The sequence below is a fragment of the Nocardia sp. 2TAF39 genome (genome assembly GCF_052114905.1).
Taxonomy (GTDB): domain Bacteria; phylum Actinomycetota; class Actinomycetes; order Mycobacteriales; family Mycobacteriaceae; genus Nocardia.
Window position 1 is genome coordinate 1 of sequence record NZ_JBFRFQ010000046.1, and the last position, 54,970, is coordinate 54,970.

44 protein-coding genes and 6 pseudogenes are annotated in these 54,970 nt (G+C 65.4%); 20 read left to right on the forward strand and 30 right to left on the reverse strand.

Annotated elements, in window-relative coordinates:
• Positions 1–558: 558 nt before the first annotated feature.
• From AB4Z47_RS24270 to AB4Z47_RS24285, 4 genes are all read left to right on the forward strand, one after another.
• Positions 559–897: a site-specific integrase gene (locus AB4Z47_RS24270; RefSeq protein ID WP_441953851.1), complete on the forward strand. Its 339-nt coding sequence runs from the start codon at positions 559–561 to the stop codon at positions 895–897.
• A gap of 194 nt (positions 898–1,091) precedes the next feature.
• Positions 1,092–1,571, forward strand: coding sequence for a tyrosine-type recombinase/integrase (locus AB4Z47_RS24275; protein WP_441953853.1), 480 nt, complete (start codon positions 1,092–1,094; stop codon positions 1,569–1,571).
• A gap of 137 nt (positions 1,572–1,708) precedes the next feature.
• The gene (locus AB4Z47_RS24280; protein ID WP_441953855.1) at positions 1,709–2,602 is read left to right on the forward strand and encodes a hypothetical protein; all 894 of its coding nucleotides are present in this window, start codon (positions 1,709–1,711) and stop codon (positions 2,600–2,602) included.
• Positions 2,599–3,816: a tyrosine-type recombinase/integrase gene (locus AB4Z47_RS24285; RefSeq protein ID WP_441953926.1), complete on the forward strand. Its 1,218-nt coding sequence runs from the start codon at positions 2,599–2,601 to the stop codon at positions 3,814–3,816. Before AB4Z47_RS24280 ends, AB4Z47_RS24285 begins: the two co-directional genes overlap by 4 nt.
• A gap of 585 nt (positions 3,817–4,401) precedes the next feature.
• On the opposite strand, the gene AB4Z47_RS24290 is transcribed toward AB4Z47_RS24285, so the two are convergent.
• From AB4Z47_RS24290 to AB4Z47_RS24325, 8 genes and pseudogenes are all read right to left on the reverse strand, one after another.
• Positions 4,402–5,835, reverse strand: a complete 1,434-nt coding sequence (locus AB4Z47_RS24290) for an aminobutyraldehyde dehydrogenase (protein ID WP_441953857.1) — start codon at positions 5,833–5,835, stop codon at positions 4,402–4,404.
• A 458-nt stretch (positions 5,836–6,293) separates the two neighbouring features.
• A pseudogene (locus AB4Z47_RS24295) lies at positions 6,294–6,452 on the reverse strand (pyridine nucleotide-disulfide oxidoreductase); the annotation flags it as partial.
• A gap of 636 nt (positions 6,453–7,088) precedes the next feature.
• A complete protein-coding gene (locus AB4Z47_RS24300; RefSeq protein WP_441953858.1) occupies positions 7,089–7,367 on the reverse strand; it encodes a hypothetical protein in 279 nt (92 codons plus the stop codon).
• A gap of 458 nt (positions 7,368–7,825) precedes the next feature.
• Complete coding sequence (locus AB4Z47_RS24305; protein WP_441953860.1) at positions 7,826–8,740, reverse strand: D-alanyl-D-alanine carboxypeptidase family protein; 915 nt, start codon at positions 8,738–8,740, stop codon at positions 7,826–7,828.
• A 580-nt stretch (positions 8,741–9,320) separates the two neighbouring features.
• Positions 9,321–10,465, reverse strand: a protein-coding gene (locus AB4Z47_RS24310) for an IS3 family transposase (protein WP_441953862.1) whose coding sequence is annotated in 2 segments (ribosomal slippage) — positions 9,321–10,198 and positions 10,198–10,465 — 1,146 coding nt in all. Because the reading frame shifts where the segments join, the coding sequence is not laid out codon by codon here.
• Positions 10,466–10,651: 186 nt separating this feature from the next.
• Complete coding sequence (gene ligA / locus AB4Z47_RS24315) at positions 10,652–12,643, reverse strand: NAD-dependent DNA ligase LigA (RefSeq protein ID WP_441953864.1); 1,992 nt, start codon at positions 12,641–12,643, stop codon at positions 10,652–10,654.
• A gap of 187 nt (positions 12,644–12,830) precedes the next feature.
• A complete protein-coding gene (locus AB4Z47_RS24320) occupies positions 12,831–13,490 on the reverse strand; it encodes a hypothetical protein (protein WP_441953866.1) in 660 nt (219 codons plus the stop codon).
• A gap of 403 nt (positions 13,491–13,893) precedes the next feature.
• Positions 13,894–14,781: a hypothetical protein gene (locus tag AB4Z47_RS24325; RefSeq protein WP_441953868.1), complete on the reverse strand. Its 888-nt coding sequence runs from the start codon at positions 14,779–14,781 to the stop codon at positions 13,894–13,896.
• A gap of 545 nt (positions 14,782–15,326) precedes the next feature.
• Between AB4Z47_RS24325 and AB4Z47_RS24330 the strand changes: the two genes are divergently transcribed.
• The gene (locus AB4Z47_RS24330; protein ID WP_441953870.1) at positions 15,327–17,009 is read left to right on the forward strand and encodes an SMI1/KNR4 family protein; all 1,683 of its coding nucleotides are present in this window, start codon (positions 15,327–15,329) and stop codon (positions 17,007–17,009) included.
• A gap of 74 nt (positions 17,010–17,083) precedes the next feature.
• On the opposite strand, the pseudogene AB4Z47_RS24335 reads toward AB4Z47_RS24330, so the two are convergent.
• Positions 17,084–17,179 (reverse strand): annotated as a pseudogene (locus AB4Z47_RS24335) (flavodoxin family protein); the annotation flags it as partial.
• Positions 17,180–17,503: 324 nt separating this feature from the next.
• Between AB4Z47_RS24335 and AB4Z47_RS24340 the strand changes: the two are divergent.
• The 4 genes and pseudogenes from AB4Z47_RS24340 to AB4Z47_RS24355 all read left to right on the forward strand — a co-directional run bounded on the left by AB4Z47_RS24340 (position 17,504) and on the right by AB4Z47_RS24355 (position 20,207).
• Positions 17,504–17,827: a putative quinol monooxygenase gene (locus AB4Z47_RS24340; RefSeq protein WP_441953928.1), complete on the forward strand. Its 324-nt coding sequence runs from the start codon at positions 17,504–17,506 to the stop codon at positions 17,825–17,827.
• A gap of 247 nt (positions 17,828–18,074) precedes the next feature.
• A complete protein-coding gene (locus tag AB4Z47_RS24345; RefSeq protein WP_441953872.1) occupies positions 18,075–18,674 on the forward strand; it encodes a hypothetical protein in 600 nt (199 codons plus the stop codon).
• A 425-nt stretch (positions 18,675–19,099) separates the two neighbouring features.
• A pseudogene (locus tag AB4Z47_RS24350) lies at positions 19,100–19,459 on the forward strand (EamA family transporter); the annotation flags it as partial.
• Positions 19,460–19,490: 31 nt separating this feature from the next.
• Positions 19,491–20,207: an EamA family transporter gene (locus tag AB4Z47_RS24355; RefSeq protein WP_441953874.1), complete on the forward strand. Its 717-nt coding sequence runs from the start codon at positions 19,491–19,493 to the stop codon at positions 20,205–20,207.
• A 257-nt stretch (positions 20,208–20,464) separates the two neighbouring features.
• On the opposite strand, the gene AB4Z47_RS24360 is transcribed toward AB4Z47_RS24355, so the two are convergent.
• The 4 genes from AB4Z47_RS24360 to AB4Z47_RS24375 form a co-directional block, all read right to left on the reverse strand.
• Positions 20,465–20,983 carry a hypothetical protein gene (locus AB4Z47_RS24360; protein WP_441953876.1) on the reverse strand — a complete coding sequence of 173 codons (519 nt, stop codon included), beginning with the start codon at positions 20,981–20,983 and terminating at the stop codon, positions 20,465–20,467.
• Positions 20,984–21,513: 530 nt separating this feature from the next.
• A complete protein-coding gene (rfbD, locus tag AB4Z47_RS24365; RefSeq protein WP_441953878.1) occupies positions 21,514–22,383 on the reverse strand; it encodes a dTDP-4-dehydrorhamnose reductase in 870 nt (289 codons plus the stop codon).
• Positions 22,380–23,723: a lipopolysaccharide biosynthesis protein RfbH gene (gene rfbH / locus AB4Z47_RS24370; protein ID WP_441953880.1), complete on the reverse strand. Its 1,344-nt coding sequence runs from the start codon at positions 23,721–23,723 to the stop codon at positions 22,380–22,382. Before rfbH ends, rfbD begins: the two co-directional genes overlap by 4 nt.
• Position 23,724: 1 nt before the next feature.
• Entirely contained in the window at positions 23,725–24,951 is a 1,227-nt protein-coding gene (locus AB4Z47_RS24375; protein WP_441953881.1) for a glycosyltransferase, read from the reverse strand.
• A 649-nt stretch (positions 24,952–25,600) separates the two neighbouring features.
• Between AB4Z47_RS24375 and AB4Z47_RS24380 the strand changes: the two genes are divergently transcribed.
• Entirely contained in the window at positions 25,601–26,578 is a 978-nt protein-coding gene (locus tag AB4Z47_RS24380; RefSeq protein ID WP_441953883.1) for an STM4015 family protein, read from the forward strand.
• 373 nt (positions 26,579–26,951) lie between these two features.
• Complete coding sequence (locus tag AB4Z47_RS24385) at positions 26,952–28,175, forward strand: glycosyltransferase (RefSeq protein WP_441953884.1); 1,224 nt, start codon at positions 26,952–26,954, stop codon at positions 28,173–28,175.
• Between the two features lie 140 nt (positions 28,176–28,315).
• Here the strand turns inward: AB4Z47_RS24385 and AB4Z47_RS24390 are convergent, their stop codons facing one another.
• Both AB4Z47_RS24390 and AB4Z47_RS24395 read right to left on the reverse strand, forming a co-directional pair.
• Positions 28,316–29,569: a recombinase family protein gene (locus tag AB4Z47_RS24390; RefSeq protein WP_441953886.1), complete on the reverse strand. Its 1,254-nt coding sequence runs from the start codon at positions 29,567–29,569 to the stop codon at positions 28,316–28,318.
• A gap of 196 nt (positions 29,570–29,765) precedes the next feature.
• A complete protein-coding gene (locus AB4Z47_RS24395; RefSeq protein WP_441953888.1) occupies positions 29,766–30,098 on the reverse strand; it encodes an ArsR/SmtB family transcription factor in 333 nt (110 codons plus the stop codon).
• A gap of 84 nt (positions 30,099–30,182) precedes the next feature.
• Between AB4Z47_RS24395 and AB4Z47_RS24400 the strand changes: the two genes are divergently transcribed.
• Positions 30,183–30,923: an SDR family oxidoreductase gene (locus AB4Z47_RS24400; RefSeq protein ID WP_441953890.1), complete on the forward strand. Its 741-nt coding sequence runs from the start codon at positions 30,183–30,185 to the stop codon at positions 30,921–30,923.
• A gap of 70 nt (positions 30,924–30,993) precedes the next feature.
• A complete protein-coding gene (locus AB4Z47_RS24405; protein ID WP_441953929.1) occupies positions 30,994–31,932 on the forward strand; it encodes a zinc-binding dehydrogenase in 939 nt (312 codons plus the stop codon).
• A gap of 51 nt (positions 31,933–31,983) precedes the next feature.
• On the opposite strand, the gene AB4Z47_RS24410 is transcribed toward AB4Z47_RS24405, so the two are convergent.
• The 9 genes and pseudogenes from AB4Z47_RS24410 to AB4Z47_RS24450 form a co-directional block, all read right to left on the reverse strand.
• A complete protein-coding gene (locus tag AB4Z47_RS24410; protein ID WP_441953892.1) occupies positions 31,984–35,001 on the reverse strand; it encodes a Tn3 family transposase in 3,018 nt (1,005 codons plus the stop codon).
• A 504-nt stretch (positions 35,002–35,505) separates the two neighbouring features.
• Positions 35,506–36,345: pseudogene (locus AB4Z47_RS24415) on the reverse strand (transposase); the annotation flags it as partial.
• 221 nt (positions 36,346–36,566) lie between these two features.
• The gene (locus AB4Z47_RS24420; protein WP_441953894.1) at positions 36,567–37,484 is read right to left on the reverse strand and encodes an SDR family oxidoreductase; all 918 of its coding nucleotides are present in this window, start codon (positions 37,482–37,484) and stop codon (positions 36,567–36,569) included.
• The gene (locus AB4Z47_RS24425) at positions 37,481–37,858 is read right to left on the reverse strand and encodes a MarR family winged helix-turn-helix transcriptional regulator (protein WP_441953896.1); all 378 of its coding nucleotides are present in this window, start codon (positions 37,856–37,858) and stop codon (positions 37,481–37,483) included. The genes AB4Z47_RS24420 and AB4Z47_RS24425 overlap by 4 nt, the downstream gene beginning before the upstream one ends.
• A gap of 125 nt (positions 37,859–37,983) precedes the next feature.
• On the reverse strand, positions 37,984–39,045 hold the full coding sequence (locus AB4Z47_RS24430; RefSeq protein WP_441953898.1) for an alkene reductase: 1,062 nt from the start codon (positions 39,043–39,045) through the stop codon (positions 37,984–37,986).
• A gap of 54 nt (positions 39,046–39,099) precedes the next feature.
• Positions 39,100–39,393: a zinc-binding dehydrogenase gene (locus tag AB4Z47_RS24435; protein WP_441953900.1), complete on the reverse strand. Its 294-nt coding sequence runs from the start codon at positions 39,391–39,393 to the stop codon at positions 39,100–39,102.
• A 22-nt stretch (positions 39,394–39,415) separates the two neighbouring features.
• Positions 39,416–39,997: pseudogene (locus AB4Z47_RS24440) on the reverse strand (NADP-dependent oxidoreductase); the annotation flags it as partial.
• A 389-nt stretch (positions 39,998–40,386) separates the two neighbouring features.
• Positions 40,387–40,716, reverse strand: a complete 330-nt coding sequence (locus AB4Z47_RS24445; protein ID WP_441953931.1) for an MmcQ/YjbR family DNA-binding protein — start codon at positions 40,714–40,716, stop codon at positions 40,387–40,389.
• A 683-nt stretch (positions 40,717–41,399) separates the two neighbouring features.
• Positions 41,400–41,948, reverse strand: coding sequence for a TetR/AcrR family transcriptional regulator (locus AB4Z47_RS24450; protein ID WP_441953902.1), 549 nt, complete (start codon positions 41,946–41,948; stop codon positions 41,400–41,402).
• A 126-nt stretch (positions 41,949–42,074) separates the two neighbouring features.
• Here AB4Z47_RS24450 and AB4Z47_RS24455 point away from each other — a divergent pair, with 126 nt between their 5' ends.
• Positions 42,075–42,575 (forward strand): hypothetical protein, encoded by a 501-nt coding sequence (locus tag AB4Z47_RS24455; RefSeq protein ID WP_441953904.1) that lies wholly within the window; start codon positions 42,075–42,077, stop codon positions 42,573–42,575.
• 323 nt (positions 42,576–42,898) lie between these two features.
• Here the strand turns inward: AB4Z47_RS24455 and AB4Z47_RS24460 are convergent, their stop codons facing one another.
• Positions 42,899–43,450: a dihydrofolate reductase family protein gene (locus tag AB4Z47_RS24460; RefSeq protein WP_441953906.1), complete on the reverse strand. Its 552-nt coding sequence runs from the start codon at positions 43,448–43,450 to the stop codon at positions 42,899–42,901.
• A 406-nt stretch (positions 43,451–43,856) separates the two neighbouring features.
• Here AB4Z47_RS24460 and AB4Z47_RS24465 point away from each other — a divergent pair, with 406 nt between their 5' ends.
• The 3 genes from AB4Z47_RS24465 to AB4Z47_RS24475 all read left to right on the forward strand — a co-directional run bounded on the left by AB4Z47_RS24465 (position 43,857) and on the right by AB4Z47_RS24475 (position 47,883).
• Positions 43,857–45,692 (forward strand): acyl-CoA dehydrogenase family protein, encoded by a 1,836-nt coding sequence (locus tag AB4Z47_RS24465; RefSeq protein ID WP_441953908.1) that lies wholly within the window; start codon positions 43,857–43,859, stop codon positions 45,690–45,692.
• A 1,137-nt stretch (positions 45,693–46,829) separates the two neighbouring features.
• Positions 46,830–47,387, forward strand: a complete 558-nt coding sequence (locus AB4Z47_RS24470; protein ID WP_441953910.1) for a site-specific integrase — start codon at positions 46,830–46,832, stop codon at positions 47,385–47,387.
• 88 nt (positions 47,388–47,475) lie between these two features.
• A complete protein-coding gene (locus tag AB4Z47_RS24475; protein WP_441953912.1) occupies positions 47,476–47,883 on the forward strand; it encodes a hypothetical protein in 408 nt (135 codons plus the stop codon).
• A 477-nt stretch (positions 47,884–48,360) separates the two neighbouring features.
• Here the strand turns inward: AB4Z47_RS24475 and AB4Z47_RS24480 are convergent, their stop codons facing one another.
• Positions 48,361–48,930, reverse strand: coding sequence for a TetR/AcrR family transcriptional regulator (locus tag AB4Z47_RS24480; RefSeq protein WP_441953914.1), 570 nt, complete (start codon positions 48,928–48,930; stop codon positions 48,361–48,363).
• A 112-nt stretch (positions 48,931–49,042) separates the two neighbouring features.
• Between AB4Z47_RS24480 and AB4Z47_RS24485 the strand changes: the two genes are divergently transcribed.
• Positions 49,043–49,936 (forward strand): NmrA/HSCARG family protein, encoded by an 894-nt coding sequence (locus AB4Z47_RS24485; RefSeq protein WP_441953916.1) that lies wholly within the window; start codon positions 49,043–49,045, stop codon positions 49,934–49,936.
• A gap of 147 nt (positions 49,937–50,083) precedes the next feature.
• Positions 50,084–50,242, forward strand: a pseudogene (locus AB4Z47_RS24490) (IS1380 family transposase); the annotation flags it as partial.
• On the opposite strand, the gene AB4Z47_RS24495 reads toward AB4Z47_RS24490, so the two are convergent.
• Positions 50,198–50,374 (reverse strand): hypothetical protein, encoded by a 177-nt coding sequence (locus tag AB4Z47_RS24495; RefSeq protein WP_441953933.1) that lies wholly within the window; start codon positions 50,372–50,374, stop codon positions 50,198–50,200. The pseudogene AB4Z47_RS24490 and the gene AB4Z47_RS24495 sit on opposite strands and share 45 nt — an antisense overlap.
• A gap of 55 nt (positions 50,375–50,429) precedes the next feature.
• Positions 50,430–51,920: a DUF4158 domain-containing protein gene (locus AB4Z47_RS24500; protein ID WP_441953918.1), complete on the reverse strand. Its 1,491-nt coding sequence runs from the start codon at positions 51,918–51,920 to the stop codon at positions 50,430–50,432.
• A 79-nt stretch (positions 51,921–51,999) separates the two neighbouring features.
• Between AB4Z47_RS24500 and AB4Z47_RS24505 the strand changes: the two genes are divergently transcribed.
• A complete protein-coding gene (locus AB4Z47_RS24505) occupies positions 52,000–52,266 on the forward strand; it encodes a DUF5995 family protein (RefSeq protein WP_441953920.1) in 267 nt (88 codons plus the stop codon).
• On the opposite strand, the gene AB4Z47_RS24510 is transcribed toward AB4Z47_RS24505, so the two are convergent.
• Together AB4Z47_RS24510 and AB4Z47_RS24515 are read right to left on the reverse strand one after the other, a co-directional pair.
• Complete coding sequence (locus AB4Z47_RS24510; RefSeq protein ID WP_441953922.1) at positions 52,238–52,516, reverse strand: hypothetical protein; 279 nt, start codon at positions 52,514–52,516, stop codon at positions 52,238–52,240. The genes AB4Z47_RS24505 and AB4Z47_RS24510 overlap by 29 nt on opposite strands.
• Before the next feature lie 509 nt (positions 52,517–53,025).
• Positions 53,026–54,411 (reverse strand): aminotransferase class V-fold PLP-dependent enzyme, encoded by a 1,386-nt coding sequence (locus AB4Z47_RS24515; protein ID WP_441953924.1) that lies wholly within the window; start codon positions 54,409–54,411, stop codon positions 53,026–53,028.
• Positions 54,412–54,970 lie beyond the last annotated feature (559 nt).

Sequence of the window (54,970 nt, forward strand, 5' to 3'; positions counted from 1 at the left end):
GAGCGACCGGAATCGATCACCCGATGAGCAGCCTCGACCTTGTACTCGGCCGAGAACGACCGACGCTTACGAGGAGGCATAACGGACATCCCTACCAGCAGAACCATCGATCCTGCTAACTCGGTGTCCACTACCCGGGGTGAACCTCAAGCCGGATGGCGGCCAGCATGCCGGTGTAGCCGGCACCGAGGACGACGATTTCTCGGGTGGTGGTGTCGGTGTTCATCGCTTGCTCCATAGGGCTCGTTCTGCGTGGTCGGCTATGGGACAAGACAACCCGTCCGAACGTGACAACTCATTGTTGTGACCTGCATCACTGCTGCGACACAGTTGGGCGGCAATGGGGTTGAAACTTCGGGCGGCCCGGCGCTCCGTCCTGCGATACCAGCAGCGCCCGCAGCCGGAACCGGAAACCCTTGACGTGATGCTCGGCGGGAAGGTGCCCGAGGCGATCATCACCGAAACCGGCTACTATGTAGTTACCTGGACACCTCGCATCCCACGGCTACGAACTACCGGGCGGACCGGCAGTCGGCCGGGGCAGGTACGGAGGTGGTTGTGCGGGTACGACATCAGCAGGACAACGGATCTCACCGAGTCGAGCTGCTCGACGACGGTGGCGAGCCAATCGAGGTCGTCTCAGGATTCCTGCGCTTCCTCGCGGTACGGGACTGCTCACCCAACACGCTGGTCTCCTATGCCTACGACCTACGCCACCTATGGCGATTCTTCGCTGAACATGGCCTGAGCTGGGAACAGTTCGGGCCCAAAAACGCCATTCCGCTGCTGGAGTATCTGCGGTCGGTGCCCTCGCGGCGGCCTCGCCAGCGGATGACACTCACGGTTGCGATGATCGACAGCGAGGGGCCAGCGACCAAATGGCCGCCACCACGGTGAACAGAATCTTGGCGGCCGTGTCGTCGTTCTACGAGTACACGATCCTGGCGGGCCTGCTCGACCGTACGAATCCCATTGAGAAGCGGCCTGATCCGGCGCTGGCACGGGTGTCGGAGCGACACAGGCCGTTCATGGGCCGAGCCAGCCGCCAGCGCCCGATTCGCCGTGCCGTGAGGGTGAAAACCGTTCAGCGCGTGCCACGCCCGATGGACGACGAGAGGGTTGCCGCCCTGCTGAAACAGCTGCACAGCAGCCGGGATCGCGCGATCGTACTTCTGATGCTGCAGGGCGGCCCGAGGCCTGGCGAGGTGCTTGGGCTGCACCTGGAGGACATCGCCTACGGTCGCCGACGAGTGGTGGTTCGCCACCGCGACGACCACCCGAAGGGAGCTCGCTCGAAATCCCGCACCGAGCGGGTCGTCGACCTGCACGAGCCCGAAGCTCTGGCCGCTCTCAGCACCTACGTTATGAACGACCGTCCAACTGACGCAGACTCGCCGATCGTTTTCCTCATCGGCGGTCGTGGACTGCGGCGGCTGGAAGCCCTGTCCTACGACGGGCTGGTTCGAATGTTCGCACGGGCCTGCACCCGCGCAGGGATCCGCGAGCCATGGGTGACGCCGCATGCCTGCCGCCATACGCACGCGACCCGCATGTGGGACGGCGGAATGTGAGAGCTCACGCTACAAAAGCGACTTGGTCATGCCAGTGCGGAGTCGACACGGATCTACACCCGCGTGTCCGATCCGGCCGTGGTCGCCGAATACAACCGTGCCCTCGGAAATCTCGGCGGCTCGACGGGGGATGTCCGGTGAGGGCCGGGCACGTTTCCGCCGCAGCTCTCATCGCTTCCACCGCAACACAGTCCGGTCGGCGCACAGGTCGGCATTGCCCGCGCACCGAGTACGTCGAATACGTCCGATCCCAGAACATCGTTCCCTCCTACCGCAACGACAAGCTGCGCTACTACCGGGAATTCATGGAGCGCTATCCGATGCTGAGCGACTGGTACGCCGCGCCCCTGGTGGAGCGGGTCGGCAGACTGCCAGGAGAATCGCAAAAGAACCCCTCCTACCCGCTGTCTTTCCGGGCACGCCCGTATCTGCTGTTCCTCGCTTTCCACGGCTACGCCGTCTTCGATTACGCCTGGACGCTCGGCGCCGGGCAGCTGCGCGTCATCGACCCCGCCGCCAAGATTGGCATCGACATGGGAACCGATGCCCTCGTAGAGGAAGCCGTCGCGCTGGGCTTCGACCGTGAATCCTCTCGACAGGCGATGCACTGGACCGTGAGCCGAATCGCAATGCACACAGGGATTTTCGACGCTTCACTAATCGTGGAGCAGCACATCGCGGAGCTCCTCGACGCGGTCCGGCGATTCAGCGAGCGCGAGGACCTGCGGTATTTCTACCCATCGCCAGAGCGCTACCGCGACAACGCCTCCAAACAGTGGATCACCTGCACCAACTGCACGTCGTGCTGTTCCACCGCGGCCAGGTCGCCACCGAACCCCGCAAAAGGATGCCGTCGTGGAAGCCACCACTGGAGCTGCCACCACGAATGCAGGTCGTCGCCGAAAAATGGTTGGCCGCACGGCGACTCACCGATCGACCATCCACAGTCGACAAGCTGGAACTGGCCATCCGCCGCTTCGGCGAATGGCTCGGCGAGCACCACCCGGACGTCGTCTCATGGGCCGACGTGACCCGTGACCATTGTCTGGGCTGGTTGGGGCATATCGCCGAGGAGCCCACCGGCAAGACACACAAGCCCCTCGGGGTTAACTCCCGCATCCAGCGGGGCTCGGGATTGTCCCAGTTCTTCCGCGACACCGCCGCTTGGGAATGGAACGACGTCCCAGGCCGAAGTCTGCTGGGGGCTGGTGATTTCCCGAAGAATCCGATCAGGATTCCCCGGTTCATCCGCGAGGAGGAACTCGTCCAGCTGATGCCGGTGATCAGCGAACTCGCCTGCCCGTTCCAACGCGCTGCGCTGTTGGTTGCCCGATGGTCCGGCGCACGACGAGACGAGATCCGCCGATTGCAGATCGACTGCTTCGACCGCTATGCCGACGGCACCGGCCGCCTGCGGCTGCCGGCTCGTAAGACCTACAAGGAGCGCGTCGTCCCGCTGCACAACGACGCCGTCACAGCGCTGGAAACGGTCATCGAGTTGCGCAAGAACGCGCCCGAACGGCCGTTCACCGACGAACTGACCGGCCAACCGGTGCGATATCTGTTCATGCAGCACGGCAAGCTGCTGTCGACCTTCTACCTGTTCGACACCCCAATCCAGCAGGCATGCAAGGCCGTTGGGCTGATGGCGCCGGGCGGACGCGGCGGGCAGGGCCGCGGCACTATCACTGCCCATCGATTTCGGCACACAGTCGGCACCCAACTCGCCGAGCGTGGTGCCAGGCTGCACACGATCATGAAGGTGCTCGGTCATTCCAGCGTGAGCATGGCGCTGGTCTACACCCAGATCAGTGACCAGGAAGTCCTTCGGGACTACAAGGCGGTCCTCGGACCCGGTGCGACCATCGCCGGCCCAGCCGCCGAGGAACTGAAATCCGGTGCCCTGCCAGAGGAAGCCGTGAACTGGCTGAAGACGAACTTCTTCAAGACCGAACTCGAACTCGGCCACTGTTTGCGGTTGCCGCAGGAAGGCCCATGCGAATGCGATCTCTACCTGACCTGCGCGAAGTTCGTCACAACTCCTGACTACGCACCACGGCTACGCGCTCGACGGCGAGTCGAACAGACCCTGGCCACCAATGCCGTCGCCAGGGGTTGGGACCGCGAGGTCGAGCGGCACAACTGCACCGCCAACCGGATCGAGAAGCTGCTGACCGACCTCGAACAACCGCTGGACAATCCCGACGACACATTGGTGGAGGAACGCCTTGATTTGTCCACATAAACTCCGACATCGTGTTCGGGTTGTTCCACCACACCGAGTATCAGTACCGACCGGAGCTGGCGAACCTGCCAACCAGCGGCTGCGATGCGTCGACCCCAATGCTGGGGGGCTGGAGTCGGTCATTAAATGCTCCCTCGAATGTGAATGTGGTCGATAAGTACCCCGGGAGAGGGCCGAAATGGATCGGACAGTCGAGGCTGGGAGTGGCGCTGCGGCTGCATCGAACGCGGACTCGAAACCGACTCCTGGGACGAATCAGTAGCTTCGATGACGGACTCATGTTTCGGTCTCGACGACGTGCGCGCGAGTCCCGCGAACAACTCATCTGTCGGTAGCTGGAATCGGCGTGCACCACCACCTTCGAGGACGGAACGCCACCAGCAGATCTTTTGTAGCAGTGAAGGTCATATGCACCTCCTCGTAACCGGGACCGATGTATCTCCATCGACGATGGGTGACTCGTGTGTGTCGACTGCGATGGCGTATTCAACCGTGGGCGTATGAGATTCGAGGTCCGACCGGCGATCTTCCGGACGTTTGCAGCGCTATCTGCTTGAACCGACGGCTCCGCCACCAGAGCGTCAGTTAGTCGATCTTCGCCATCACATGCTTGACGCGGGTGTAGTCCTCCAGCCCGTACATCGACAGGTCCTTGCCGTGCCCGGACGACTTGAACCCGCCGTGCGGCATCTCGGCGATCAGCGCGGTGTGGGTGTTGATCCACACGCAGCCGAAGTCGAGCGCGGCCGACACGCGAAGCGCCCTCGACACGTCCTTGGTCCACAACGAGGACGCCAGCCCGTACTCGACGCCGTTGGCCCATCGGATCGCCTCGTCTTCGTCGATGAACGATTGCACGGTGATCACCGGGCCGAAGATCTCGTTCTGGCTCAGCCGGTCAACCTGGCGCAGCCCGCCGATGACCGTCGGCTCGACGTAATACCCGTGATCGCCCTGCCGGTGCCCGCCCACCACGACGGAGGCGTGATCGGGCACCTCGTCGAGGAAGGCAAGCACCCGCCGTAGTTGATTGGCGTTGTTGACCGGTGGCACCCAGGCGTCCTCGTCATCGGCGGCTTTGCCGAACGTCGTTGTTGCACTGCTGGCCTGCTCGGCCAGCGCCGCGGTCAAATCATCGGCCACCGACGCGTGACCGAGCACCCGGGTGGCCGCCGTGCAATCCTGCCCGGCGTTGAAATAGCCCGAGGCCGCGATACCCTCGGCGGCAGCACCAATATCGGCGTCGGGGAACACGATCACCGGCGCCTTGCCGCCCAACTCCAGATGCGTGCGCTTCAGGCGGCCTCCAGCCGACTCCGCGACAGCACGGCCCGCGGCCACCGAACCCGTGATCGACACCATCTTCGGGGTCGGATGCGCCACCACCGCAGCGCCGGTCACCTGGTCACCGGTGACCACGTTGAGCACGCCTGGCGGCAGGTGCTTGGAGGCCAGTTCGGCCAGCATCACCGTCGTCACCGGGGTGGTGTCGCTGGGCTTGATCACCACGGTGTTGCCCGCCGCGATCGCGGGAACAAACTTCCAGATTGCCATCATCATCGGGTAATTCCACGGTGTCACCTGCCCGATGACGCCGACCGGCTCCCGGCGGATCCACGATGTATGGCCCGCAAGGTACTCGCAGGCCGACTTGCCCTCGAGAATCCGCGCCGCCCCCGCGAAGAACCGGGTCTGGTCCAGCATCTGCGGGATCTCTGCGGCCAAGGTGACGTGGTTCGGCTTGCCGGTGTTGCGGCCCTCGGCCTCGACAAGCGCGTCGGCGACATTCTCCAACTCGTCGGCGAAATCGAGTAGCGCCTTCTGGCGGTGCGACGGCGTCGTGCGTTTCCAGTCGCAGAACGCCCTGGCCGCCGCTGCGTACGCGTTGCCGATATCCTGTTCGTCGGACGCCGGGGCGGTGCCGTACTGATCGCCAGTGGTGGGGTCGACGAGCGCCATCGTCGCACCGCCGACCGAGTCGACGAGCTTGCCGTCGATGAAGTTCTGGACCACTGTCATGATGCTGCTCCTCGGTTGCATTGTTCAGTAGACAATCACCCGGCGCGGGGCGTTCGGTCGCCATAGCATCTAGTCGCCGTCGCCTGCTACCACCTGCTCAGCGGCAATTCGATGCTATCGACACCGAAAGGAATGAGCTTACTCCTTTGTCGCCGCTGAGGAAATGCAGCCGGAGCCATGCCTATTGCTGTGATCGGTATCGTTTCGCCCTCATTGCAACGAATTTTGCCTTCACCACAATTTTTCATTCAAGTTCCAGAAAAAGCCGTGGGCCATTTCATCCGCGTTCCACGCGTGGAGGTGCTCTAAAGAAATTGTGGACCCGAGCCACTGCCCACTATCCGACACGGCCTGTTCGTCTTCACCGCCCAGGCCTCTCCGATAGCGGCCATCGGGCTACCCGATGGCCGATTACGGGCGCACGCCAACCGACCGCACGTGGAGCGCATTGCCGACTTCTATGCGGCAGCGGTTCGTTCAGTGTCTCGGTACGCCTCGAGCAGCCGTAACCATACTTCGGTGATTGTTCGAAAGCAAGGAACGGCGGGCCAGAGCCGCTCGATGGGAACCTGGCTCACCACGGCGATGGTGGCGGAGCGCAGTAGCTCGGAGCTGCCATTTCGAAGTGCCCTCAGTTAGCGGCTGCGACTCTGTTCGTGATGACATTTGGCTACGGTCCAATACTGGGAACCGCTGATGGGCTGCAGTACTACTGCGGCCTCTGGGTGTTTGTCATGCCGTCTGCGCGAAAGCGGTTCCCTCGTGGGCTGTTTCGACGAACCGGGAATCCAGGAATTCCGCTCGGCGGATGATGCGGTCGACCGTTGCCGGTCGTGTCGGTGGCACGGCTCATCTCTGTGGCGACCCGGTTGGTGTTGCATCCCCCGCCGGTGCGCAGCCCGTCGCGCAACGCCAGGAACGTGCACAGTTCGCAGTAGCGCCGATAGGCGACGGCGTCCCGGGCGCGGTGTCGAGGTGGCCGTGCCGCCGGGCCGGAACAAACCCGACGGCACGCCGTCGGGGACCTTGTGGGCGCCGGTGGCGTTGAGTTTCCGTAGGATTTCCACCGCCGCGGCAGTTCCGCCGCGTTGGTCACCGCGCCCTTACGCAGCCGCGCCAACTCGATCGAGGTGCCGAGGGCATCATCACCGACACCAGGTCCTACGTTGTTACAGCGATATCGTGTTCGGACTGCTGCATCGCACCACCAGGACGCTCCGAAACCCCGGCCGCACAGGGGAAAAGCGGCTGGCTCAGAAGGCGCTTCCGGTGGACGGCAGGCCATGCGACAGGTGGTGACTACCGCCGCCGCGGCCGCCGCGCCCGCCGCGGTGAATGGGCTCGACATCGCTGGGCGCCGTCTCGGTCTGACCCGCTGTCTCGGTCTGATCCGCGGGCTCGAGCACCAGCGGGGCGGCGAGCACAGGGACCGCCACGGCAGTCGCTGGTGTCAGCGCGAGCGCGGCCGCGGTCCCGACGCGCGCCAGCGCGCGGCGGGACCGACCGTGGTTGTGGTGCGTGTTCTTGCTCATGGGTACTTCCTCACTCGAGGCGTAACGCCCGATCGATGACTGCTCGAGCGTTCGCCCGGGATTCGTATGGGCGGGGAGTCTGGTCTAACAGCGGCCATCGTACCGTCATGTCCGGACCGTGATCCGAAACCTGGTGCGCTACTGACTATCCCGAACCCTACGCTCATCACTTGGCCTCGGCCCCATAAGCCGCCTTCTCGTCAAGCTGCTACTTGCCTTCGGAGCGGAAAATGTGTGAACATTATTGTCCCGCAACGCATTTCGGTGGGAACACACGACCGGATCGGGTCGATTACAAGGCCGGAAGTACACCGATTCAGGGGTTTGACGGTCGCGTTTCGGTCCAGTCGACCATCAACCTGCGTTCGGCGAACAGCCATGAGCCGAACGATGAACCGGCGTCGTACTTTTTGGCATGGTGCGCACCAGGATCCGCAGGAGGCCTGCCGCATCCGTCGCTAGCTGATCGGCAACGCGCTGAGGATCGGGTCGTAGACCCAGTTCAACATGCGCTCGGCGTCGTCCTTTGCGGCGGCGCCGCTGTCGAGTGAGCTGTGCAGGACCACACCGATCAGTGGTATTCCTGCCCTGACCGTCTCGAACAGCAGGCAGGTTCCCGCAGCATCGGTGGATCCGGTTTTGATGCCGATAGTGCCGGGATAGTCGCGCAGCAGCGAGTTCGTCGTCTGCCAGAGATGATCGCGGTTGCCTGGGCCGGCGGGCAGGTGATAGCTCTGCGACCTGACGATGTCGCGGAACACCGGCAGGCTCATCGCGCGCAGGCCGAGGGCCACCAGGTCCGCCGGTGTGGAGTAGGTGGAGTGGTCGGTGGGGGCGGGCAGCCCGCTGGGGTCGGTGAAATATGTTCCCGCCAGGCCCATTTCACGCGCGGTGTCGTTCATTGTGGCGATGAAGCCGTCTTGGCCGGGCCCATAGGCCTCGGCGAGGGTATAGGCGGCGTCGCAGCCGGACGGCAGCATCATCGCGTATAGGAGCTGTCGCGCCGTGAGCACCTCGCCGGGGACCAGGCCTGCGTTGCTTCCGTCGTACTTGGTGCCGTAGGCGATGATCTCTTGCGGCACGGTAATAGTCCGGTCGAGGTCGCCGGCGTTGATCACGACCAGTGCCGTCATCACCTTCGCGATGCTGGCTATCGGGACCGGGGTGTTCGGCTGTCGCGACCACAGCACCGTGCCGGTGATCCCGTCTGCCAGCGCTGCTCCCGGCGCCTGCACTCCATCCGGCTCAGTAGTCAGCCAGGGCAACTGAATATTGGGGTCGCTCGCGGCGGGGGCCGCCGCCACGCCATGACCAGCTGCCACGACCAGCGCCCCGGCGACGGCAGCCTGCAACAATCGGGCAAATGTCCGCATAGCCACATTCTGCCGTTCTACCCCAGCGATCAGTGGGATTTCACCAACCGAGTTACCGCGCAGCTCCGACGACAGCATGCACTCGGCTAATCCAGGATGCTCTGAGCCCGACGCTGCTCGCGCGCGACCGCTCGCCCAGCGGCATGACGGACGTCGCGGCGCCGATCTGCGGCATCTTCGCGTGGGTCTCAACACAGTCGCGGGCTGATTCCACGAGGCGGATCCTGCTGGCCAGGCAGCAAGGTCACCACCCGCCGCTACACGTCGGTCAGCACGTGGCTTGCTGGGTCGATGATCTCGATGGTGGCTGAACGCTTGTGCGTATCCATCCCGATGATGACGGTCATCGCCCGCCATTGAGAGCCACACCAAACGAGACGACGGGCAGTCGATGATCGGGAGCATCCCGCCGGGCACCTGGACCGAATCCTGGCCGGGAACCGATCCTGTCTCCAACTAGCCGATGAGTGCGTGAACCTCGAGTTCTTTGCCCAGTTCGGCGCGCAATAGTCGGCTGTACGTGACCGGTCCCCGATGACGGGACCACCCGGTAATAGAGTCCGGGTTGTTTCGTCCAGATTCAGTTGATGCTGCAGGCCACGGGGTGGTGGGTGCGGCTGCAGCGGGCAGCGTACTCGGCCGGGGTTAGATAGCCCAGCGCCGAATGCCGATGCCGTCGGTTGTGTTCGTCCTTGAAGTCGCCGATCACGACGCGGGCCTCGAGCAGGCTCGTCCAGTGGTTGCGGTTGAGGCACTCGCTGCGTAACCGCCGGTTGAACGATTCGATATGGCCGTTGTTCCACGGCGTGCCGGGCGGGATATAGACAATACCCACCCGGTCGGCGCAGAACTGCTGCAGCGCATGGGAAATCATTTCAGGACCGTTGTCCATACGCAGCACCTTCGGTGGCCCACCGCGCGCGGTGAACACCTCCTGCAACTCGGCCACCAGCCGCTCGGCGGTGATCGAGCGCTCCACCAGGTGAAGCAGCGACTCACGGGTGTGCTCGTCGATCATCGAAGCGATCTTCACCGCCCGCCCATCCGTGGTGGAGTCGAACTGAAAGTCCAACGCCCACACCACCTTCGGCGCATCCGCATCAACCAAAGGCGACGACGAGCATCCGGCGCGCTTGCGTGGCGAGTGCGCCCGCACCTGCAAGCCTTCCTCCCGCCAGAGCCGGTGCACCCTCTTCTTGTTCACCTGCGAGCCCTCGTCGAACCGCAGCGCCGCCCACGCGCGCCGGAACCCGTGCCCTTGATGTTTCGTGGCGTAGGAACGCAGCCAGACCCGCAACCCGGCGTCGGGATCGGCGGGGGTCTGCGCGGCCGGCAGCTGCCGATACGTGGACCGATGCAGCCCAACCACCTTGCACGCGAACCGTTCCGACATGCCCATCACCTGTTTAAGCATGTCAACAGCCCGCCGCTTGCTGGTCGGGCCTAAAATTTTCCCTTCGCGATCTCCCGCAGAGCGTCCTTCTCCAACTCCGCGTCCGCCAGCAGCCGCTTCAACCTCGCGTTCTGCTCACGCAGCTCCTTGAGTTCCTTCGCGGCATCGGTGTCCACACCGCCGTACTGGCGGCGCCAGTTGTACAACGTCGCCGCCGACACCCCCAGATCAGCAGCGATCTGCTCACCCGTCTGCCCAGCGGCGGCGAGCTCGTCGGCACGGCGCAGCTTCCGCACGATGTCCTCCGCGGAATGCCGCTTACGTCCTGCCATGTCCCTCAGTGTCCCTTCCAGCCCTCACCAGGGGCCAACGGGACTCTAATACCGAGTGGTCTCATCAATTGGGAACGGGCCATACGGATCGGTGAGGATTTATGGCCGAGACGGTCCGCGGTCGAGAACACGTGGCCACGAGTCATTTCGGCATGTTCCGGTCGGTGAGGCAAGGCGTGCCGGGGTCTAGATGACCTTGGCGGCGATCAGCAGGTTCCAGATCTCGCCCTGGTCGACGACCTCGACGCCGAGCTTCTCCGCCTTGGTCAGCTTGCTCTCACCGACCCCCGCTCCGGTGATGAGCAGGTCGGTGTTCGCCGAGACCGAGGACGCCGCCGTCGCGCCCGCCTTCTCACACAGTCGTTGGAACGTCGGGCGGGCGATTTTCTCGCCGGAGCGCGGGTCGCTGATAGCGCCGGTGATCACCACCGTCTTGCCTTCCAGAGGCGCCCCGGCCGCAATGACCGGGGGAAGGTCCTCCTCGCGCACGTCCAGGCAGACGCCCGCCTCTCGTAGCCGTTCCAGTTCCGGACGTAGGCGATCCAGGTGCGCGACCAGGGAGGCGGCGACCTTCGGTCCGATATCGTCCACCGCCACGAGCCGTTCCTCGCCCGCGTCGGCGACCTCTTCCAGGGAGCCGAATCCCGCCCGGGCAAGGCGAGCGGCGGTGCCGTCGGAGGCCATCGGGATCGCCAGGCCGATCAGCGCGCGGCGCAGGCCGACCTGGCGGCTGGCATCGATCGAGTCGATCATGCGCGCGGCCGAGACCTCGCCGATGCGGTCGAACTCGAGCAGCCGCTCCTTTGTCAGCGTGTAGAAGTCCGACGGGCGCTCCAGGATGCCCGCCTCGGCCAGGCGTTCGATCCACACCTGCCCGATGGCGTCGATGTCCGCCGCCGCCCTCGACGCCCAGTGGATCAGCCTGCGCACCGTCTGTGCGGGGCATGAGACGTTGGTGCAGAACAGCTCCCGGCTGTTGCCCTGCTCGGTCACCGGCTGCTCGCACGAGGGGCAGGCGGTGGGCGGCACGATCTCGCGCTCCTCACCCGTGCGTTTGGAGGCGTCGAGCACACCCGCCACGAACGGGATCACATCGCCAGCGCGGCGCACCAGCACGGTGTCACCGACCTTGATGTCGCGGGCGCGGATCACCTCTTGGTTGGCCAGCGTCGCCTTCGTGACCGTCGTGCCGCCCACGAACACCGGCCGCAGCCATGCGACCGGGACGATCTTGCCCGTCTTGCCGACGTCCCAGACCACGTCGGCTAGCAACGTGGTCTTCTCCTCGGCGGCGAACTTGAACGCCAGCGCGCCACGTGGGGAGTTGGACCGAGTTCCGGCCGCCGCGTAGGCATCACGGTCGGCCAGCCGCAGCACCGCACCGTCGAGGTCGTAGTCCAGCTCGTTGCGACCTTGCTCGATCGCGGTGATAGCCGCGTGCGCCTGCTCGGCGCCGGCGCAAAGCCGCATCTCCGCACAGGCCACCCCCAGTGCCCGCAGCCCTTGGGCCAAGTCGACCGCAGCGCCGCCAGCAGAGGTATCCAAGTCGAAGCCGAAGAACTGCAGACGGCGCTCGGAGACCGTGGCCGGGTCCTTCGCCCGAAGCGTGCCTGCCGCGGCGTTGCGCGGATTGATCAGCGGCTTGTCCGGATGCGCCGTGTTGTAGGCGAGGAAGGTCGAGCGCAGCATCACCGCCTCGCCACGCACCTCCACCCGCCCAGGGACGTCGATCCGCTCAGGGACGCCATCGACCAACGCGCGGACCAGCACGGTCACGTCGTCACCGGTGGTGCCATCACCCCGCGTCACGGCACGCACCAGCCGCCCGTCCTCGAAAACCAAGGCCAGAGACAAGCCGTCGAGCTTCGGCATCACCACCACCGGCTGGCCGGGGAAGCGGTCGAAGAACGCTGCGACCTGCTCAGGCTTGGTCGCCTTCTCGAGTGACAGCATTGGACGCGAGTGCCGGATCGGGGCGTGCAGCACTGCGGGCGCGCCGACCTGCTCCAGCGGATTCGGATCGGGCGTGAGATCGGGGTGCGTCTCGATCAGGCCACGTAGCTCGTCCTCGATCGCGTCGTATTCGGCGTCCGCGACCAGCGGCGTGCCCCGGTAGTAGGCGTCGCGCAGCAGCACAATGCGGTCGGCGAGCTCTTGGATATGTTCCCCAGTTTCCACAGCACCCGACGCTACCGATACCCACCGACACCCACGTGGAACGACGACGCGTGGGACGTTCAGTCCGCTCGATACCTCCATCTCGTAGTGGGCTGACACCGATTCCGCTTCGCTCGCCCAGACCGGCACGACGGAGATCTCGGCAACCATGGTCGGAGGGCATCGCCCCGAATACGACTGGTGGCCCTTATTCCTTCTTCAGTTCATTCAGAGCTTGCTGGGCTTGGTTTTTGGCGATCGTATCGAGCTCATCCCGATTCACTGGGGGTTCGCCTTTTGCGCGCAGGACGGCGACTTCTACTCGCACCGAGATATTGCTGTCGTGCACGCCCACAATGTAGGTCATTCCGTTGCTGGTGTCGGTGGTCGCGGTGTGCCAGTAGCCCTGGGCGCCGATTCCAGCGACCTCGCCGGAGGCCGGCTTCGCTCCGGTGGCGGCGGTGTCGGTCTGTTTCCAACGGTCGTAGGCGGGGGCAGCCTCGGCGCCGGTGAACTGGACCTGGAGGCTGATTCCGGCTTCGTCGACAGTGGCGTCGTCGTCGACGGTCGAGGGGCTGGTATAGCGGATGGCGCAGTACAGGTTGCCGCCGTCGGAGGTATTCGGCGGGAATTCCTGATGCTGAGGGTCTTCCCTGGGCGTCGACGACCACCTGTGCAACGGCGTGGAATCGACAAGGTCGCAGGCATCGGTGATCGTGCCCATCGAATAGATCCCCGGCGCGGCTTCCCGGCGCGACGTTGTCATGGCAGGGGCCGCGCTGGAAGGGGCCGGGGCGCTGGACGAGGCCGGGACAGCGGCGGAATTGCCGCCACTGTGGCCGCCGCCGATGAGGATGCCGATCGCCACACCGATACCCAGCACTACCACCAACCCGAGAACGCCGGCGATGATCAGACCCGTTTTGCCGCTACCGGTCGACGGCGGTGGCGGCCCGTACCTCTGACCAGGTTGGCGGTACCCGATAACAGGCTGACCGGGAGCATACGCAGGCGGAGGCACTGACGTATAGGGGCCCGAGTCGAGGTCCCGCAAGCCGGCCACCGGCGGATTGCGTTGCCGCACAGCGGGATCGGTGTTTGCTGGCGTCGGCTGATCGTCAGTTCCGCGCTGAGAGCAGGTCATCCCCGTAGCCCCTCCGGTTCTGCAACGGGGCTCGCCCGTCGACCATAAACTCCGAACCGATCGTATTCCTGCCGATGTCGAGCAGTCATCCGCACCGTCTGCACCGGCTTGCTCGAGTCCACAGCCTCTACGTCTCCCTCAAACCGTCCAGCGCTCTGCGGGCTTGGGGCCTGGCGATCGAATCGAGTTCGTCCCAGCTCACCGCAGGAGAACCCTTCTCACGTGTAAGGGCGATCTTTACCCGCACCGAGACATTGCCGTCCTGCACACACACGACGTAGGCCATTCGCGCGACGAGATTGCCGGTCACTTCGGAATGCCAGTAGCCCTGGCTGCCGATTCCGGTGACCTCGCCGGAGACCGACCCCGGTTCGGCGGTGACGGTGTCGGCGTGTTTCCAATGGTCGTAGAAGTGCGGAGCCGTCCCGTCGGTGAACTCGGCCTCGACGCTCATTCCGGCTCTGTTCATGGGAAATTCGTCGGTACTCGAGCTGGTGTAGCCGACATCGCACTTCAGGCTGCCGCTGTCGTGGGTGGACGGCCGGGTTTCCCGATGGTCGGGAGCGCCTTTCGGCGTGGACGACCACTTGGTCAACGGTGTCGGGTCGACCAGGTCGCACGCATTGGTGATCCCGTTCATCGAATAGGTCCCCGGCCCCGATCCCTGCCGGGCAGTGGCCGAGCCACCGGCGGACGCACTGCCACCGTCGCTGCCGACGAAGATACCGAGCGCCACACCGATACCCAGCACCACCACCAGCCCGAGAACGCCGGCGACGATCAGACCCGTTTTGCCGCTACCGGTCGGCGGTGGCGGATACGGCGGTGGCGGCCGGTACCCCTGACCGGGTTGGCCGTACCAGGGCGAGTCGGCAGCCGGTCCCGCTGCAGCGCGACCGAAGTGCACAAGGTCTGCGCGTGCAGTGGGACTGTCCTGGCGATTGAATGGCGGCGGTGTGGGTTCGGGGGTGCCCGGGTTCGGGTTATCGCCAGGTTCGTGCTGGGAATCGGTCATGCGTATAGTCCCCTCCGATGTCGCAATGCTGCGGCGAGCAGGCTACTACGTCATCGGCTATGGCGGCGTGCTGGCAGTTCCCACGATCGACATCATCTCCACCGAAATCAATGAGCCCTTCCAAAGAAGGTCGACCGGTCGGCTGGCTTACAGCTTGACGCGCAACGGAAAAGCGCGGATCCCTGGTAGTAGATCTTTCGACCGAGAACGATCTGCAAGGAAGGGCGCTCCGCGTCCGATGAGTGGGTCATGCACGGCTGTGCTGCCGTGCCCAGTCGCATCGTGACGTTCCTGACGGAGTTGCTCGCTGCCGAACGGCTACGACGTGGAACATGTGCTGTGGTCGTGCTGCGGACGACGGCCGTTCGGTACGCCGTAGGCGAGCAGGGCGCCTCGGCACTGTTGGTTGTCTCCATACCCCGGACCCCGGTATACGACGCGCCGGGCGAGTTCATCGACTCGGGTTCCCATCGCCAGGAGTCCTGGTTTTGTCGGTGTGGGTAGCTAGGGTGGGCCACGACACGATACGGCAATGGGTGAGCCACATGACTGAATTGATCGAACAGGTCGAGAAGCTGGCACGAGAGTTCGCGGCGAGCGGCGCGACAGCGGGAACATTGGAGCTGCACAACGGTATGGGCGGCCGCGGCATGCGAGCTCGCGACTTGGTCGGCGCGCTGGCGCCGGTGCGGCCGGACACCGCGGTCATATCGGCGGCGGTGCGTGCTGAACTGGGCGCGGGCCCGGACGACATGGCGCAGATGCGGCTGCGGCTGCTGGGCGACAGCTACGAGTTCCAGTACCGCTGCGAGCCACAGCATTACTACAACGTGTTCGAATGGGAGTCCGTCCGACAGGTGATCCGCGACCCCGCTTACCGCTATCCCGGCCATGCTATTCCGGTCCCGCTCACCGACGCCGCCCCTGACGACCGGCCCACCGACTCGGAGTTGGTCGCGACAGTGGCCGACCTGGTCCGCGAGTACGTGGAGCTGCGCACTCGGCAAACGGACGGCGCACCGCAGCTGGGCGCCGGGAACACCGAAGCGGAGATTGTCGCAGCCGAGGCGCGGATCGGTTTGCGGCTGCCGGAGGAGCTGCGCGCGCTGTATCGGGTGGTGGGCTATGAGCACGACGACCGGGGTCTGCTGGCGTTCACCGCGCTGCTGCCATTGGCTACCGTCGCCGCGGCCCACCTGAACGACGACACCGAGACGGCGGACCTGGAGTACGGCCACGGCACCGCCGGGGCCTGGAAGGACTCGCTGTTCGCCCGCATCGATCGCACCGTGTTCGAATCCTGGCCCCACGGCGTGGTGCGCCGAATCTCACGCAGCCCGAAGTGGGTGATTATCGGCATCAGCGACCGCAGTGTGACCGCCGTCGACCTCGATCCCGGTCCGATCGGCGTGTCCGGGCAGGTGATCACTTTCGAACCCGACGGGTGGTACGCCGCTTTCCGGCAGGACGACTCCGTTCTCGCAGTGCTGCGGCGGACGGTCGAGTCGCTGCGCGCGGGCGAGTCGGTGCTGGAGTACTACAACGCCCAAATCACCGACCATCCGCGGCATCAGGCGTCCCTGCGCGGCGTGGCCGAATCGGTCGCGGAGCTTCCCGGTGCGATCGCCGTGCAGGAGCTCACGGTCGACGGCCGTGACTCGTTCGACGCCGCGGAACTGGCGTCGCTACCCCTGCTGCGGGAGCTGCGAGTGCGCGGTGTCGAATCCGTGCAGCTGTCCGTGCCGCACACGGTTCCGCTGGAACAGCTGCACCTCACCGCGCCGCGCATCGAGCTGGAGCCGCTGGCGGGCCACCCGACCCTGTGGGACCTCACCCTCTCCGGAGCGACCGAGCCGGTGCACATCGGGCCGTTGGCCACACTGCCGTCGCTGCAACGCCTGGACATCTCGAAGATCGAGGTCTCGGACCTCGAGGCGGTCGCCGCGCTGCCGACCTTGCGGGTGTTGGTGGCCACCATGCGGCAATGGCAGCTGCTGCGCGACCGGGACGCGGTGCCCGCCGGACTGGCTGCCGCGGAGCTGGCGGGCGACGCCGCTTTCGACGACGAAATCACCTGGGCCGCAGGTTTCGGCGTCGACCCCATCACCGGGTCGCTGCCGGTCGTGCGCGGCACGCTGACGAATGTGCAGCGGCGCACCGAGCCGTACGACCACCGGGCGCACATGCGCGAGCTGATGAACCGCCCCGCGCAGTGGCCGCACTCCTAACCCGGGCAAGCATCCGCAAAGAGGGCCCCCTCGGATCGAGGAGCAGCCGCGCCAGGTGCATCAGGTTCCAGCGGATTGCGGTTGGTGAAGTCGTTCTCCGGGCCGCCGGAGCCGGGGGCGAGATAGAACGGCCCCGGCCCGGCTTCGCCGATCCAGCCCGCGCCGGCCTGCAAGACGACACAGGACGCGCGCGGGGGGTGCGCGCACGTGCGTGGATGCCCAGGCATCCGCTCACGCGCACCGGTTGAGAGTCACCCGATCGGCCTTGCGCAGCGCCGCGCTGCTGCTGACCACCCGAAACGCTGATCGTGAAGGAGATCATGGTGAACCCGCGCTCGATCGTCGCGCCGGGCTTCGGTGATCTGGCCGAGGGCCCCGTTCGGCCCTCCAACATCTACTGACCGTCCGACAATGGGATGTTCGCAACGATCACCGCCCGACACCAGGGAGTCGGGCGGTGTCGCGGCAGTCCGACCCACGACAGGAGGTGCGTGATGATCTTCATCGTTGTCAAATTCAAGACCAAACCCGATTGGACCGAGCGCTGGCTCGACCTCGTCGCCGCGTTCACCGCCGCGACTCGCGCCGAGGAAGGCAACCTCTGGTTCGACTGGTCCCGCAGCGTCGACGACCCGACCGAATTCGTTCTCATTGAAGCCTTCCGCGACCAGGCAGCTGGCGCCGCCCATGTCGGCAGCCCTCACTTCAAGACCGCGATGAACGAGTTGCCGCAGGCACTCGCGTCGACTCCGCAGATCCTCAGCCAGACCATCGACGCCACCGACTGGTCCGAAATGGGAGAGATGACCATTACGTAGCAACTGTTCGCCGCCGTCGCCGACCAACCCGTCAGCGGCCCGCGCGCGCGATCATCGAACTACTCGATCCCGAACCGGATTGGCTCGCACTGCGGCACGAACCCCAACGCGACTGCTGGCGCGCACCGCCACCCACCCGGGCGGGCCCGTAATACAGCTGCTCGGCCATCACCACTACGTCTGCCTGCGCCGCCGCGTCTGGATCGGGCCACCGGATTCGCTGTAACCTCCGCAACCAGAGCTGACTGTGTCGCCGGAAAACGTTGCCGCGCAACGCACCTACCTTGGACTACTGCGCCGCCTCGGACCGCCCGCAACCTTCGACGCAGTGCTCATCGGATTCCTGATCTGCGCCCACCGATGGACCGACCGCACCCACTGGACACGGCGAACGGAGCCAACACGGCTGGACGCGCGACAGCGATGGCTCGCCCGCGCGGAGATCCTCATCGCGCCCGGCACCGAACTGCACACCTTCGGCACGTCGAAACTGTTCGCCGCCAGCTACCCCGAGGCCGTCAGCGTCGCCGAGCTGATCGGAACACTGCGCTGCGGGCGGACCGGACCCCCAACACCGGTTCGCCACCGAGATCGGCCGCCGTCTCGGCGAGACCGGCCTACACCCTGCGATGCCCAACGACTCGATCGCGCACTGGATCGACACGACTGCTGGCGGCCACCCGGCCTGCCCATCCACGACTACCGCAGCCTGCGTACCTTCGGCGACCCGAGTTTCCGCAAGCCGCACAAAACAGTGACGAAACCAGGTTCACCAGCGCCGACTGGTTCCCCCTGCACCGCTGTGGTGGCGATGCCATGCTCCACCACCACACCCTCTCACCAGTGATCCTCCGTGCCTGGTCTGAACCAAAGGTGCTGTTCGAGAGCGCGCCGGCCGCCACCGCTGAAGCGGTATCGAAGTCCGAACCGAACACGGCGCCAACGGATCTGGACACCGATCGTTCGAATTGACCGGACCGCACGCAATGCTATCGGACTACCTCGACGCCGCGGCCGAGCCCGTCGGCTGGCCGCCACGATCGCAACCGCGCCCGACCCTGAATCCGCGGCCCTGGTCGGTCAGTGAACCCCCTACTCCACACCCAGCCCCCACCGACAACGGCAGGGGTAGTTGGTAACGCGTGGAAGCTTCGGTCAGATGGGCACTGAAATCTCGACTTCGATCCAGGGGTCCGTTTCGCTCTGACGTCTTGGGCCCAGCCGTCGGAAATCCTTTGGTCACGACCGTGATCCCTCGTGCACACTGCATGCGTGGTCGTACTGGAGAAGACCGCGCGGGCGCCGAGCCAGGCCGGGGCGACCGGGCTGAGCCTCACCTCGTGGGTGCTGTTCGCGAGTTCCGGCCCACTGGCCAAGGCGGTGATGGCGGCGGGCTGGTCCGCGGCCGCGGTGACCTCGGCGCGGATCGTGCTGGCCGCTGTACTGCTGGTGCCAGCGGTCGCGGTCCTGCGGCCACAGGCATTGCAGTTCCGACGCGCCGATCTCTGGCTGCTGCTCAGCTACGGCCTGCTCGGCGTCGCTGGTGTCCAGCTGTTGTTCTTCGTGGCCGTGGCGCTGGTTCCGATCGGGGCGGCGATGGTGCTGGTCAACCTGGCGCCCGCGCTGGTCGCCCTGTGGGTGCGGGTGGTGCGGCGCACCCGGGGTGCCCGGGCTGGCGTGGCTGGGCATCGGGCTGGCCGTGGCCGGCCTGGCTTTGGTGGCGGAGATCTGGCAGGGCGCCCGGCTGGACCTGTTCGGTGTCGCCGCCGGGCTGGGCGCGGCGATCTGCTCGGCCGGGTATTTCCTGCTCGGCGAGCACGGCGCGAGCAGGCACGATCCGTTCGGGCTGACCGCGGCCGGGCTGGCGATCGGCGCGGTGGTGATAGTCGCGGTCAGCCCGCCGTGGGTGCTGCCCTCCGGCCTACTCACCGCCCCCGCGGTACTCGGCGGCCTGCGGATCCCGGTGTGGCTGGCACTGCTGCTGCTGGCCGTGGTCGGCACCGTGCTGCCCTACCTGGGCGGGTTGCGGGCGCTGCGCGATCTGCCCTCGGCCACGGCCAGCGTGCTGGCCATGGTGGAACCGCTGGTCGCCGCCGGGCTGGCCTGGCTGCTGCTCGGCCAAGCGCTCGGGCTGACGCAACTGGCCGGGGCGGCGATACTCCTCACCGGCGCGGTGCTGGTGCAGCTGGTCCGGCCGGAAACCCCTCCTGAACAACCGGGCGGCCGTTCCGTGCCAGCGCATGCGAAGCGAGTCGTGAGCAAAGCTCCACCCGAGGCTCAACCGACTTCACTGACAACCCCCACATCGTCAGCGAATCCGCCAACTAGATCCGGACGATCACACACCCCGCGGTCCGGCCCAAGTTTGCCGGACCGCTGATCAGTGGCCTCGCCGTCCGCAACCTTCCCCTGAAAGAACATAGTTTTCGAGTCCGGGGACGTGGAAGGGCCTACGGGCAGACTGCCTACACGTGTCGGGCCTGAGCGTGGCGGACGGCGGCGACGTCCGGAAAGTTCGAAATCACCTCTGTTGATATCTACTCTGGTGAGCAACGTCTGCGCAGCGGATACCGGAGCTGGCCCCTGATTCGTGCAGTCTCCGGAGCCGTACCGTTGAGGGTTAGCGCAATCCTGGACTCAGAAGCCTTCACGGTCTGCATTCTCATCGAGTAGACGGCGTGCTTCATCACGCCAGGATTCAAACGTTGGCGGATCGATAGCTAGTTGCGCTCCAAGTGGAGGATGAATTTTCTGCTGTAGTAGCAGGAGCAGGAACTCCGCCATACCTATTTCGTACTCGTACTGCTCGCGGCGATTCCTGAGACGAAAGACCACTGTCCACTCATCGGGTTCACCGACGCATCGCCAGACGAAATCGTCACCAGCCTCGTCAGCTCCCCATGACAAAACCCCGTCCCGTGGCGGATATTCGGCATTACAGAGCAGGTGATCCTCGTACGGATGCCCGGGGAAAGGCGGCGTGGAGATCCCGATCGAGTCGCTGATCGCGCCCAGCCCGTACACAGCGACGAAGTCACGGTAGTCGGCGGGTAGTGCCCACCCCGACTCGGTGCGTACTGAGTCCCAGTCCACAATGTCTCCGCCTTGCGGCGGTGGCGGCATGATCTGCTGCAGTTCTTCAACAGCCCAGTGCATGAATGCCCGTCTCCGATCGCGCCGCAGGCCTCGCGATTCGCTCTGTGAGTGAGCGGTTCTCGATCTGCGCGACGCGGGAATGCCGCTGGCCTGTCGCAGGCGGTGCCCGAATTCTAACCTCAACGGCGGTGCGGGTGTCCGCGAGCGAATCGGTCGACGCCGTGGCAAGCTGGTGGCCGCGAAGGCGCGGCGGCCCGGCACACCGCGGTGCTCGCACCGCACGCCATGGTCGCCGAATATGCCGATCTGGCACGCGATTCGGCGCGCGTGCTGACCGTGACCGAGGTGCGGGGCCTGGGATTCGACGCGGTGATCCTGGTCGAACCACAGGAAGTCGTGGACGAATTCCCGCGGTCTCAACGATCTCTACGTCGCCCTCGCACGCACCACCCAGCGCCTGGCTGTGGTGCACACCGGGGTGCTACGCGCGCTGAGCTGAACACACGGTTCCGATGCGCCGGCCCACGCCGGACCCCGGAGTGGGCCGGAATCAGGTACAGCTGTAGCGCTGTGTCATCGGTTCGCTCCGTTCACGGCCGGATGTCCCGAACTGCAGCCCCGACAGCGCGACGCAGTCCGTCACGCCAGTGTGGTAATGGTGTAAGGCTGCAGTCGATCCACGATGAATTCGACAGAACGGCGTTCCGGGGCCGGGTTGCGGCATCTCGGAAATCCGATGTCCGGCAGGGCCGTAACAGGTCTGCATCGAGTCCCGCCGCTTCGATAATCGCACGAGCGAATCGGTATTTGGATGCGGCGCCGCCCCCGGTCGCGTGGAGCAGGCGCGGTGGATTCGGGTGCGCGACGAGGTCGAACAAAGCGGATACGAGATCGTCGACGTAGGTTGGGGACGCGATCTGGTCGGTGACGACCGCGACGTGCTCGCCCCGGGAGCATCTCCGCACGAGAGCGGCCGGGAAATCCCGGTCGGTCCCCGAGTACAGCCACATGGTGCGGACGATCCGCACATCGGGCAACGCCGCTCGGGCGGCCTCCTCACCTGCCAACTTCGATCTTCCGTACACACTCAACGGGGCGGTCGGTGACCAGGTCTCCCATGGACTCGACGCCGACCCGTCGAAGACGTACGCGGTCGAGATGTGCAGCAGTCGCGCTCCCCTGTGCGCGCAGGCTCGGGCCAGCAGTCCCGGGCCGACCCCGTTGACCGCGAACGCCTTATCGGCTTCGGTCTCGGCGGCGTCTACGTCGGTGTACGCCGCGCAGTTGATGACCACATCGCCGGGGCCGACGGTGTCGTTCAGCGCCGTTGCATCGGTGATGTCGAGTTCTTTCGATCCGAACCCGAGCACCTGCTGATCGGCACGACGAAACGGGCTCGTCGCCCTCGTTATCCCGCTGCCGAGCAGTCCGTCCGCACCGGTGACTACCAGTCTGTTCACCGCTTGTCCTCGGGCGAGGTCTCTACGAGCCGGACCTGGGAGCGTCGGTAGCCGGAAACGAACTCCCGGACCGAGGCGACCATGTAGTCGGTCATCTCGTCGGTTATGCCCGGGTACACGCCGACCCAGAAGGTGTTGTCGGCGACGTAGTCGCTGGCGGCCAAGCTTCCGGAAATACGGCACTCGATGTTCGAGTACGCCGGATGGCGGAGGAGATTTCCGGCGAAGAGGCCGCGGGTCGCTATTTTGCGGCTTTCGAGGAAGTTGACGATGTCGATACGGCCGAAAGGCGCATCCGGCAGCACCGTCAAGGCAAATCCGAACCAGCTCGGATCGCTGCCGGGGGTTGGTTCCGGCAGGCGGAGATGGTCGATCCCGTCCAGGCCTTCGCGAAGCCGATGCCAGTTATGACGCCGGCGGGCGCAGAAATCGTCTAGTCTGGCCAGCTGGGAGAGCCCGAGCGCAGCCTGGATATCTGTTGTCTTCAGGTTGTAGCCGATATGCGAATAGATGTACTTGTGGTCGTATCCGTAGGGAAGGCCGCCCAGCTGTTGATTGAATCTCTTTCCGCATCTGTTGCTTTCACCCGGCTCGCACCAGCAGTCGCGTCCCCAATCGCGCAGAGACTTCACGACGCGAGCTTTTGTCAGGTCGTTGGTCAGAACGCATCCGCCCTCACCCGTGGTCAAATGGTGTGCCGGGTAGAAGCTGACGGTGGCCAGATCGCCGAAGGTGCCGGTAATGCGTGACTGGTATGTCGATCCGACTGCATCGCAATTGTCTTCGATCAGGAACATGCCGTGCTCCGCGCACAACGCGGAGATCTCTGCCACAGGAAACGGGTTACCGAGCGTGTGTGCCAGTACGACGGCACGGGTTCTCGGGCCGATTGCCGCCTCCACGGCTTCCGGTGTCGTGTTGTATGTGGAGGAATCGATATCTACGAACACCGGTTTCAATCCGTTTTGCAGTATGGGGTTCACTGTCGTCGGGAATCCGGCTGCAGCCGTAATCACCTCATCCCCAGGGCGCAGCCGGGCATCATCCAGCTCCAGGGCGGTTAATGCGGTTACCGCGAGCAGGTTCGCCGATGATCCGGAGTTGGTGAGTCGCGCCTTGCGGAGTCCGATTTTTCTGGCGAATTCGTTCTCGAACCGATGTGCCAGGATTCCCGCCGCGATACGCATATCAAGCGCGGCCTCGACGACGGCGACCCTGTCGTCGTCATTGAGGCAGGCGCCGGATGATTGGATCTCGGTGACGCCCGCGACGAAGCGATCCTCGGTTTGCGAATTGTGGAACCGTCGGATTCTCGTGAGTAGATCGTCTCTATCGTTCATTCTATTTCTTCCGGTGCGAGCCTAGAACGAGATCTCCGAGGTCGTCGGCGAATGCAGATTGTGGCGGCAGTGCCCACATATGTCGTTTGAGCGCTCGCGCGGCCTGCCGGTAGGCGGGGTCGTCGAGGGTCCGCCGGCAGGCGGTGAAAACATCCGAGGCAGTGACGGTCATGGGATCGACGTGGATGCCGGTGCCGAGGGTTTCGCAGCGTAGTGCATTTCCGGGGTGATCGGCAAAGAAGGGGAGTACCACGTGCGGGACTCCGTAGGTTATCGTGTCGCGCATCGAATTCAATCCACCGTGCGTGATGAACAGGTCCACGTTCGCCAATACGAGGGACTGGGGGACGTACGGCAGGACATGGATGTGTGGCGGTAGCGACCGGAATATGTCCTGGTACAGCGACGGCAGCGAGACAACCGCAGTGCACCGGAGCTCGGCCAAGGCCGCGAAGACCTCCCCGTAGATTTCGGCCATTCGATCCCTGAACCGCGGTGAGAAGGGTCCGATCGAGCCCAGTGAGAGATAAACGATCGGCCTATCGCCAGGCATCGATGTGAAAACGTCCGGGAGCAGTTGATCATTGAGACGTACCGGTGGTTCGTGCCGGTAACGGACCAGTGGGGTGGCGAGATCGGCGTTATTGAATTCTTTCGGCGTCAGGGAGACCGTGAGATGCCGCAAGATTCCCGGTGTCGACGGTTCTTCCGGAAGCCCGAGTTTGGCCCGCTGACTGGTCAGCGCGGGCCGTATCAGGTCTTCGTGGAGGTTTCGCACAAGCTGCAGTGGGCCGATATCCACCGTGACGTGTGGTATTCCGAGAACCTCCGCGGCCAGGTAACCGCCGAATTCCGAGCACTCGTGCAGGACGACATCGGGCCGCCATCGTTCGGAGAGGTTCAGTACGTCTTCCGCGACACGCAGGGCGATCCGGTCGCCGAGGAACTCCGTCATGTACATCCGGTCGAACGCGTCTATGTCCCGGTCGAGCAGACGTCCGAAGATGGCTGCATCGAACTCGCGGTCCGCCCACCGTATTCCCACGTCTACGGTCTCGACGCCGTAGTTGCTGTGCAGCCAGGCGCCCCACTTCTCCGGTGCCGCAACGCGGACATCGTGGCCCTGCCTACTTATCGCGTCGGCCAGCGTGACCAGTCCGCGGAAGTGGGATTCGAACTGGTTGACGGTCACCAGCACGCGCATGCGATCTGCCCGCAAGAATGCCATGCCGGCAGCGTGACACATTGGGGCACAGGGCCGTACGCGTTTCCGCGGAACTGGCCAGCGACTGCTTCAGCTCGGAAGGTGTCGAGTAATTTGCCCGGTGGAAGCCAGGCTGAGACAGTGCATGTCGGCACTCCCGCGATCCGGTGGAGCGCGGATGGGGCGCGCGCTCAGCGTTGGATCAGCAGCGCGGTGCGGTTGAGGAGGACGCACTCCTTGTTGCGCATGGTGTCGGAGGCGTCGTAGCCGCGCACGGCGCGGTAGCGGCCGACGTCGGCTATCGCAAGCTCCTTGCCTTTTCAGCGCGGGGTAGCGGGCCGTATCCTCGTGCGGAACGACAGCACGGCCGTGAGTAGCACCGACGCTGGCGCCTGGGCGCTGCGACATATCTACCGCCACCACCATCCGGACGATTGCGTAGTGCACCTGGAGGCGACATACCTGCTGCTCGTAGAGGACGGCGACTGAGCGATGTCGCCCCTCGTCCTGATCCTTGGTCTGACCGCCGGTCAGACCAAGTGAAGGTCAACCAAGCAGGGCGACAGTCGGTGGGAGAGACGCGACGATCAAGATCCTTCCCATCATCAGTGTCTGTGGGGCTTGGTAGAACTCACCGATCAGCGCCGGCACAGAATGAAAAGGGCGAGCGTACATGTCAGAGTTCTACCGCATCTGGGAGTTGTGTGGGTTGCAGGCCTTCGACTTCCCGTACCACGACGTACAAATCGCGGCGCAGCTCGGGGATGTGCAAAAGCTGCCCGCGGCGGAATCGGTGGCTTGGCGCATCAACCTGGACTACTGCTTCTGCCACCCGCACTCATGGGAGGACATCTTCGCGCAGTTCCTCGACATCGTCGACACGACGCAGGTGCGGGCGCTGATCGTGGGTGTCTGGAGCGAGGATTACGAGGTCGGCCCAGACGCGGTGATCGAGGCTCTGGTGGCGGCCCGGGACCGGTTGCCGGCGTTGCGCGGACTGTTCCTAGGTGACATCGTGCAGGAAGAGTGTGAATTGTCCTGGATCACGCAGGGGCGCGTGACCGAGCTGCTGGAGGCATTTCCCGAGCTGGAGGAATTCGGGGTGCGCGGCGGCGAGAACTTGGCTTTTCCCGCTGTCCGGCACGATCGACTGCGGGAGTTGACCGTGGAGACCTGTGGCATCCCAGTGGATGCTGTGCGTGGTATCGCGGCGAGCGACCTGCCCGCCCTCACTCATCTCGACCTGTGGCTGGGCCCGGGGTACGACGACGTGACTGATCTGGCGCCGATCTTCGCCGGGAACCGGCTGCCGAGCCTGAGCTATCTGGCGTTGCGTAACAGCGAGATCCACGACGACATTTGTGCCGCGCCGGCTTCGGCGCCCGTGGTTGCTCGGCTCGAATTCCTGAATATCTCCCTGGGCGTGCTCACCGACGAAGGTGCTTCCGCCCTGCTCGCCGGTCAGCCACTGGGCCATCTGAAATTCCTTGATCTGCAACACAATTACCTGAGCGATGAAATGCGCGACCGGCTGCGTCAAGCATTGGAACCAGAGGGCGTGGACCTGCTCCTGTACGCCGAGGACGCCGCTGAGCACGCCGAGGCCGACGAGGACGGCGAATTCTCGCGCTACGTCGCGGTCTGTGAGTGAGCGGCCGTATTTCACAACACACGCGACAGGCCATACAGGTGGGTAGTCGTCGGCGACGGCGAGGATCGATCACCGTTTCGCCGTCGTGGACCAGCCGGTGGGCGATGTGGCGCGCTGGATGTCTCCAGGACCGCGGTGGCCGACCTCGGCGACGATGCCCGGGACGGTCGGCGTCTGTGGTCTCGAACGGGTGTTTCGCCGAATTGCGAGGGCGCTATCCGTGCAGAGTGGCAGAGCACTTAGCGAAGGCGAGTAGATCCGCGCTGCCCCTCATCTTCAACATATAGCGGACTGGGGGGCTTGCGGCAAGACCCAGGTCATGCCGCAGAATTGCCACTCTGAAGCCGGGACGTGGGGAAATGGAGATTCGAAAGTGCGTGTTTTGTTGACGACGTGGGGATCTCGCGGGGACGTCGAACCGCTGGCAGGACTCTCGGTGGCATTGCGTGAACTCGGCGCGGAGGCGCGGGTGTGCGCGCCGCCGGACGAGGATTTCGCGAAGCTGCTGGCGCGTGTCGGCGTGCCGCTGGTGCCACTCGGCCCGTCGGTGCACTCGATAGTCGCCAACCCGAAGCCACCGACGGCGAAAGACGCGTTCCGGCTAGCTCCCGAGCTGGTCGCTGCACGGTTCGACACGCTCACCGCGGCGGCCGAGGGATGTGACGCGCTGCTGGCGACCGGCCTGATGCCGGCAGGCGCCCGGGACGTGGCCGACAAACTGGGCATCCACTACGTGCTCGCGTGCTTCCACCTCCTCGGACTGCCGTCGCGGCACTTCCCTCCAGGGAGACGGCCGGGCACTCCGTCCCCGCAGGACGAGACCGACAACCAGGTGCTGTGGGAGCAGGACGCCCAGCGGGTGAACGCCTTGTACGGCGCAGCTCTCAACAGCCATCGGGCGACGATCGGCCTGCCACCGGTGGACAACGTCCGCGACTATGTCCTGACCGCCCAGCCGTGGCTGGCGGCGGACGCGACGCTGTGCCCGGCACAGGGCATGACAGACCTCGACGTCGTACAGACCGGGGCGTGGATCCTGCCCGACGACCGCCCACTGCCGGACGGGCTGAAGGCGTTCCTGGACGCCGGCGCGCCACCGGTGTACGTGGGCTTCGGCAGCATGGCCGCGCACGCTCCGAAGGACATCGCCCGGGTGGCCATCGAAGCGAGCCGCGTGCGCGGCCGCCGCGTCGTCCTCGCCCGCGGCTGGGCCGAGCTGGCCCCGATCGATGACGCCGACGACTGCTTTGTCGTCGGCGAAGTCAACCAGCAGGCACTGTTCCGTAGGGTGGCCGCCGTCGTCCACCACGGCGGCGCGGGCACCACCACGACGGCAGCCCGAGCCGGCGCGCCCCAGGTGATCGTGCCCCAGATCGCGGACCAGCCGTACTGGGCCACCCGAGTGGCCGAGCTGGGCATCGGTGTGGCACACGAGGGCTCGACGCCGAGCGTCGACTCCTTGTCCGCCGCGCTCACCACGGCCCTGACCCCCGAGACCCGAGCGCGCGTCCGGTCCGTGGCCGGCACGATCCGCGCCGACGGGGCCACGAGGGCCGCAAAACTGCTCCTCGACACGGCGGCAAGTCGGGAAAGTTGACCGTAACCGTGTGAACCACATGGAATCGTCCTCGTCGAGGCGACGGTGCGGCCGTTCCTGCCGCCGATGATGGCGACCATCGAGTTCGGGGGTCCCGGTAGTAACCGCGCGAAAAACAACGGATATGGCGAAGGCGCAGTTCAGGGAGCGTCGTCGGGTTCGAGCGGGCGGCGATAGATCCCGGGCCCGATCAAGGTGAGCTGGGAGCGCGCGGCCCAGTAGTCGAGGATGCCGGTGACTTTGCCCGGTGTCATCGCGATGCCCAGGCGCGCGAGCTGTGCGAGTAGATCGCCGACCTCGAAGACCTCGCCAGGTTCTATGACCTGACGCACCAGCCGCCGCACCGAAAGTTCCTGCACTGCTTGCTGTTCACGCTCCGGCTCGGGATGCGGCGTGGACTCCCGGCCGGGGCGCCGTGAAGGCAGTAGGTCGTCGTAGCGCTCCACCGTCGGCAGACCAGCACGAGTATCGGCGGGCAGCCGGTCCACGACCGCGGCGAGTTCGGCCGCACCGGGACCGTGCCTGGACACGGCATCGGGGGCTGCGGCGCGGTCATGATCACGCAGCAGCCGCATCACGGTGGCTGGCGAGGGATGCTGGCCGCGCTTCTTCCCGGTGGTGATGACCAGGCGCTCGGCAATGTCGCGCAGGCTGTGGTTGCTCGCGCGTAGGTGCAGCGCCATCGAGAGCATGGTCTCGTCGACGACGGAGACCCCGCCGATGGATTTTCCGCGCCCGCGGGCTGATTCGTGGCCTTCGAGGGTGCGGTCGCGGATGTATTCGCGTTCCATCCCGGACAGGGCGGCCAGCACGGTGAACACCACCCCGGACGGGTCGTGGGAGCCCTGGAGTTCGCCGGTGAGGAATTCCAGGCCGATGTCAGCGGCCTTGAGCTGTTCGGCCAGGGCGGCGAGTTCGATTCCGCGCCCCAGGCGTTTGTGCTCGTGCACGACCAGGGTCACCGCCGCGCCGGAGGCGCGGATCTCGCGCGCGAGCGCGACAGCCTTGTCCAGTTCCGGACGAACCACGGCGCGGGTGGAGATCTTCTCGGAGAAGATCCGCCCGATGCCGGCGCAGCGCAGGGAATCGAGCTGGGTATCCAGGGACTGGCGCACGGTGGAGGCCCGGGCGTAGCCGATGCGCACGTGCGCGCCCGCGTCGGTGGTGGCTGCGGCCGGGCGCGGCAGTTCGGTCCACACCGCGCCGGGGCGGCGCAGCGCCGGGGTCGGCAGTTTCAACGCTTTCGCGAGCGAGGGCACGAGGCGGAAGCGGGCGGTGTGGTAGCCGATGGCGACTTTGCCCGTTCCGGTGCGGCATGGTGATCCGGCCGGGGCGGCGCAGCTCGACATCGGGCAGTCGTGGGCCTCCACGCGGAGAAAATCGGTGTCGCTCACCCGAAAAGTGTTTCATGGGTGCGTTTCACAAGGCCAGACCTATGCACCGTCCTATGAAACAGCGAATGGCCTGGACGGCCAACCGATCTCGCGGTGTTTCATGGGTGATCACCTATGAAACATTGGCCACCCCGCACCATCCCGCCACCACGAGCGCGCTCGATAAGCGGCAAAGTAGTACCTTTTCGGGGCGCCGTCACAACTTCTCGGCCGCGGTGTCGAGGACCGCGTCGAGTAGGCCGGGAAAGTGGGCGTCGAGGTCGCCGCGGCGCAGGCTGAGCATGCGCCGGGCGCCACGCACGCGCGCCTGCAGGACCCCCGCCTCGCGCAGCACCCGCTGGTGGTAAGAGAACGTCGAGCGGCCGATGGTCAGGCCGGCGCGCTGCTGCAGCTCGGTGCATGCCACCTCATCGGTGGCCGCGAGCGCGCGGACAGCCGCCAGGCGGGCCGGATCCGACAGTGCCGCAAGCACTGTCGATAGCCGCAGTTCGTCCGCGCCCGGATGCGTTTCGTCGATGACCCCACTCATGCCAGCAGCCTAACCACGCCTGGACGACCTGTCGATGACCGTTGTACTGTTCGATGATCATCGACATGATTGAGGAAGATCGACATGATGCAAGCAGCGCAAGAACGCCGCGTAGCCCTGGTCACCGGCGGCTCCCGCGGGATCGGAGCGGGGATTGCCCGACGGCTCGCCGCTGACGGGCTGCGGGTCGCGGTGACCTACACCAGCACCCGCGAACGTGCCGAAGCGATCGTCTCCGAATTCGGGCCGGACAACGTCGTCGCGCTCCGCGCCGACAGCAGCGATCCGGATGCCGTGGACGCCGCGGTCGCGCGGACCGTGGCATTGTTCGGGCGGCTGGATGTGGTGGTCGCCAACGCCGGGGTCGCCTCGGTCGGCCGATTCGATCAGCTCGAATCCGACCAGATCGACCGCATGTTGCAGGTGAACGTGCACGGGGTGCTGCACACCCTGCGGGCGGCGCTGCGCCATCTGAGCGACGACGGTCACATCATCACCGTCGGCAGCGTCAACGCCGACCGCGCACCGTTTCCCGGTGGCGCCGTGTATTCCATGACCAAGGCCGCGCTCCAGGGACTGGTCCGTGGACTGGCTCGCGACCTGGGCCCCCGCGGCATCACGGTCAACAACATCCAGCCCGGCCCGACCGCCAACGACCGCATGACCGCCGACAGCCCCGCCGCAGCTCGCCTGACCGAGCAGATGGCCCTGCCGCGCTTGGGAACCCCCGACGAGATCGGCGCGATGGTCTGCTACCTCACCGGGCCCGACGCCCGCTTCATCACCGGCACCACCCTCACCATCGACGGAGGATTCACCGCATGACCACCTCAGCGCTCATGCGCGGATTCATCACCGACGCAACGGTTCCGGCGGGCTGCGATTCACCGACGAGCTGCCCGAGCCTTCCCCGAAACCCGCCGAGGCCCTGCTCGACGTGCGCGCCTACGCCATCAACTACGGCGAGACACAGCTGATCCAGCAGCGCCCCAACGGGTTTCGGCCGGGCCAGGATGTGGCCGGGGTGGTGGTCGCGGCAGCCGCGGACGGCAGCGGCCCGCAGGCCGGCACACGGGTGGTCGCACGCCTGGAGTGGGATGGCTGGGCCGTGCGGGTGGCCGCGCCGACGCGCCGACTCGCCGAGCCGCCCCAGAGCGTGAGCTTCGAACAGGCCGCAACACTGCCGATTTCGGGCGTGACCGCCTTGCGGGCACTCCGCGTAGGCGGGTCGGTGCTGGGCCGGCAGGTTCTGGTCACCGGCGCCACCGGCGGCGTCGGCCAGTTCGCCGTGCAACTCGCCGCCGCCGCGGGCGCCACGGTCACCGCCCAGGTCAGCAGCCCCGAACGGGCGGCCGAAGCGCGGGAGCAGGGCGCGCACAAGGTCGTGACCTCGTTGGACGACGATACGCTCGGCCCATTCCATCTGGTGCTGGACGGAGTCGGCGGGCAGCTGCTCGCGCAGGCCGTCCGGCGGATGGCCAGGGGCGGCAAACTCGCCCTCTACGGCAACGTCGGTGGCCCGGCCGAGCTCAGGCTCGCCGATTTCTACTCCCAGGCATGGATGGGTGAGATCGTCGGCTTCATCAGCGACGCCGAGCCCGGCACCTTCGCCGAGGACCTGGCACTGCTGGCCGGCCTGATCGCCGACGGCCGCCTGCACCCCCGCATCGGGATGCGCCTGGACTGGACCGAGACCCCGAAAGCATTGCGAGCGTTGACCGATCGACAGGTGCGCGGCAAGGCCGTACTCACCCGCCGAGCGATCCGAGCGAAACATCACCCGATGATCTGCGGCCTGACCCGGCGACACACCCGACAGCTCGGAACACATTGAAATCGGCATTACAGGATGTCGATGAGAAGGGTCTGGAGCACCAGGGCCAGGTCAGAAGAGGGTGTCGCGGACCCGCAGCGGCCGGTAGCCGGTCGGGCCTAGCTGCGCGAGTTCGCCTTCGATGTCGACCTCGATCGCGCCGAAGAAGTTGATGTTGGCGCTGTGCGCCGGGGAGATGTGGGCCAGGACCTCGTCGTCGATCCGCTGTCCGGCCCGGCGCATCTGCTCCACGGCCAGCCCGTAATACTCTGTGGTCCAAGCGATTACCGCGTTCGTGGCCAGGGTCAGGCACCAGGCTTGTTCGGCCTGCTGCTCGAGGTGGCGGGATCGGATCATGCCCTCGTGGGCGTAGAGCAGGTCGCGGCGCAGCGCATGCAGTGATTCGCCCTTGTTGAGCTGGCGGGAGATCTTGCGACGATAGTCCGGGTCGGAGAGGTATTTGGCGGCGTAGATGGTGCGGCGCAGCGCGCCGTATTCCTTGAGCGCGGCCGCGAGGGTGTTCTGGCGGCCTGAGGCTGATAGCTTGCCGACCAGCAGGGAGGCGGTGGCGTGGCCGAACTTCAGCGATCCGGCCAACCTGAGTAGGTCGTCCCAGTGCCCGGCGATCAACTCCAGGTTCAGTTTGCGGGTCAGCAAAGGTCCCACCTGCTCGAACCGCGTCTGGGCGTCGGCGCGGGACTCGCACCGATACAAGGTGATCCGGCCCAGGTCCCGGATCCGCGGCGAGAGCTGCATCCCCAGCAGGTCGAACAGGCCGAAGTTCACCAGGGTGACCCCGTGGGTGTCGGTGGCGTGCTCGGTGATCGGCAGATCTGTTGCGTTGCCCAGGATTTCGTCGAGCACGTAGTGGGCTTCGCGTTTGGTGGCGACGATGACCTTGGTGCCGTAGGTGGCGTGGGTATCGGTGACATGGGTGTAGGTCGACAGGCCCTGGTCGGCGAAGTAGCGGCTCATCGGCCGCGCCGTGGTCGACTTCCCGCGCGTCGGGAAGCGTTGCCCGTCGCTGGAAGACAGCGTGCCCGCCCCGAACACGGCGGTGAGCGGCAGGCGCTGGTGGTAGTCGATCAGCACCACATTCGCCGCGCGCAGGGTCTCCTCGCGCACATACCATTCGTTGGTCCAGGACAGGATGTCGTAGGTGATGCCGCAGGCCTCGGCCATCCGCGTCAACCCCAGGTTCGTGGAATGCGCGAGCAGCACCGCGATCAGGTTGCGTTTGAGCTCGGGGCTGCGGGTGGCTTGGCCGCCGCGATGGGTGAAGCAGTCCAGGTAGTGCGTGCGTTTGTCCAGCTCGATCAGCAACGACACGATCGGCGCGAACGGCAGCATCTCGGTCAGCTCGGCCTTGAGCGAGACCGCCTCGGCCGGAACATCTTCCGCGCTCAGCGGCGAGATGATCAGATCCCCGGACTCCTCGTCCAGGCGCACCGGCCCCTCACCGCCGCCCAGCACGGTCTCCAGCTCACCGAGCGCGGCGTGCAGCTCCTGCACGACGGCCGCGAGAGCGACGCCGGGATCGGCGGGCCGCCCGACCAGGCGGCAGAACTCCTCCCGTTGCGGTTCCCACTGATCGGCGGTGAGCAGGTAGGTGGCGGGATCGGCGTAGCGGCGCGAACCGGGCACGAACACATCCCCGCTACGCAACCCGTCACGCAAACCGAGCAGCACGCACAACTCCCAGTAGTGCCGATACGCGGTGGCGCTGCCGCTCTTTCGAGCCTGATCAAGGTAGCCGCGCCAATTCGTCGGCACGAACTCAGCCGGCGCGTCGTCGAAGACCTTGCGCCGACCGGTGGCGTTGAGTTCGCGCAGCATCGCGACCGCGATCAGCAACTCGGTCGCCGCGGTCCCGCCGGCGAAGCGCACCGTCTCCAGCACCGCCGGAGTGAACTGACGCAGATAGTTATAGGAGGAGTCCAGGGCGGCCAGATGGCCGTGATCGCGGGGAAGTCGTGGTGTGGCCTGGGCGAGCGCGGCGCGCAAGCGTTCCCAGCCGATCTTGTCTCCGCGGATCAGCACGCCGATCTCCTCATCGGCCACCGCCGGGTCGGTCACGATCGCCAAGAGATCATCGAGCAGGGCCTGGCGGTCCTCTCCGGCCTTGCCGCGCTCGGCCAGCTCCTGCTGCATCTTGCGTTCGGCGGCACCGAATTTCGCCGAGATCGCCTGATCGAACAACGCGACCACTTCATCGAGCACGTCGGTGCCGGACTGGGCGAGCACGGTAAGCAGGATCGGATACCGGCGCTGCGGATCGCGACGCTCCAATGCTTGCGGGGTCAGCCGGCGACCCATACCCGCCAGGAACCGGCGCCGCTCAGCGGGCAACACCGACATATCCAGGCGATCAGCACCCAGGCCACGTAGGAACGCCAGCTTGTCGACCTCGGCGCGCACCGCCGCCGCCGAAGCCTCCACCGGACCGGTCGCCAGCCACCGCAACCGCGAAACCCCCAGCGACGCATCGGTGACCAGCAGCGCGTCCAGCTCCGCGCAGCGCGCCGGGGTGAACTCGTGGGCCAGGCGGTCATAGGTCTCACGCTGGGCCTGCTCACGAGCGTGGGCGACGCGCCGGACCAGGGTGTCGGGACTGGGCCGGATCACCCGCGCCGAGATCAGATACTCGCACGCCAGCCGGAACAACAGGGTCGGGGAATCGTGTTCCATCGCCCGCGCGAGCATGAACTCGTCGAGTTCCTTGAACTCCATCGTTCCCGCCGAGCGCCAACCCAGGTACCGAGCGACCAGCCGCAAATGTTCGGTGCGGGTCTGGGCGCGCCGGCCGTAGGAACCGATCTCGGTGGCATCGACCTGCAACTGACCGGCCAGCCGCGCAACCGCCACCGGCGGAGCGGTCACCACGCGATCAGGCACGAACCCCAGCCACGGCAGCGCGCACAACGCGATCGCGATCCCCAGTCGATCGGCCGGGCCGCGACCGCGCCCGGGATCGATGAACGCGGCATCGGCCGGGCTCAGCGTGAAGTACCGGAACAACTCCTCGCGGCTGATCTCCGGAAATCCCCGCAAACGTTCGAGCTCTTCGTCTGCGAACACCCGCGTCGCCACGAACTCTCACCCTCCAGCGCACCGATCAACATCATCGGCAAGCCAAGCACCAACCAGCCCGGCCCGCACGCCGAGCGCGGAATCGGCCTACCGGCAGGGCATTACGCCATATTCGTTGTTTTTCGCGCAGTTGCTACCGGTACCCCGTTCGGTGCCACTGCCGAGGGTGCCCCGGTGCTGAAGGCGCTGAAGACGTTGGGCGAGTTGCTGACCACGAAGTCGAAGTTGTCGGCGTCCTGGTTGGACGCCCGCCTGGTCGACCATGACCTGATCAGCGGGGCCTGGTCCCGGCTGGTGTACCGGGATGGGCGACCGGTGGAAACTGTGGATCGTACCGCCTGCGCGCTGTGCCTGTTGGAGCAGTTCCATCGACATCTCGAGCACCGCAACATCTTCGCCGTCACCTCGTTGAGGTGGCGTGATCCGCGGGCGCATCTGCTGTCGGGTGAGGTGTGGGAGGCCGCCCGCGACGCCGGCATGAACGCGTTGGACCTCCACCGCCACGGCTGGCGGAAGCTGTTCGGGGATGAGATCGACTGCAGCAGCTGCGTTTTCGGTCAGACCGACCCGACCGAGTATTGCAGATGCCGGGCGGTGAGGTAGCCGAGGAATTCGTGGGCGCCGCCACCGGAGTCGGTGCGCACCAGCACTTTCTTCCAGACCCGGTAACCCGGCTGCCACGGCGACTGCTGCAGGGCGGCGTTCAGCACCCGCTTGTGGTCGGTAGCGGTGTTGCTGCCGGCGTTGCCCGGCCGCAGATCCGTGATCAGTGATTCCCCGGTGCCGGATGCGCCGTGGTCGGCCCACGACCCGAGCAGGCGGCGGCCGAAGGTCTTCTTGAATGTCGCCGCCGCGTGTTCTTTCTCCGAGTACGCGATCGTCAGGGTCGCGTCGAGGTCGATGATCAGCGGATGCTCGGCGTCGATGCCGCGATCGGGCGTCTGGTCACCGGCACGATCCCACGCCGCGGCGCGGGCAGATGCTCGCGCAGATCGGACGGCTGCCAACACTTTCGGCGCGTCGGCGGCCAGCCCGGCGATCGTGCGGGACACCGTCGGATCCGACGCCACCGACCCGAACACGCCCCGGCTCAGCGCGCAGCATGCCGACATCGGCCAGACAGTCTCCGCCCAGGGCGACCGCCACCGCCAGATCCAGCAATACCTTGCCCGGGTCGTGCACGGACACCGGTTTGCGCCACGGCGCCAACGCTTGCGACAACCCGCTGGTTAGCCCGACCGTCTCGGCCGTGCGCAGCAGCAACACCGCGCCCGCCTGTGACACGACACCCGAACCGGCCCCGTCCGCAGCCAGCCGCGGATACGGCGAACTACACTTACCCACCTGAATGGTGCTCCTGAAAAGCGAACAATACGACCTTCGACAAGCCTTATTGTCACAGCTCAGAGCACCATTCTCTGTTCACGGCACGCCACCCCACATGAAAACCCTGGATTAGCGCGGATTCCGCGCGAATGTTCTCACTCGGGTTCTGTCGGTTCGACCGGCGTGCCGGAACTCCTTAGCGCCGGATCTCGGGGCGCAGTCCCTCAACCCCTTATATGTCATCGTGCGCTCGATGCGACAAGTTGATGTCCGAGCTGCCTGGTGGCGTCTTCGGCAGTGGGAGCGGGGCCGAAGAGCTCGACCTGCCGGGTGGTGTCGGCGACGTATTTGCCGGTGTCGAACCAGGCGAACATGGCGGCCATGTCTTTGACGATCGGCATGAATGGGCCGGCGACGGTTCCGGCGATGCGCACCACGGGGGAGGGGATCGCGCGCACTGTGATGCTGTGGTCGGTGGCTTCGCTGAGTAGCCGAGCGGCCTCTGCGGCTCCAATCGGCCGGTCCCAGCCGATGTCGATTCGCTCGCCGTCTTCGGCGTCGGCATCGACGGCAGCCGCGAGGTAGCGGGCGAGGTCGGAGATGAGGACGAAAGTCAGTGGCGTACGAGCTTTGCCAAGCCACATGATGCGGCCCTTCTCGATCGGATCGCCGCCCATGGTCGCTATCTGGTCGAGGAAGGCGCCGGGCCGTAGGGCGACGAAAGGTACTCCGAGGTCTTCGAGTTTGTCCTCGGCGAGCTTCTTGTGCCAGAAGTGCGGCACACCGGGCGTCTGGTCGCTGGTAAGGATGCTGGTCAGTACGAACCGCCGGATCCCGGTCCGGTGTGCGGCTTCGGCGAGGTTGGCATTGCCGATGGTGTCGATGTCGGTCGCGTTCTTTCCGCCGCGGGTGTAGCCGGCGGCGGTGGTGACGACCGCGTCTGCGCCGTCCATCGCAGCAATCAGTGAGTCGAGATCGAGCATGTCACCGCGGGCGATTTCCACTCCGCCGCTCTCGAGCGCGCTCGCGTCGGTGGTCGGGCGGACCAACGCGCGAACGTGTTTGCCGAGGTTGAGCAGTTCGTCGACGACCTGGCCCCCGAGATGCCCGGTGGCACCGACGACCAGAACGGGACTGGGTGAAGCGTTGGAGGTCATGAGTTGTCGCTTTCCGTTGGGCCATCTGTCGGAGGCCGGGTGTTGATCGAGTCGATGATGATGTGTGCTGCGGTGAGGAGCGATGTCGCCTGTTGTGATGTCAGGTTGCGTGTGGTGACTTCTTCGAGCTCTCGCCACATCGCCGCGATGGGCTCGCGCATGGCTTCGCCCTTGGCGGTGAGATAATTGACCGACACGCGTCGATCGTGTTCGGCAGGTTCGCGGACGATCAGCCCGGCTTCTTGCATGCGCCGCAATGCTTTCGACATCGTCGAGTGGTCGACCCCAACACTCGCGACCAATTCGGATTGGGTCTGCCCATCCCGGTGATGCAGGTGCATGAGTATCAGTTCTTGACCGGGATGAAGCTCCATCCGGCGAAGCAGTGCCGCGGCGAAACCGCGGTGTGCGCGGGCGAGTTCGAAGATCGCGTAACTCACCTCTCCCTCGTCGAAGGCTGCGGAGACCGGCGTTGTTAGGTTCGACATCTGATCGATCCTCAGCCAGCGAACTTCGGGTAGTCGGTGTAGCCGACGGCGCCGCCTTGATAGAAGGTCGACGGGGCGGGTTCGTTCAGCGGCGCATCTGCTTGCAGGTGCGCTACGAGATCGGGGTTGGCCAGCGCGAGGCTGCCGACTGAGACGAGATCGGCGGTGCCGCTGTCGATATCGGCGGCGCGGGTGGCGATATCGGTGCCGGCACGGTTCACGATCAGTGTCGTGGGCCACAGATCTCGGATCGTGGCGAGCAGGGCGTCATTGCCGAAATGCATGATGTGCAGGTATGCCAGGCGCAGCGGGCTCAGGGCCCCGACGAGTGCGGTGTACAGGTCCTCGGTGTCGGACTCGGCGATGTCGTTCAGTGCGTTCCCGGGAGAGATGCGCAGGCCGGTGCGGTCGGCCCCGATCTCATCGGCCACCGCGGTTGCGACCTCGACAGCGAAACGGATCCGGTTCTCGATCGAGCCACCGTAACCATCGGTGCGCTGATTGGTGTTGCCGGACAGGAACTGGTGAATCAGGTAGCCATTGGCTGCGTGGATCCCCACTCCGTCGGCGCCGGCCGCGACCACGGACGCAGCGGCGCGTCGGAAGTCACCGACGGTCGCGGCGACCTCGACGGTCGACAGTGCTCGTGGTGTCGGCATCTCCTGCAGTCCGGATGTGGTGAACATGGCACTGTTCGGCGTGATGGCCGACGGCGCGACCGGTTGGCGTCCGTGGGGAGTGTTGTCGGGATGCGAGACCCGTCCGACGTGCATCAACTGGATGAAGATTCTGCCGTCGGCCGCGTGCACCGCGTCGGTGACCGCGCGCCAGCCGGCGATGTGGGCGTCGGTGTAGATGCCCGGGGTGAGTAGGTAGCCCTGGCCGTCGTCGGAGGGTTGCGTTCCCTCGGTGATGATCAGGGCAGTGGATGCGCGCTGAGCGTAGTACTGGGCGTTCAGCGGCGTCGGAACGCCTTCGGGGGTGGAGCGGTCGCGAGTCATCGGAGCCATGACGAGTCGATGGGCGACAGAGGTGCCGCCGACGGTTGTCGGTGTCGACAGGGCGTTGAGCATGGAGAAGTCCTTACGTTCGGTGTTGATGGTTCGGATGCGAATGGCGGTGTGTGATCAATCGACGGTGAGCACGAGCTTTCCCCGGGCATGGCCGGCGTCGCTGGCGTCCTGAGCAGCCGCGGCCTGGTTGAGCGGGTAGGCGGTGACAGTCGTGACGAGCGTGCCCGCGGCGGCGTCTCGAGCAAGCTCTGCCAGGCGTGCGGACGAGCGTTGGGTGGGGCCGCTGGCGAAGGTGATGCCGAGCTGGTTCGCGTGGAAATCGGCGATCGTGACGATGCGCTCGGTTCCGTTGCGCAGGGTGATCGAGGGCGCCCTTCCCCGCCAGGTCGAAGACCGCGTCGACCCCACCGGGGGCCAGCGCCCGGACCCGCTCGACCAAGCCCTCGCCGTAGACAGTCGCACTGGCGCCGAGTGAGGTGAGGTAGTCCTGGTTTGTCGGTCCAGCGGTTGCGATCACACGTGCGCCGCGGGCCGTGGCGAGCTGAACCGCCACCGTCCCGACAGCCCCCGCCGCGCCGTGCATCAGCACGGTTTCTCCATCAGCGATCTCGAGCAGGTCGAGGACCCGCTCAGCCGTCGCCCCGGCAATCGGCAGGGCGACCGAGTGCTCCCAGTCGAGGTCGGTCGGCTTGATCGCGACAGTGGTGGCCAGTGCGTACTGAGCGTAGGCGCCGGTGTCGGACCAGCCGACAACGTGATCGCCCACCGTCACCTCGTGCACACCGTCACCGACGGCGTCCACCACACCGGCCACCTCGTAACCGGGGATGGCGGGCAACGAGGTCGGGAAAACCGCGCTCATCGCACCCGAACGAACCTTCCCGTCCAACGCGTTCACTCCCGCAGCTCTCACCTGGACTCGAACCTGTCCAGGACCGGGCTGCGGTACCTCGACGTCGGCAAGGTGCAGTTCCGCGGTCCCGCCGAACCGATCGAATTGGATGGCCTTCATGGTGTCTCCCTGGTGTGTGGAATCATATTAATTGGCTAGCCACATACTTTACACGCAGATAGGTGGCTGGCCAACTATTAGGGCGGATCGTTCTCACGCGCCGCCTTCCGTGAGTGCCGACCCCGAGGCGCACCGGGCCGCCAGTCCATCGCGCTCGCCACCGAAGACGACATCGATGGAGCGGCCATGCGTGAGCGGGTCTCTGCGCCGAACTCCACCGCGCCGAACCGCCCCGCAAGTTGCAGACGAGCCACGTCGAGACGGATCCGCCCGAGACCGCCTGTCCGCCATCTGAAGTCGCGACTATGAGCGAGGTTGTCGAAATCCTTCGGCTGCGCGACGTGCCCTCCGGCGCGCCGCAGGCGACGCCGGGCGTATCCGGACTGGCGTCAGAGCGCGTCGGGGTCTACCGGCCGGCCGGCGCGCGGAAGCTTCACGACGACAAGGCGATAGGACTCCCGCACCAATTCCCGCAACTGGTCCTCGTCCACCGAACCACCGGGGTGCACGGTGATCCAGCGCTTCTTGTTCATGTGGTATCCCGGCGTGATGTCGGAGTGGGGGGCCCGCAACGCGGTGGCCTCCTCCGGCAACGACTTCATGGTCACGATGGCCTCGCCACTACGTTCGGTCATCAACATGGACACCTTGCCCGCGACCTTGTGGCGAGTCCCCGATATCGAGTCCGCCCGGAGATAGAGCAGGGTGGTATTCGATATCGGGGACTCGCCACCCCGACGCGAACACCCGGCACCGATCGAACCCGAATTGTGCCGTGCGACATCAGCGGCCGGTGAGGAGCGCACGATAATCGACTACTTCAGACTACTTGTCAGTGAACGATGCGCTGGTGACCGCGGACTGCTCGAGACAGGACTGTTGGAAGGTCTCCCGCCAGACCGGAGCAGGATCTCGGTGCATCGTTCGCGAGCTGGCCGGCCCGGGGCGGCGGTGTGTCGTCCCGCCCCGGCCGTTGTTCGCGTGTGGGATTGATCGTGGTTCGAGCCCGCTTGTGCGACTGGATGTCTCGAATCTTGTGGAGAGCCGTAGAGGGCATAGCGGATTTCCCGCCGAAGCGCCTCGGGAATCCCCGGCCAACAGCAGTTGTCCGGGGCATCCCGGTGGCCTGGATGCATACCCGAGGTCTTCGCGTGAGACGCCTGGCCACCGCGGCGCTGGCGATGGTGTGGCGGATCAGCGCACCCAATCTGTCGCCTGCCAGTGTGGCCCATGGTAAAACCGGCTCCGAAGTGGTCCCTTCCCCGGTTCCGGCGCAAACACAGGTCGCCGAGGCCGTATGTCGCGGCTACGCCGAACTGGTCCTCGAGCGCAATCGCGATCGGCTTCGCGGCGGCGACGTTGGATGCCTGCCTCTCGGCGGTGCATTCGCCGGGGGTGAGCCTCATCCCATGATCAGGCGGGCGGCGCTTTCGATGATCTGGGCGCGGGTGCCGGTTCTGTGATCGGCGGCGATGAGGTGGTCGGCGATCACCAGAGAGAAGGCGAGCATACTGCGGGCCTCGACGTCGCGTGGGTCGTCGCTGATCGTGCCGATGAGGTCGCGCAGGTAGTCCATCCTGCGGTTGTCGACCCGCACGAGCCGTGCGGCGACCGCCGGATCGCGGCGGGCCCATTCCCGGACGGCGAGATCGATGGGTAGCAGTTCTTTCGAGAAGGTCAGCTTACCGGCCTTGCGGATCTTGCTCCCGGCGTCACCGCCCTCCTGTTCGACACGTTCGCGAACCTCGTCGATGCCGCGATGCTCCCAGGCGTCCAGGACGGCGTCGAGCAACTCCTGGCGGCTGGCGAACTGGCGATAGAACCCGCCCCTGGTCACACCCAGTTGGGTCGCAAGAGGTTCGACGCGGATGGCGTCGGGTCCAGACTCGGACAAAATCACCAAGGCGGCGTCGATCCAGGCTTGACGAGGTGTTCGCACCGGTGGGGCCATCGGCAGTCAACCAATCAGTCGCGGGGCTCTTGATTACATCATCCACGATAGATACAGTTCTGTTCTGTATCTATCGACGACGGCACGCTGTCGTTCGTTGACAAGACTGAGCGATAGGAGATCCATATGACGCACAGCGGGGCGGGCGAGACGCATGCCGACGCCGAACAATCGAAAGTCGACACCTTGGATGTCGATGCCGAGATGCTGGCCTTCAGCACCTTGGCCGACATTCGGTACAGCGATGCAAATCTGCTGCGTACCGACCGGGCCACCGATCGTCCGGCCGAACAGTGGGCCCGTGCGATCATGGAGGACGTACCCGCCGACATGCGGGCCAGACTCGAGCGTGCGTGGCAGGCGATCGCGCTGCATCGCTCATCAGCCGGCGACGACCATGCCATCGCCGGCTGGCCGATCACATACGCTTCACCCGAATATGTTCTGCTGCAAGCGGAGTCCGCTTTTGGGTTCGAGGGACAGTTGCTGTTCCGATGCAGCGAAAACGGAGTGCTGCTGGCGACTTTCGTTCAATTCCACCACCCGGGCGCGCGAGCTGTCTGGGATCGGGCATTGCCGGCGCACCTGGGGTTCGTGCGTTCACTGCTCGAGGCCCAGTCCGCGTAGCGCGGTGACACGAGGGGGCACACCGATCATATCTTCGCAAAAGATGCTGTCGCACAACATGATTCGACAAAAAACTCTGGGTCGACGGTGATCAATCTCGTTCTTGCGCAACCACTTCGACAGTGTGACCGGATGAATGCCCAGCTCGACAGCCGTCTGCTCGGACGGTTTGCCGGCGCCGATCGGTGGCCCATCTACCGATCGCTGGTCGTGCGTTCTCGGATCGATCGCCCGTCGGGTTGGCGGCGATCGATCCAGCTGCATCTGGTCCGCGCGGCGGTGACGGTCGCACTTGAACGCGGGCTGCCGCGGTTGAAGGGGCGTTAGTCGGCCACGTAGCGCAGCATCACCACCTTGTCGAAGTGCTTCGTCTCGGCCAGCCGGAGCTGGATTCGCTTGTCCAGCAATGGGAAGAGCGGCGTGCCGCCGCCGACGACCACCGGATAGAGGAACAGCCAGTACTCGTCGATGAGCCTGTGCGGCATCAGCGAGGCCGCGAGGCTCGCGCCGCCGACCTCCATCACGCCATCGCCCCCGGCCTTCAGCCTGCGGACCTCCTCGACCGCGTTCTCACTGATCAGGGTGCTGTTCCAGTGGACCTCGGTGAGCGTCCTGGAGAAGACGACCTTGGGCTTCTCCGTCCAGAGCCGGCCGAACTCGCGCTCGATGCGCGGCGCGTCCTCGCGCACGTGCGGCCAGTACTCGGCCATCAGCTCGTACAGGCGACGACCGTGCAGCGAGACTTCGATCTCGCGGTACCTGTCGTTGTGGAACTGGTGCAGCTCCTCGTCTGGGTTCGTCCAGTCGATGCTGCCGTCGCGGTCGTTGACGTAGCCGTCCAGGGACACGCCGAACGAGTAGATCAGTTTCCTCATGACTGGATAGACCTCCCGGACGTGGAGAACTCATCGGACAAGGACGAGACAAGTTCTGCGGAACGACTGACAGCAAAAGCTTCCTTCGATGTAGTCTGAGGTTCACCCCGGGTAGTGGACAGATCCCGGGAAGTGCACTCCAAGAGGCGATTCACGAGTCACACCGGTCGCGACGACACCGAGCCTGTCAGCCGCCCCAGGCCGACCACCTCCAACGCTTACAAGCGATTCACGCATTCATATGTGGAACACTGTGTTTCGCGTCCTTGCCGACTATGACGAGGTTGCCGACCTGGTGGTGTTGTGGGCTGAGTGATCCTGCGCCTGGCCGAGCGGGACGCACGGATCACGGAGTGGAAGGTTGACGCGAGGGGCTATGAATTCAAGCGAGATTGCAACTGTGGGGATGACACTTGCGGAGGATGCGCGGAGTGGGTTGCGGGGCAAGCTGGATGCTGTACTTTTCGGCCTGCTCCGAAAGAGGCAGACAAAAGAGTGCACATCGCTGACCGAGCTGCTTCGGCACGGTGACCCGGAGGTTCATCAGCATCTGCAGAAGGCTCTGACCAACCCGGACTTCGTCATCACGGAGAAGCAGAGCCAAGAGCAGCGGCGCCTGAACGCGTACGAGCAGTTGCGCTACCTGGTTGGCGAGCTCGGAACCTCCAGCGCTGTCGCGACCGATCTACCCAGTCTGTTCGCAGTGTTCGACTGGTCTGCAGTGCTGGCGACGGACCTGGTCCCGCTGATCTCCGGACACTACAATTTGGCCTCGGGCAGTCTGGCCACCCTGACCGATCCCGACTCTGCGGCGCCGTACCTACAGGACCTGGATGACGGTTCCAGCATCGGGAACATGCTGCTGACCGAGTACGGGTGCGGTTCCAATATCGGATTCATGCAGACCACCGCGACCTGGGACGGTGACGGGTTCTTGCTCAACACCCCGCATCCGCGGGCGCGGAAATTCATGCCCAGCGTCGGCATCCCGGTTTCACGGGTCTGCGTCATCGCCGCGCGGCTCATCGACGGGGCGGGGACCGATCATGGCGTACACCTGTTCACGGCGCGGCTGCGCGATGCCAACGGCGATCCATGCCCCGGAGTCACGATCACCCAGCTCGGCCGTCAGCCGCTGGTCATCATGGACAACGCGATCATCAGCTTCGACCACCTCCGCGTCGAGCACAACGCCTGGCTGAGCAACGACCTGGCCACCATCGATGACAACGGTGTGCTGACCTGGCGCGACGAGAACAGCCGGCAGCGGGCATTCCCATCGGTCACCAGCCAGCTGACTGTCGGGCGAATGGCGCTGTCGTCATGCCTGAATGCCGCGGCCCGCGCCGCGCTCTACATCGCCTTGCGCTATGCCGCCGGCCGGGTAGTGCCGATGACAAGTGTCGACCGACCGCTCATGCTCGACATTCCGCACGTGCGAGACACCCTGCTCACCGACCTGGCAGGCACTGTGGCCCGCACCGTCTACGGCAACGCGATCAAGACATTCCTTGCCGGCAGCGACCTCACCGACCCCGACACCGTCGTCACGGTGATGTTGGCCAAGCACTACATACAGCTGCATGCGCTGGACACGATCACCCACTGTCGAATAAAAATGGGTGCACAAGGCATGTTCAGCGCCAACCGGGTCGCCGACTACCTCGGCGTGTGTCATGCCGCCATCACCGGCGAGGGCGACTGCGACGTCCTCGGTTCCGTCGCCGGCCGCATATTGGCCAAACAGCTCGCCGCCGCCACCCCGCCGCCAGAATCTGTCCTCCACGACCCCACCGACCCCCACGACCGCGCCCGCTTGCTCACCGCCCGCGTTCTGACGATCGCGCAAGAGGCACAGCCGCATCTGTCCACTCCCGCGCTCGCGGATCGGTTGGCAGTCATTCCGGACGCACTCCGCCTCGCTGAGGCCCATTGCGCCAAGTATGCCTTGGATTTGCTCGACAAACATTCCGAACACACCGAGATGGCCGCCGTGCGTGACGTTTTCGCTCTGCACTATCTAGATCAGCATGCCGCGTGGTATCTCACCCACGGTCTGCTCGACGTCACCGCTGCCAACGCTACGAAGCAGCAGCTCCACCACGCGATCAACAGGCTCGCCGACAATCTGCCCGCACTGCTGGACGCTTTTGACTTCGACGACGCGATCCTCGGCGCACCGGTACTGTCCGATGATCTACCCGCCGCGTGGGACTCCCACTGCCACGAGGCACGCCGGTAGACCACCGACCACCGGCTGCCCAGATCGGCCGACAAGCGTCGACCGATCTGGGCAGCGAGGCGAATGCCCAAGTCATTGCACCGATCGCGGATGTCGCGGACCCAGTCCGGATTCAGGCTCGGCAACGGGCCGAGCAGCGGTTCCAGCGACAGGAAGCGCGCCACTGCAGACATGTTGTCAATTCATGTGCGCGCCAATATCATTCGTTCCGATCGGACCCGCGCCGATCAGGTCATCGGCAACCAGAAAACGGCGCGCCATCGAGAAGGCCACCCCAGCGGTATCGGCTGCTCGGTTCACCGACCCCGTCGGAAACGGATTGTGCCGTCGCGGCTGACGACGCGGTCGACCTCGACCGCGGTGTTGTCGGGTAGACGTCGCCTGCGCGTCCAGGCAGACGCCTGCTTCTCGCACGCGCTCCAGTTCCGGACGCAGGCGACCCAGGTGCCCGACCAGGGGGGCGGCGACCTTCGGTCCGACATCCTCCACCGCCACGAGCCGTTCCGATCCACGATGAGGATCACGGCAAATGATCACACCCGCAGCCGCGAGCCACACCTGAGGACTCGCTCGCTTGTTGCCGACCCGACAGCACCCCGTCGATCTCACGGCACGCGAGCGCCTCAGCGGCAGTGAGTATTCCAGAGATTATCGGCGCGGCACGAGTACCGGGACGGGTGCGGTTGAGTTCCGCGATGGGCTCTTTGGTGGTGCGTCTACGGAATCGCCTTCGCAGCACCCTGATACACGGAGGCTCATGAGAAGGCAGCCGACAGCACGCCAAGGCGTCCCGGCAGCGCGGTAGCGACGATGTCGGGCTTCGGCGCGCACAGCAGGTCAATCAGCCCTGATCGGTGGGCCTGGAACCCCGCGGTTCGGCCCGGGCGACCCAGTTTCAGGGCGGAGCAGCGAAATCGTCACTGGCCCAACGGTTTATTAGATGATTCGCGGCATACACCTGATGATGGGTGACAGACGAAACGGGGGCCGGGAACATTCGCGAGAATTCCGGCGCTAAGGATTTATGGCAGATAGTCGCGAACTATCTGCCATAGACTCTGAATTGCCCTGGCGCGATGATGGTTGCGGATAGGACGACTCGGGCAACTATCTGCCATAGAGCGGGAGGTGGGCGTGGTGCGGACGCTTCCTGCGCGAACGGCCGGGGTGCGGTTGGCGGACGCGTCACGCGTGTATCTCGCCACGATCGTGGCGGTGAACACCCGCCGCGGTTATGCCGCCGCGTTGGACCGTTTGGTCCGCGACTTCGGCGCGGACAGCGATGTGGCGCTGCTGGATCCGGATCGTGTCGGCGGATGGTTCATGTTCGTGTGGGGCGAATCCTCGCCCAAGACATTCAATCTCCGGCTGACCGCGCTGTCGTCGGCGTGCACGTATTGGCGCGAAAATGGATGGCTGAGCACCGATCCGGTGATGCGGTTGCGGCCACGGCCAACGCCGCCGGACAACAGTAAGGCCATGACCTCGCCGGAGGTGGCCGAGCTGCTGGGTGGGGATGCTGCGCTGCGCGAGCGGGTGCTGTGGACGATGCTGTATGAGTCCGCGGCCCGCGTTGAGGAGATCCTTACTCTCGATATCGACGATCTCGACATCGCCAACCGGTGTGCGCCTGTCATCCGTAAGGGCGGGGCCCGCGATGTCATGTACTGGCAGACCAAACCCGGACATCACTGATCTTAGGGACTCTAATACCGAGCGGTCTCATTCATTGGGGACGGGCCACTCCCACGAAGCACTGATTCCATCGCCAGGGGTTCGCACGTTGGCTACCTTCAGCTGCATGATCTATCCAGGTGGGGATTCGGTGCTGCGCGTGGCGCAGATCGCGAAGATAGCGCACGAAGATTGGATGCAGGATTGGCCTATCGAGGTATCCGATCCGGAACGGCTCGATGAGTTTGTCGATCTGCTGATCACGAACAAGGCGGATTGGGAGTTGAGCTTCTGGTTGCTGGATCTGGTTCTTGAGTCGGCGAATGACGATCTTCCTGAACGAACCGAGCCCTTGGTCGACGCACTGGTTGTGGTTTGGGAGGCCACGGGAGCACCGGGAATAGCTCAGAGGCTCGAGTACTGGGCTTGCCTGGACGCATCAGACCCTGAGGAGATGTTCTGGGTGAGTCCGCTGGTTCGGGAGGCCCGACGGCGGATCGGCCACGACACGATTTGACCAAAGCGCACGATTCGGCAGCGCAGGACATCCTGGCCCACAGCAGGTCACCCGCCAGCCACACCGACGCGACCCGGCCCGGTCCGCACGCACAGCGGCAGAAGAGGATGTTTCCCGCCAATTGCTGAGTCGAAGGCGATGTCCGTCACGGTGAGATCTTTGCTGTGAGTCGGCGGGAGTTCCTGGTGCGCAAGCACTATGACGATGACCAGATCGCCGCACTGGTCTACCTGGTCGCCATGATCAACGCCACAACCGGCTGCTGGTGATCACCAAGACCACAGGCGGCTCCTACCAGGCCGGCACATTCGACAACGTGGCGAACTGACCGGCACACCAATCCCTGCCCGGCCCAGGACTGTTCTATCCCGGGCCTGGCCGCGCCGTATATGCCATTCCGAACAGCGCGATCAGCGGCATCAGCGAACGTTCGGCCAGTCCGTTCGAGCTGCGCACAGGTCTGTCGCGTGCACAGTGTCACGCTTGGACGCGAAGGCCGTCGAAGAGGAAGTCCAGCAGTGTGCGGGCTTGCTGGGTTCGGTCCGGATCTCCTTCAGTGGCAAGGGCTATCGCGTTGACGAGCTTCAGTAACTGGGGTGCGGTCAGCCCGGAACGGATCTCGCCCGCGTCTTGAGCGCGCTGCAAAAGGCCGGTTGCCGCGGCGAATATTTCTTTCCGGCACCAAGATTCGGTCGATGTGCCTATGACTGCGAGCAGCGAGGCCGCGAGGCCGCGGGTGGCGCTGCCCTGTGCGACAACGGTGTCGAGCCACAACCTGAGCGCCTCGGCGGGGGCGTGTGCCGTGGCCAAGTCGCCGGCTCGGTGGGCCAGTGCCTCTATGTGGTCGTGGTGGACCGCTTCCAGTAGTGCCTGTCTGGTCGGGAAATGGCGGTAGAGCGTGGCATTGCCGACCCCGGCGGCGCGCGCGATGTCGTCCAGCGGCACCTGCGGGCCGTGTTCGGCGAAGGCATTGGTGGCGGCGGTGATGAGCCGCTCGTAATTGCGCAGCGCGTCGGCGCGGGCCGGTCTGCTCGGGGCTGGTGTCATTACACTCCGATTGCAAAACGGGGATAGTCCCCGTATCGTAGCCGACGGTTAAGCGGGGACAATCCCCACTTATTGCCGATGCAGGCGAACAGCGCTACTCGAGGAGGCTGCGATGTCGGACATCGTGTTGGTTACCGGAGCGACGGGCACCCAGGGTGGCGCAACGGCTCGCGCACTGCTGGCGGCGGGTTGGCGGGTGCGTGCGCTGGTGCGTGACCCGGACACGGCGGGCGCTCGGGTGTTGGCAGAGGCGGGTGCGGAACTGGCGCCTGGCGATATGGGCGACCGAACCACGCTGGATACGGCGGCGGCGGGTGTTCACGGGGTGTTCAGCGTGCAACCGACCGCGGGATACCCTGGCACACCTCCCGGCTTCACCGTCGACGATGAACTGAGGCTCGGCCGCAATGTCGCGGATGCGGCCGCGGCAGCGGGTGTTGCTCACTTCGTTTACGCCTCGGTCGGCGCTGCAGACGCCGATCACGGCATTCGCCGCTGGCAGAGCAAGGCGGAGTTGGAGAGATACTCGACTCGGCTCGGCCTGCCGACCACCGCATTACGCCCGGTGCGCTTCATGGAGAACCAGCTCGACCCCCGCTTCGGCTTGCACGAGGGAGTACTCACCGATGTCATCCATCCGGACGTACCCGTGCAGCTGATCGCGGGTACCGACATCGGTGTCTTCGCTGCGCGGGCTTTTACTCATCCGGACGAATACATCGGAGCCGCGGTGGAACTGGCGGGCGACGAGCTGACCATGACCGAGATCACGGAGGCCATGAGCCGGTCCCTCGGACAATCGATCGCATACCGAGCGATCCCACGAGAAGCATTGTCGGACAAGGACCCCGACGCCCTCGCCGGCTACCGGTTCGCCAACCAGGGCGGAGGCTGGAATGCCGACATCGTGGCGCTGCGGCGATGCCATCCGGAACTGCTGGATTTCACCACCTGGCTGGAGCGTGAAGGTGCATGGCAGTACTCCGCTTACACCGCCCGACCCTGATGAACATTGCCGAAGACATGCGCGGGCAACTCGATCGGCGGTACTGCGTAGTGCCGGGTCCGCACGCGCCGCCCGAGATATGCACGCTCATCGGCATGAGCGCGTGTCGAGTTGTCATGCACCAGAAGGCTACGCCGGCGGCGAGAACGGGCGTTCGTTGATATCGACTCGCTGCTGCGGCCGGTTTATGGGTACGCCAAGCAGGGCGCGTCCTATGGGTTCACCAAGATCGCGGGCAAACAGGTTCTGCGCAAGGGTCTTTCACCATTGGCGACCACGATCAGCACCGATCTTGCCGCGCCCATTGCCGTCCTCATCGACGCTGGCCGGGCCGTCGCCGTCCAGGCGCGCGGCGACATGCCGGTAGGCAGTGTCCACGGCGGCGGCATGCTCGCCCAGCAGCGCCGCCGGGCTCGAGGGCAGGTTTAGCGCGTTCATGCCCACCTCGCGGGTCCGTTCCCACGCTTCGCCCGACAGCAGCTGGGCGCGCGGGTCACGCCACCGCGACGAGTGTGGCGCGACGATGTTGCGCTGCTTGAGATGTCGGTGGAACTGCTCCAACAGGCACAACGTGTAGGCGGCGCGGTCCACCGTCTCGGGCGGACGAGGTTCGCGATACACCAGGCGTTTCCACGCCCCGCCGATCAGGTCGTGATCGACTTTGCGGGCATCGAGCCGTCGCGGGCAGTTTCGTCTTCGTCGTCATCAACTCACCGAGGGTCTTCGTCGCCGCCAGCACCGCCGCGCCCTCCGCGGTCGCGCCGAACTCGACCACCCGCATCATCGGCGGCAGGAACGTACGCACCGTCGCCAACCTTCCGGCCAGCTCCTCGAGCCGCTGCCCGTTCAACTCGGCGTCGTCGACCGGCACGAACTCGTCGATCGCGGCAACCGCCCTGCGCAGCTCGCTCTTGGTGACGGCGCTCTCGATGAGATCCCAGATCATCTCCAGACTCAGCTCCGGCCCCACCTCCGTCATCTCCAACAGCACCTTCACCGCGGCGGCGAGCCTGCCCGCGTGCCGCGACACCCGCGGGTAGCGGCGCAGCTTCTCATCCCTGGATTCGCGTTCGGCCTTGGAATACAAGTCGGTGACCATCAGCAGGTCGAACAACTCGAGAACGTCATCGGTGGCGCGCCCGATCAGGACCTTCACCGTCGCCACCAAAACTGCCATCCGATACTCGGGCGGCTCGAGCCGCCGCAGCTGCGCCGCCTTGCTCGACAACCCGTAGGTCGCCAACCCGACCAGGCGACGCGGTGGCACCTGCGACACGTCCAGATCGACACCGAGCCCGAGCAGGTCCGACAACCGATCCACCGCGGCGACCATGCCCTTGGAGGTGGGCCGAAACACGCCCTTGCGCAGCCGCTCCAGCTCGCTGACCCGCCCCTTGCCATTGGCAGGCGCGCTCAGCAGCGCACGCAGCGCCGTCTTCGCTGTCGCCGGTAGCCGTTGCGTGATCTGAGCCGACAACCGCCGATCAGCCGTCTTACGGCCTTCTCCGACAAAGCGTTCCAATGTCGTGATCCCAGGCAGCAGCGCTTGGCGCTCCCGCAGCCACGCCACCGCGCCGTCGGAGATCGCCTTCGGTCCATCGCCGGTCATCCACGACTGGTCCACGATCCACGCCGACAACTCCGCTTTGACCTCGGCGAACGCCGCCAAGCCGTACTCCCGCTGGATCTCCCACGCGTGTTCGAGCTTGGTCTTGTCCCGATCCACGTAGCTCTTCACACACGCCGGATCGGCGATATCGAGCTGCTCGGCGACGTAGGCGACCACCTCCGCCGGCACGTCCAGGGGATCGGTCAGGAACATGCCCAAGTGACGGACCGTGACCATCTGGAGCGCGAATCCAAGGCGGTTGTAGTCACGGCGACGGGCCGCGATCAGCCGCCGGTCCTCATCATCGAGATAGAAGAATCTCTCCAGCTCAACCCGCGAATACGACCCGAACCGGCCGTAACCCTCATCCGTCACCGCGACATGAAATCACCTACCGGCCAACCCCGTTCGCCGAATCAGATCCTTAAGCGCCGGATTTCTCAAAGTCAATGACTTGCTCGCCAAGGTCGAGGCGGAGGTCCGGGCGGAATACGAGCCCGCAATGCTCAGGCTGGCCACCAAGGACGCCGAAACATTGAAATATATCCTGAGCAGTTTCAGCATCGCCGGCGCCCGAGATGCCGCGTGGGCCACCACGCAGATTCTCTGCATACAGCGCGACAACAATCTGCTCCTCGGAACGACACAGCAAGCCCTCGAACAATCCGTTGCCACCGCTGGCCGAATGCTCCTCACACCGGTCGTTCCGCCGCCAGAATGACGGTCGACCACTCGCCCACCCAGTCCTCGGCGACGAACGGCGTGCGAACAAGGTGGTTCCGGATCACCGCTGCAACTGCTCGGCGGCGCACGTCGGTGCCGGTGATCGCGATGACGGCCAGGTGATGGCGCAGCGTCTGCCGCGCCGGCTCGTCAGTGAGCTCGGGATGCAGTTGCTCGGCGGCGGTGTCGATGCGTGTCATCTCCTCGGGGCCGAGCAGGGATTCGGCGGCGGCGCCGACGGCATGCACGTAGGCGTCGACAGCGGGGCCCAGGCGCAGGCGCGGTTCGCGCAGTTCCCGTCTCTGCTACCCAGGAGTCCCGTTGCCATGACAAGAAATCCACCGGAAAGCCTTGAAACACCTTGACATCAGCCCGTTCTCGTTAACTCCGTGATCTTGGGGTACTTCCTCGGTGCTGCCACAGATGACTCCTTCCAGTCCTACGGGCCACAAATCGAAGCCCTCCAGAAACGGGGGATACGCGGGACGTTCTTCGCCTTCACTGACGTAAGCCGGTGCCCAAGCGCTGCACCAAGCCGACTGAACGTATTCCCGGTGGAAGAACATCCTTTTGTCTACGAGTCACCGCTTGGCCAGTGCCGTCGCTGGTTTCGGCGCGCTGTTCGTCACGCCCCCGCCTGATCACGAACAGTGCGGCACTGCCCAGCTTGGCTCCGGAGGCGATAATGAGCTCCGCTGTGATCGTGTTGCACGAACTCGGAGAACGGCGGATCGGGCTGATCGATCCGAGTGCGCGCTCACCCGCCGTCGGCGGCGATCCGGCCGATGCTATCCCAGGCGGCGGCTACGTGCTCGTACCTGGTGGCCGTGCCGCCGATCGCCAAGCGAAGCGTGAACGCGCCATGAACCACGGTGTGGGACAGGTAGACCTGGCCGGATGCATTGAGCGCCTCGAGCAGCCGCTGATTGGGTTCATCGGGCCCTCGAAGTCGGAAGCAGACTAGTGACAGCTGATGCGGGGCCATCAGTTCGAAGCGCTCGTCTGCACCCACCCATGCGGCGAACTGCTGTGCCAGCGCGACACTGTGCCGGAAATGCGTCCGCAAACCCTCGATTCCGTAGCAGCGGATAACCGCCCACAGCTTGAGCGCCCGGAAGCGACGCCCCAAGGGCACCTGCCAGTCCCGATAGTCGACCACCGCGCCCGAGTCCGTCGCGGTATTGCGCAGATATTCCGGCAACACCGACAGCGCGCCCACCAGTGCCTCCCGGTCGGCGACATAGCAAGCGTCGCAGTCGAATGCAGTGAGCATCCACTTGTGCGGGTTGGTCGCGTAGGAGTCGGCATATGCGGCCACCCCTTGATGAATCCACCGCAACTCCGGGCACACCGCGGCGACCCCGGCGTAGGCCGCATCCACATGCAGCCATACGCCGTCGTATTCCCGGCAGATCCGCCCGATCGACTCGACCGGATCGACCGCACCGGTCGAGGTGGTACCTACCGTGGCCATCACCATGACCGGGATAATGCCCTGCGCCACATCTATTTTCATCGCCGCCCGCAGCGCATCCGAATCCATCGACAGATCCGGGCGCGTTTCGATGAACCGTATCGATGACGCGCCGAGACCGCTGATACGCACGCCTTTCTCCAACGCGGAGTTCGCTTGTGTCGAGGTGTACACGGCGTAGCGACCGCGCTCGACACCGTCGCGGGCTACCTGTCCGCCGGAGACCCGATGCAGCGCGGCGACCAGCGCCACGAGTATCGCGCTGGACGCCGTGTCCTGGATGACACCACCTCCGGTGCCCGCGAAGGTGAACTTCTCGGGCAGCGCCAACATCTCGGCCAGCCAATCGAGTACATGCTGCTCCAACTCGGTGCAGGCCGGACTGGTCTGCCACAGCATCCCCTGCACGCCAAGCCCGGCCGCGAGCAGCTCCGCGAGCACCGCCGGGCCCGACGTGCTGGTCGGGAAGTAGGCGAAGAATCCAGGATGCTGCCAGTGCGTCAGTCCAGGAACCACAATCGTGTCGAGATCCGCCAACACGGCGTCGAAGGGCTCGCCCACCTGCGGCGGTGTGGACGGCAGCTGCCCGCGTACCTGTCCCGGCTTCACCCGGGACCGCACCGGCAGCGATTCCACCCGTTCCCAGTAGTCCGCGATCCAATCCACCACAGCCCTCCCATGACGGCGGAACTCTTCGGCGGTCATATGTTGGGGCACAGGTGTTTCAGCCATCGGCGGTCGGGTTTGCGGCGCTCGAGAGGGCCCGTTCCCCCGTACTCCTTCTTTTCCGTAGGTGCGCTGATGCGGTGGGTGCTTACCGAAAGTGCGAACGAACACGAGATGCGGAGCGGTCGAGCGGCAGACGCGATCTTAGCCGCCCGCGGAATCGACTGACCCGGCGGTTCATGCGATCGCGCACCTCGCGGAGTTGCGATGCATTCGTCTGTACTGCGACGTCTCCTCCAGCGGTGCAAGGGGATTGTGCCGTCGGTGACCGATGGTCCTGCTGAATCAGATCCCTCACTGCCGTAGCGGAGGTCGGTGTGGCCGTTGTCGTGGTGCGCCCGGTCTCACTCGCGGACGCGGTCTATTCCGCTCACTACCGGACGGTCGGTGACGGCCTTTCTGGTGGGATCGCCCACGATGCCTGACTACTCGGCGCGGCGACTGGTGAAGTCGAAGGATCCGCCGTCGATGCCCCAGGAGATGACCCGTTCGGGGTGGATTC

Excerpts from the sequence above, each read along its gene's own strand:
- AB4Z47_RS24290 (WP_441953857.1), bottom strand. The coding sequence starts at position 5,835 with ATGACAGTGGTCCAGAACTTCATCGACGGCAAGCTCGTCGACTCGGTC.
- AB4Z47_RS24300 (WP_441953858.1), bottom strand. The coding sequence starts at position 7,367 with ATGAGCAAGAACACGCACCACAACCACGGTCGGTCCCGCCGCGCGCTG.
- AB4Z47_RS24305 (WP_441953860.1), bottom strand. The coding sequence starts at position 8,740 with ATGCGGACATTTGCCCGATTGTTGCAGGCTGCCGTCGCCGGGGCGCTG.
- AB4Z47_RS24325 (WP_441953868.1), bottom strand. The coding sequence starts at position 14,781 with ATGACCGATTCCCAGCACGAACCTGGCGATAACCCGAACCCGGGCACC.
- AB4Z47_RS24330 (WP_441953870.1), top strand. The coding sequence starts at position 15,327 with ATGACTGAATTGATCGAACAGGTCGAGAAGCTGGCACGAGAGTTCGCG.
- AB4Z47_RS24340 (WP_441953928.1), top strand. The coding sequence starts at position 17,504 with ATGATCTTCATCGTTGTCAAATTCAAGACCAAACCCGATTGGACCGAG.
- AB4Z47_RS24360 (WP_441953876.1), bottom strand. The coding sequence starts at position 20,983 with ATGCACTGGGCTGTTGAAGAACTGCAGCAGATCATGCCGCCACCGCCG.
- rfbH (WP_441953880.1), bottom strand. The coding sequence starts at position 23,723 with ATGAACGATAGAGACGATCTACTCACGAGAATCCGACGGTTCCACAAT.
- AB4Z47_RS24375 (WP_441953881.1), bottom strand. The coding sequence starts at position 24,951 with ATGGCATTCTTGCGGGCAGATCGCATGCGCGTGCTGGTGACCGTCAAC.
- AB4Z47_RS24380 (WP_441953883.1), top strand. The coding sequence starts at position 25,601 with ATGTCAGAGTTCTACCGCATCTGGGAGTTGTGTGGGTTGCAGGCCTTC.
- AB4Z47_RS24395 (WP_441953888.1), bottom strand. The coding sequence starts at position 30,098 with ATGAGTGGGGTCATCGACGAAACGCATCCGGGCGCGGACGAACTGCGG.
- AB4Z47_RS24400 (WP_441953890.1), top strand. The coding sequence starts at position 30,183 with ATGATGCAAGCAGCGCAAGAACGCCGCGTAGCCCTGGTCACCGGCGGC.
- AB4Z47_RS24420 (WP_441953894.1), bottom strand. The coding sequence starts at position 37,484 with ATGACCTCCAACGCTTCACCCAGTCCCGTTCTGGTCGTCGGTGCCACC.
- AB4Z47_RS24425 (WP_441953896.1), bottom strand. The coding sequence starts at position 37,858 with ATGGAGCTTCATCCCGGTCAAGAACTGATACTCATGCACCTGCATCAC.
- AB4Z47_RS24430 (WP_441953898.1), bottom strand. The coding sequence starts at position 39,045 with ATGCTCAACGCCCTGTCGACACCGACAACCGTCGGCGGCACCTCTGTC.
- AB4Z47_RS24450 (WP_441953902.1), bottom strand. The coding sequence starts at position 41,948 with ATGGCCCCACCGGTGCGAACACCTCGTCAAGCCTGGATCGACGCCGCC.
- AB4Z47_RS24455 (WP_441953904.1), top strand. The coding sequence starts at position 42,075 with ATGACGCACAGCGGGGCGGGCGAGACGCATGCCGACGCCGAACAATCG.
- AB4Z47_RS24460 (WP_441953906.1), bottom strand. The coding sequence starts at position 43,450 with ATGAGGAAACTGATCTACTCGTTCGGCGTGTCCCTGGACGGCTACGTC.
- AB4Z47_RS24465 (WP_441953908.1), top strand. The coding sequence starts at position 43,857 with ATGACACTTGCGGAGGATGCGCGGAGTGGGTTGCGGGGCAAGCTGGAT.
- AB4Z47_RS24480 (WP_441953914.1), bottom strand. The coding sequence starts at position 48,930 with ATGACACCAGCCCCGAGCAGACCGGCCCGCGCCGACGCGCTGCGCAAT.
- AB4Z47_RS24485 (WP_441953916.1), top strand. The coding sequence starts at position 49,043 with ATGTCGGACATCGTGTTGGTTACCGGAGCGACGGGCACCCAGGGTGGC.
- AB4Z47_RS24495 (WP_441953933.1), bottom strand. The coding sequence starts at position 50,374 with ATGAACGCGCTAAACCTGCCCTCGAGCCCGGCGGCGCTGCTGGGCGAG.